The sequence below is a fragment of the Rhizobacter sp. OV335 genome (assembly GCF_900142965.1).
GTDB lineage: Bacteria > Pseudomonadota > Gammaproteobacteria > Burkholderiales > Burkholderiaceae_C > Rhizobacter.
In genome coordinates, this window is sequence record NZ_FRCQ01000006.1 from 1 (window position 1) to 56,410 (window position 56,410).

50 protein-coding genes (1 of these 50 cut by a window edge) are annotated in these 56,410 nt (G+C 69.5%); 20 read left to right on the forward strand and 30 right to left on the reverse strand.

The genetic code is table 11. The features are described from left to right. Positions 1 to 246: 246 nt before the first annotated feature. The 6 genes from BUE42_RS08240 to BUE42_RS08265 all read right to left on the reverse strand — a co-directional run bounded on the left by BUE42_RS08240 (position 247) and on the right by BUE42_RS08265 (position 6,924). A complete protein-coding gene (locus BUE42_RS08240) occupies positions 247 to 1,029 on the reverse strand; it encodes a glycosyltransferase family 2 protein (RefSeq protein WP_073464136.1) in 783 nt (260 codons plus the stop codon). Between the two features lie 2 nt (positions 1,030 to 1,031). Further along, entirely contained in the window at positions 1,032 to 1,775 is a 744-nt protein-coding gene (locus BUE42_RS08245; RefSeq protein WP_073464137.1) for a lysophospholipid acyltransferase family protein, read from the reverse strand. After that, positions 1,772 to 2,785 carry a chorismate transformation FkbO/Hyg5 family protein gene (locus BUE42_RS08250; protein WP_073464138.1) on the reverse strand — a complete coding sequence of 338 codons (1,014 nt, stop codon included), beginning with the start codon at positions 2,783 to 2,785 and terminating at the stop codon, positions 1,772 to 1,774. Before BUE42_RS08250 ends, BUE42_RS08245 begins: the two co-directional genes overlap by 4 nt. A gap of 112 nt (positions 2,786 to 2,897) precedes the next feature. Further along, a complete protein-coding gene (locus BUE42_RS08255) occupies positions 2,898 to 3,959 on the reverse strand; it encodes a patatin-like phospholipase family protein (protein WP_073464139.1) in 1,062 nt (353 codons plus the stop codon). Between the two features lie 9 nt (positions 3,960 to 3,968). Then, positions 3,969 to 4,511: a superoxide dismutase family protein gene (locus BUE42_RS08260; RefSeq protein ID WP_073464140.1), complete on the reverse strand. Its 543-nt coding sequence runs from the start codon at positions 4,509 to 4,511 to the stop codon at positions 3,969 to 3,971. A gap of 58 nt (positions 4,512 to 4,569) precedes the next feature. Beyond that, on the reverse strand, positions 4,570 to 6,924 hold the full coding sequence (locus tag BUE42_RS08265; protein WP_073464141.1) for a Tex family protein: 2,355 nt from the start codon (positions 6,922 to 6,924) through the stop codon (positions 4,570 to 4,572). Between the two features lie 124 nt (positions 6,925 to 7,048). Between BUE42_RS08265 and BUE42_RS08270 the strand changes: the two genes are divergently transcribed. From BUE42_RS08270 to BUE42_RS08300, 7 genes are all read left to right on the forward strand, one after another. Next, positions 7,049 to 7,426 carry a hypothetical protein gene (locus BUE42_RS08270; RefSeq protein WP_143171377.1) on the forward strand — a complete coding sequence of 126 codons (378 nt, stop codon included), beginning with the start codon at positions 7,049 to 7,051 and terminating at the stop codon, positions 7,424 to 7,426. A gap of 85 nt (positions 7,427 to 7,511) precedes the next feature. Beyond that, entirely contained in the window at positions 7,512 to 9,590 is a 2,079-nt protein-coding gene (locus tag BUE42_RS08275; protein ID WP_073464143.1) for a TonB-dependent receptor, read from the forward strand. Positions 9,591 to 9,831: 241 nt separating this feature from the next. Next, entirely contained in the window at positions 9,832 to 10,989 is a 1,158-nt protein-coding gene (locus BUE42_RS08280) for a glycosyl hydrolase family 18 protein (protein ID WP_073464144.1), read from the forward strand. A 155-nt stretch (positions 10,990 to 11,144) separates the two neighbouring features. Continuing rightward, positions 11,145 to 11,423 (forward strand): DUF4148 domain-containing protein, encoded by a 279-nt coding sequence (locus BUE42_RS08285; RefSeq protein WP_073464145.1) that lies wholly within the window; start codon positions 11,145 to 11,147, stop codon positions 11,421 to 11,423. A 179-nt stretch (positions 11,424 to 11,602) separates the two neighbouring features. After that, positions 11,603 to 12,733 (forward strand): ABC transporter substrate-binding protein, encoded by a 1,131-nt coding sequence (locus BUE42_RS08290; protein ID WP_159445383.1) that lies wholly within the window; start codon positions 11,603 to 11,605, stop codon positions 12,731 to 12,733. 11 nt (positions 12,734 to 12,744) lie between these two features. Further along, a complete protein-coding gene (locus BUE42_RS08295) occupies positions 12,745 to 13,863 on the forward strand; it encodes an ABC transporter substrate-binding protein (RefSeq protein WP_083613976.1) in 1,119 nt (372 codons plus the stop codon). Between the two features lie 21 nt (positions 13,864 to 13,884). Beyond that, the gene (locus tag BUE42_RS08300; RefSeq protein WP_073464148.1) at positions 13,885 to 14,934 is read left to right on the forward strand and encodes a hypothetical protein; all 1,050 of its coding nucleotides are present in this window, start codon (positions 13,885 to 13,887) and stop codon (positions 14,932 to 14,934) included. Between the two features lie 11 nt (positions 14,935 to 14,945). On the opposite strand, the gene BUE42_RS08305 is transcribed toward BUE42_RS08300, so the two are convergent. The 3 genes from BUE42_RS08305 to BUE42_RS08315 form a co-directional block, all read right to left on the reverse strand. Further along, the gene (locus BUE42_RS08305; protein WP_073464150.1) at positions 14,946 to 16,190 is read right to left on the reverse strand and encodes a TIGR03862 family flavoprotein; all 1,245 of its coding nucleotides are present in this window, start codon (positions 16,188 to 16,190) and stop codon (positions 14,946 to 14,948) included. Between the two features lie 46 nt (positions 16,191 to 16,236). Further along, positions 16,237 to 16,734 (reverse strand): cytochrome c, encoded by a 498-nt coding sequence (locus BUE42_RS08310; RefSeq protein WP_073464152.1) that lies wholly within the window; start codon positions 16,732 to 16,734, stop codon positions 16,237 to 16,239. Positions 16,735 to 16,852: 118 nt separating this feature from the next. Beyond that, positions 16,853 to 17,605 (reverse strand): glucose 1-dehydrogenase, encoded by a 753-nt coding sequence (locus BUE42_RS08315; RefSeq protein WP_073464155.1) that lies wholly within the window; start codon positions 17,603 to 17,605, stop codon positions 16,853 to 16,855. A 109-nt stretch (positions 17,606 to 17,714) separates the two neighbouring features. Here BUE42_RS08315 and BUE42_RS08320 point away from each other — a divergent pair, with 109 nt between their 5' ends. Both BUE42_RS08320 and BUE42_RS08325 read left to right on the forward strand, forming a co-directional pair. Further along, positions 17,715 to 18,605: a LysR family transcriptional regulator gene (locus tag BUE42_RS08320; protein WP_073464157.1), complete on the forward strand. Its 891-nt coding sequence runs from the start codon at positions 17,715 to 17,717 to the stop codon at positions 18,603 to 18,605. A 39-nt stretch (positions 18,606 to 18,644) separates the two neighbouring features. Then, on the forward strand, positions 18,645 to 20,147 hold the full coding sequence (locus BUE42_RS08325) for a C13 family peptidase (RefSeq protein ID WP_073464159.1): 1,503 nt from the start codon (positions 18,645 to 18,647) through the stop codon (positions 20,145 to 20,147). On the opposite strand, the gene uraD is transcribed toward BUE42_RS08325, so the two are convergent. Continuing rightward, positions 20,141 to 20,671: a 2-oxo-4-hydroxy-4-carboxy-5-ureidoimidazoline decarboxylase gene (gene uraD / locus BUE42_RS08330; RefSeq protein WP_200798924.1), complete on the reverse strand. Its 531-nt coding sequence runs from the start codon at positions 20,669 to 20,671 to the stop codon at positions 20,141 to 20,143. The genes BUE42_RS08325 and uraD overlap by 7 nt on opposite strands. Further along, positions 20,668 to 21,630 (reverse strand): Bug family tripartite tricarboxylate transporter substrate binding protein, encoded by a 963-nt coding sequence (locus tag BUE42_RS08335; protein WP_073464161.1) that lies wholly within the window; start codon positions 21,628 to 21,630, stop codon positions 20,668 to 20,670. Before BUE42_RS08335 ends, uraD begins: the two co-directional genes overlap by 4 nt. A gap of 120 nt (positions 21,631 to 21,750) precedes the next feature. Here BUE42_RS08335 and BUE42_RS08340 point away from each other — a divergent pair, with 120 nt between their 5' ends. Then, a complete protein-coding gene (locus BUE42_RS08340) occupies positions 21,751 to 22,734 on the forward strand; it encodes a LysR family transcriptional regulator (RefSeq protein WP_073464163.1) in 984 nt (327 codons plus the stop codon). Here the strand turns inward: BUE42_RS08340 and BUE42_RS08345 are convergent. From BUE42_RS08345 to BUE42_RS08350, 3 genes are read right to left on the reverse strand one after another with little or no spacing between them, the layout of a single operon-like run. Next, a complete protein-coding gene (locus BUE42_RS08345; protein ID WP_073464165.1) occupies positions 22,708 to 23,085 on the reverse strand; it encodes a type II toxin-antitoxin system death-on-curing family toxin in 378 nt (125 codons plus the stop codon). The genes BUE42_RS08340 and BUE42_RS08345 overlap by 27 nt on opposite strands. Before the next feature lie 6 nt (positions 23,086 to 23,091). Beyond that, positions 23,092 to 23,268 carry a hypothetical protein gene (locus BUE42_RS32960; protein WP_159445384.1) on the reverse strand — a complete coding sequence of 59 codons (177 nt, stop codon included), beginning with the start codon at positions 23,266 to 23,268 and terminating at the stop codon, positions 23,092 to 23,094. Beyond that, entirely contained in the window at positions 23,265 to 24,638 is a 1,374-nt protein-coding gene (locus BUE42_RS08350) for an MFS transporter (protein WP_073464167.1), read from the reverse strand. Before BUE42_RS08350 ends, BUE42_RS32960 begins: the two co-directional genes overlap by 4 nt. A 199-nt stretch (positions 24,639 to 24,837) precedes the next feature. On the opposite strand from BUE42_RS08350, the gene cyoA reads away from it, so the two are divergent. The 8 genes from cyoA (at position 24,838) to BUE42_RS33680 (ending at position 34,400) form a co-directional block, all read left to right on the forward strand. After that, positions 24,838 to 25,935, forward strand: a complete 1,098-nt coding sequence (gene cyoA / locus BUE42_RS08355; protein ID WP_235002194.1) for a ubiquinol oxidase subunit II — start codon at positions 24,838 to 24,840, stop codon at positions 25,933 to 25,935. Between the two features lie 10 nt (positions 25,936 to 25,945). Further along, entirely contained in the window at positions 25,946 to 27,949 is a 2,004-nt protein-coding gene (gene cyoB / locus BUE42_RS08360; protein ID WP_073464171.1) for a cytochrome o ubiquinol oxidase subunit I, read from the forward strand. Continuing rightward, a complete protein-coding gene (gene cyoC, locus BUE42_RS08365; RefSeq protein WP_073464173.1) occupies positions 27,942 to 28,571 on the forward strand; it encodes a cytochrome o ubiquinol oxidase subunit III in 630 nt (209 codons plus the stop codon). The genes cyoB and cyoC overlap by 8 nt, the downstream gene beginning before the upstream one ends. Next, on the forward strand, positions 28,568 to 28,993 hold the full coding sequence (cyoD, locus tag BUE42_RS08370) for a cytochrome o ubiquinol oxidase subunit IV (protein WP_073464175.1): 426 nt from the start codon (positions 28,568 to 28,570) through the stop codon (positions 28,991 to 28,993). Before cyoC ends, cyoD begins: the two co-directional genes overlap by 4 nt. After that, positions 28,990 to 29,727, forward strand: a complete 738-nt coding sequence (locus BUE42_RS08375) for an SURF1 family protein (protein WP_073464177.1) — start codon at positions 28,990 to 28,992, stop codon at positions 29,725 to 29,727. The genes cyoD and BUE42_RS08375 overlap by 4 nt, the downstream gene beginning before the upstream one ends. Next, complete coding sequence (locus BUE42_RS08380) at positions 29,711 to 31,123, forward strand: ATP-binding protein (RefSeq protein ID WP_073464179.1); 1,413 nt, start codon at positions 29,711 to 29,713, stop codon at positions 31,121 to 31,123. Before BUE42_RS08375 ends, BUE42_RS08380 begins: the two co-directional genes overlap by 17 nt. After that, complete coding sequence (locus BUE42_RS08385) at positions 31,110 to 31,649, forward strand: response regulator transcription factor (RefSeq protein WP_073464181.1); 540 nt, start codon at positions 31,110 to 31,112, stop codon at positions 31,647 to 31,649. The genes BUE42_RS08380 and BUE42_RS08385 overlap by 14 nt, the downstream gene beginning before the upstream one ends. A gap of 90 nt (positions 31,650 to 31,739) precedes the next feature. After that, positions 31,740 to 34,400, forward strand: coding sequence for a patatin-like phospholipase family protein (locus tag BUE42_RS33680; protein WP_073464184.1), 2,661 nt, complete (start codon positions 31,740 to 31,742; stop codon positions 34,398 to 34,400). Here the strand turns inward: BUE42_RS33680 and BUE42_RS08395 are convergent, their stop codons facing one another. From BUE42_RS08395 to BUE42_RS34180, 4 genes are all read right to left on the reverse strand, one after another. Next, positions 34,401 to 36,548: an RICIN domain-containing protein gene (locus BUE42_RS08395; RefSeq protein WP_073464186.1), complete on the reverse strand. Its 2,148-nt coding sequence runs from the start codon at positions 36,546 to 36,548 to the stop codon at positions 34,401 to 34,403. Between the two features lie 127 nt (positions 36,549 to 36,675). Next, a complete protein-coding gene (locus BUE42_RS08400; RefSeq protein WP_073464188.1) occupies positions 36,676 to 37,347 on the reverse strand; it encodes an HAD-IA family hydrolase in 672 nt (223 codons plus the stop codon). Between the two features lie 45 nt (positions 37,348 to 37,392). Beyond that, entirely contained in the window at positions 37,393 to 39,984 is a 2,592-nt protein-coding gene (locus BUE42_RS08405; RefSeq protein WP_073464190.1) for a 2-oxoglutarate dehydrogenase E1 component, read from the reverse strand. A gap of 158 nt (positions 39,985 to 40,142) precedes the next feature. After that, complete coding sequence (locus BUE42_RS34180) at positions 40,143 to 41,684, reverse strand: methyl-accepting chemotaxis protein (protein ID WP_143171378.1); 1,542 nt, start codon at positions 41,682 to 41,684, stop codon at positions 40,143 to 40,145. Between the two features lie 240 nt (positions 41,685 to 41,924). Between BUE42_RS34180 and BUE42_RS08415 the strand changes: the two genes are divergently transcribed. Further along, positions 41,925 to 42,338 carry a hypothetical protein gene (locus BUE42_RS08415; RefSeq protein WP_073464192.1) on the forward strand — a complete coding sequence of 138 codons (414 nt, stop codon included), beginning with the start codon at positions 41,925 to 41,927 and terminating at the stop codon, positions 42,336 to 42,338. Positions 42,339 to 42,351: 13 nt separating this feature from the next. Here the strand turns inward: BUE42_RS08415 and BUE42_RS08420 are convergent, their stop codons facing one another. The 11 genes from BUE42_RS08420 to BUE42_RS08470 all read right to left on the reverse strand — a co-directional run bounded on the left by BUE42_RS08420 (position 42,352) and on the right by BUE42_RS08470 (position 53,927). Beyond that, positions 42,352 to 43,638 (reverse strand): M16 family metallopeptidase, encoded by a 1,287-nt coding sequence (locus BUE42_RS08420; protein ID WP_235002196.1) that lies wholly within the window; start codon positions 43,636 to 43,638, stop codon positions 42,352 to 42,354. Between the two features lie 220 nt (positions 43,639 to 43,858). After that, positions 43,859 to 44,356: an SRPBCC family protein gene (locus BUE42_RS08425; RefSeq protein ID WP_073464194.1), complete on the reverse strand. Its 498-nt coding sequence runs from the start codon at positions 44,354 to 44,356 to the stop codon at positions 43,859 to 43,861. Then, entirely contained in the window at positions 44,340 to 44,717 is a 378-nt protein-coding gene (locus BUE42_RS08430) for an ArsR/SmtB family transcription factor (protein WP_073464541.1), read from the reverse strand. The genes BUE42_RS08425 and BUE42_RS08430 overlap by 17 nt, the downstream gene beginning before the upstream one ends. 93 nt (positions 44,718 to 44,810) lie before the next feature. Further along, positions 44,811 to 45,644, reverse strand: coding sequence for a M55 family metallopeptidase (locus tag BUE42_RS08435; RefSeq protein WP_073464544.1), 834 nt, complete (start codon positions 45,642 to 45,644; stop codon positions 44,811 to 44,813). Between the two features lie 10 nt (positions 45,645 to 45,654). After that, a complete protein-coding gene (locus BUE42_RS08440) occupies positions 45,655 to 46,725 on the reverse strand; it encodes a P1 family peptidase (protein WP_073464196.1) in 1,071 nt (356 codons plus the stop codon). Next, complete coding sequence (gsiD, locus tag BUE42_RS08445) at positions 46,725 to 47,621, reverse strand: glutathione ABC transporter permease GsiD (RefSeq protein ID WP_143171379.1); 897 nt, start codon at positions 47,619 to 47,621, stop codon at positions 46,725 to 46,727. Before gsiD ends, BUE42_RS08440 begins: the two co-directional genes overlap by 1 nt. Beyond that, positions 47,618 to 48,538 (reverse strand): glutathione ABC transporter permease GsiC, encoded by a 921-nt coding sequence (gsiC, locus tag BUE42_RS08450; RefSeq protein ID WP_073464200.1) that lies wholly within the window; start codon positions 48,536 to 48,538, stop codon positions 47,618 to 47,620. Before gsiC ends, gsiD begins: the two co-directional genes overlap by 4 nt. Before the next feature lie 22 nt (positions 48,539 to 48,560). Then, positions 48,561 to 50,108 (reverse strand): glutathione ABC transporter substrate-binding protein GsiB, encoded by a 1,548-nt coding sequence (gsiB, locus tag BUE42_RS08455; RefSeq protein WP_073464202.1) that lies wholly within the window; start codon positions 50,106 to 50,108, stop codon positions 48,561 to 48,563. A 44-nt stretch (positions 50,109 to 50,152) separates the two neighbouring features. Continuing rightward, a complete protein-coding gene (locus BUE42_RS08460) occupies positions 50,153 to 52,006 on the reverse strand; it encodes a dipeptide ABC transporter ATP-binding protein (RefSeq protein WP_073464204.1) in 1,854 nt (617 codons plus the stop codon). Continuing rightward, positions 52,003 to 53,010, reverse strand: coding sequence for an isoaspartyl peptidase/L-asparaginase family protein (locus tag BUE42_RS08465; protein WP_073464206.1), 1,008 nt, complete (start codon positions 53,008 to 53,010; stop codon positions 52,003 to 52,005). Before BUE42_RS08465 ends, BUE42_RS08460 begins: the two co-directional genes overlap by 4 nt. Further along, complete coding sequence (locus BUE42_RS08470) at positions 53,007 to 53,927, reverse strand: MurR/RpiR family transcriptional regulator (protein ID WP_073464208.1); 921 nt, start codon at positions 53,925 to 53,927, stop codon at positions 53,007 to 53,009. Before BUE42_RS08470 ends, BUE42_RS08465 begins: the two co-directional genes overlap by 4 nt. 162 nt (positions 53,928 to 54,089) lie before the next feature. On the opposite strand from BUE42_RS08470, the gene BUE42_RS08475 reads away from it, so the two are divergent. After that, positions 54,090 to 54,341: a hypothetical protein gene (locus BUE42_RS08475; RefSeq protein ID WP_073464210.1), complete on the forward strand. Its 252-nt coding sequence runs from the start codon at positions 54,090 to 54,092 to the stop codon at positions 54,339 to 54,341. A gap of 7 nt (positions 54,342 to 54,348) precedes the next feature. On the opposite strand, the gene BUE42_RS08480 is transcribed toward BUE42_RS08475, so the two are convergent. Then, positions 54,349 to 56,410, reverse strand: the 3' portion of a protein-coding gene (locus tag BUE42_RS08480) for an ATP-dependent DNA helicase (RefSeq protein WP_073464212.1). Its footprint extends 272 nt past the window's final position; only the last 2,062 of its 2,334 coding nucleotides appear in the window; its start codon lies off the right edge, out of view — the gene reads right to left on this strand; its stop codon occupies positions 54,349 to 54,351.

The following is a 56,410-nucleotide window of genomic DNA, read 5'->3' on the forward strand; positions in this document are numbered from 1 at the left end:
GCGCCAATAGGGACGGGGCGCCGGAGCTGGCTGGTTTGATGGCCCCGCGCGCAGCGCGATCGTGAACTGACTGTCGCCGACTGTTTGACCACAACGAACGAAGTGAGTGGCGGGAGTTTCGGCGACGGGCCATCAAACCAGTCAGCGGAGGGCAGTCATTGCCCCGCCAGGGGCGAGGACCGCACCGTCCGGCGAGCCACAGCCTCCCCGCACGCGCCTTCCGCGCCAATGCGCGAACCAGGAAACCTACGAACGGTACTGAAACGGCGGCAAGCGCCTCACCCGCCGCCACACCAGCACCGGCAGCCGCAGCAAAAACTCCACCATCAGCCGCGCGTGCATCCACGTCAGCAGCACGTTGTCGCGCCCATAGCGGAAGTGCGAGACACCGCCCTCCTCCGCCGTCAGGTACTTCACCGGCGCCGGCAGGTTGATCGGCGCGACGCCACGCCACGCGAGCCGCACCACCGCCTCGGTGTCGAAGTCGAAGCGCCGCATCCACGGCTGGCGCTGCATCACCGCGATCAGCGGCTCGATCGGGTACACGCGGAAGCCGTACAGCGAGTCACCGATGCCGGCGCCCAGCGTCTCCAGGTCGGTCCAGCCGTTCGAGATGCGCCGCCCGCGCACGCGCAGCAACGGCGCCGATGCGTCGAACACCGGCTTGCCCAGCACCATCGCATCCGGGTGCTCGACCGAGCTCGCGATGAACTGCGGGATCAGCCCCGCCGGATGCTGCCCGTCCGAATCCATCGTCAGCACGTGCGTGAACCCCGCCGCCTGCGCCGCGTGCAGCCCGGTCAGCACGGCAGCGCCCTTGCCCTGGTTGCGCGGCAGCACGATCACGTGCAGCTGCGCATCGGCCTCGGCCAGGCGCTGCAGCCCTTCGGCCGTGCCGTCGGTGCTGCCGTCGACCACCACCCACACCGGCGACCACTGCGCGCGCGCCGCGCGCACCGTGTCGTAGACCGTCGCGCCGGTGTTGTAGCTCGGGATCAGCACCGCATGCCGCGTCGTGCTCGCTGTCATGCTCACGTCCGCTCTTTCTTGCACAGCTCTGTTCTGAAATAGGACTCCAGCTCGTCCAGCGACAGCGCCGCGCCCTCGTGCGGCTCGAAGCGCTCGCCCAGCCGCAGCGTGAACGCCATCGGAAACGGCGGCACGCGCCAGATCGGCCAGCCCTTGCGCAGGTACGGCGAATCGGTCTCGATGAACACCGTCTGGATCGGCACGCCGGCCTTGTGCGCGATCGCCGTCACGCCCGGACGAAAGCGGTTCAGCATGCCACCTGCCTCGGTGCGCGTGCCCTCGGGAAACATCACCAGCTGCGCGCCTTCACGCAGGTTCGCGATCGCATGGCGCAGCATCGTGCGCGGCGAATCGTTCGGGATGTAGCGTGCGATCCGCGCCCCGGCCCCGAGGAACACGTTGCGCATCAGGTCGCCTTTCATGATGCACACGCCCCGCTGCAGCCGCGCGACGATCAGCAGCGCATCGACCATGCTCGGGTGATTGGCCACCACGACCAGCCCGCTCGCGTCGTCATTGAGCCGATCGAGCGCCCGGCTGTCGACCTCCATCAACCCGAAGCCGGCCGCCAGGTTCCAGAACACGCGGTACGAACTCGCGACCACGTGCCGGCCGATCGCCTGCGCGCGCTGCCGCGGCACCACCGGCAGCATCAGCGCGGCGACCAGGCTCCAGACCAGCGACGCCAGGCCCAACCCGAGCAGCAGCAGGTAGAAACACGCGAGCTGCCAGGCGCGCCGGATCATGGGGGCGACGGCTCCGCGGCCGACGCGATGCCGTGCGCCTCGATCTCGACCAGCAGGTCGGCGCGGCACACGTCGGCGCGCAGGTAGATGGCGTTGCGCAGCGCCGGCGCCTCGGCGCCCAGCCGCCGCGCCAGCACCTCGCGCACGGTGGGCAGGTCTTGCGGATGGCGAACGTAGACGGTGCAGTCGAGTGCGTCGACGCGATGCGCCTTCGGCCCGATCGTGCTCAGCGCGTTGGCCGCATCGACCACCGCGGCCACGTTCGCGAGCGTCTCCTCGGTCTGCCGGGCCACGTCGCCGGCATGCAGCGTCTGGTGGCCGACGATGCTCGCGGTGCCCGACAGGAACAAGGCCTCGCGCCCGCCGCCGATCGACGCCAGCGCGCCGCGCGAGAAGGTCGGCGCGCGCGGCCCGTATTGCGACGGGTAGCGGTAGGCGCTGACCTGGCGCGGGTTCTCGACCGCCCGCGGCGCCTCGCGCCCGGCCAGGAAGTGCACCGTCAGCGGCCCGCGGGTGGTGCCCAGCGCACACGCGGCCGGCGCGCCGTCGAAGGCGCTGCGCCGCGCGGCCAGGAAGGCGTCCTGCCGGCCGATGTTGAACTGCCGGTAGCGCTCCAGCGGGTCACCGCCATCGCCGGCCTCGATGCTGCCGTTGATGTCGGCCAGGTAGTTCCACACCCGCAGCAGGTGCGGGAAGCCTTCGTCGCGCAGCAGCTGGAACAGCTCGTCGTAGACCTGCCGCGCCGCCGCGCCGATGCCGCCGGGCAGCGTCGCGTCGTCGATGCACAGCGTGCCCATCAGCCAATGGCCGTCGCTCGTGAAGCGCGCCACACCCCGGTGCTGCTCGCGCGGCGTGCCGGCAGCGCTCCAGGTCTCGGTGATGCCGACAACCCCCGGGCCGGCCGGGTACAGCAGCGCCGGCGCGGCGATGTCGCGCGGCTCTTCGGCGGTGTGGAGGCGGCGGTCGAGCGCCGGCGTGGCAGTCGATTCGAAGGCGCGACGGAATTGCAAGGGGGACGACAAGGGGAGCGGCGGAGGGAACAACGGCAGGTCGCGCATCCATCGAATTTTAGAGGAGCGCCGTGACGTTTCCGGGCGCGGTTTCCCGGCGTGACGTGACGTCCTACAACGGGTCGGCCTCGGGGCGAACGAGCCAATTCGCGAAATCGTCACGCAGGCGTTCGCTTTCCTGCACCGTGCGGGTCCAGGCGGCCTGCCGCCCGGACACGTCGTCGCCCCAGGACTTGAAGTCGGCCCGGTCGGGCAGCTTGCCGTTCGGCAGTGTCGCGATCCACGCCGGGTTCGGGTACAGCACGATCAGCTTGTCGAGCATCGCGCTGGCGCGGTGGCGGCGCTTGAAGCCCTTGTCGAGCCAGCCCGGCACCACCGTCTTCTGGAAGTGCGGGTACAGCGCCAGGCCGTCGTGCATCGACGCGTAGTCGAGATGCAGGTGGTAGTCGGTGATGCCGCCGTCCCAGTAGGCGCCGGTGGGGCCGCCCGGGATGTCGTGCACCGCGTCGAGCCAGAACGGGATCGAGCAGCTCGCGAGGATGCTCGCGCGCAGGTTCGAGCCATCGAGCGCGGCGGTGTGGGTGCGGTAGTCGGTGAGCGACAGCGGCAAGGCATCGCGCGGATCGGAGAACACCACCCGCTCCAGCCAGCCGCCCATCGCGCGGCGGCTCAGCGCATTGGCCGCGAAGGCGCCGAGGTAGCCGATCGGCGTGCGCAGCCGCCCCTGCCGGCCGAGCACGTGCCGGCCGCGGCTCGTGAAGACATGCAGCCGGTAGCGCGGGTGCTGCAGCACCTGCGCCTCGCGGGCGCCGAACTGGCGCACCAGGTTGTCGGCGAACACCTGGCTGACGTGGGTCGCGGTCGGCTGCTTGCCGGGTGCATGCTCGTACTGCTGGCCGATGTAGTCGGCCGCCATCTGCGCCAGCTCGCGCGCCGGGTCGTCGAGGCAGCCGGTGGCCATGCGCCACGCGCCGATCGACGCGCCGAGCAGGTGCACCGTGTGATCGCTGCGCGGCAACCAGTCGCCGAACAGGAAGCGGTCGAGGTGGTTCAGCGCCAGGCCCTTGGGGCCACCGGCGGCGGCCGGGATGGCGCGCACGTCTTGCGGCTGCAGGCCATGCTGGCGCAGGTGCGCGAGGGCCCGCGGGCCGGCACTGACCAGCAAGGCCTTCATCGTGCCCGGTCAGTTGCCGGGGGTCGGATCGCGCTTGATGACGCCGCAGGCGATGCGGGCGCCGGAGTTGCCGGTCGGCTGGGTGCTGTAGTCGTCCTGGCTCGCGTGCACGATCAGCCCGCGGCCGACCAGGTCGGTCGGGCCGGAGCCGATGGTGACGCCGCTCAGCAGGAATTCGAACTCCGCCACGCCGTTCGCATCGGCAGTGATGGCCGGGATGTCGCCGGCATGGTGCTCGCCGAGCGGCGAGCCGTGCGGCTTGCCGGTGGGGTTGAAGTGGCCGCCGGTGCTCAGGCCGTCGCCGCTGGAGCAATCGCCCTTCTCGTGCGCGTGGAAGCCGTGATCCTGGTTCGGCTTCAGGCCGCGCACCTTGCCCTTGACGAGCACGCGGTCGTCGACCATCTGGAAGGTGACGACGCCGACCGCGGCATTGCCGGTGGTGGGCAGCAGCGTCGCGGTGGCGCTCGGGCCGGGCGCATGGGCGCAGGCGCCGAGCAGCGCGACAGCGCCGAGCATCGCGCTCAGGGCCAGGGATCGAAGACGTGATTGCATCGTGATGCTCCTCAGTGAAGTGTCGGACCGCATGGTGCCCTGAATCGCCGGCCGCGGCTCAGCCCTTGCCTTGCAGCTTCGCAAAGGCAGCCGCCATCGCGGATTGCTGCGACGATGCCTGCTGCTGCGGTGCGCGCTGGCCGCCACCGCCACCACCGCTGCGCTCGCCGCGCCCCGCCGGCCGGAAGCTGTTGTCGCCCTGGCGCTCGCCACGCGGTGCGACCGCCGCATCGAGCTTCATCGTCAGCGAGATGCGCTTGCGCGCCAAGTCGACCTCGAGCACCTTGACCTTGACGATGTCGCCGGTCTTGACGACCTCGCGCGCATCGGTGACGAACTTGTTGCTCAGCTGGCTCACGTGCACCAGCCCGTCCTGGTGCACGCCCAGGTCGATGAAGGCGCCGAACTGCGCGACGTTGCTGACGGTGCCTTCGAGCGTCATGCCCGGCTGCAGGTCCTTCAGGTCTTCGACGCCGTCGTTGAAGCGCGCCACCTTGAAGTCGGGGCGCGGGTCGCGGCCCGGCTTCTCGAGCTCGGCGAAGATGTCCTTCACCGTGATCGCGCCGAACTTGTCGCTCGCGAAGGCCTCGGGCTTCAGCGCACGGATCACGTCGCTGCGGCCCATCACCTCGGCGGCCGGCTTGTTGACCGCGGCCATGATCTTCTCGACCACCGGGTAGGTTTCCGGGTGCACGCCGGACTGGTCGAGCGGGTTGTCGCCACCGCGGATGCGCAGGAAACCGGCGCTCTGCTCGAAGGTCTTCGCACCGAGCCCGCTGACGTCCAGCAGCTGCTGGCGGTTGCGGAACGCGCCGTTCGCATCGCGCCAGCGCACGATGCTCGCGGCCACCGCGCTGCTCAGGCCGGACACGCGCGACAGCAGCGGCGCCGACGCGGTGTTCAGGTCGACGCCGACCGAGTTCACGCAATCCTCGATCACGGTGTCGAGGCTGCGCGCAAGCTCGCTCTGGTTCACGTCATGCTGGTACTGGCCGACGCCGATGCTCTTCGGCTCGATCTTCACCAGCTCGGCAAGCGGATCCTGCAGGCGCCGCGCGATGCTCACCGCGCCACGCAGGCTCACGTCGAGGTCGGGCAGCTCCTTGCTGGCGTACTCGCTGGCCGAGTAGACCGACGCACCGGCCTCGCTGACCACCACCTTCTCGATGTGCGTGCCCGGGGCGAGCTGCTGGATGCGCTTGATCAGGTCGGACGCGAGCTTGTCGGTCTCGCGGCTCGCGGTGCCGTTGCCGATCGCGATCAGGTTGACGCCGTGCGTCGCGCACAGCCGGCCCAGCGTGTGCAGCGAGCCTTCCCAGTCGTTGCGCGGCTCGTGCGGGTAGACGGTGTGGGTGTCGAGCACCTTGCCGGTCGCGTCGACCACCGCGACCTTCACGCCGGTGCGGATGCCGGGGTCCAGCCCCATCACGACGCGCGGGCCGGCCGGCGCGGCCAGCAGCAGGTCGCGCAGGTTCTCGGCGAACACCTTGATCGCGACCTTCTCGGCGTCTTCGCGCAACCGGCTGAACAGGTCGCGCTCCAGGCTCAGGCTCAGCTTGACCTTCCAGGTCCAGCCGACGGTCTTGCGGATCAGGTCGTCGGCCGGGCGCTTCTTGTGGCTCCAGCCGAGGTGCACCGCGATGCGGCCTTCGGCGATCGTCGGTTGCCCCGGCACGACCTCTTCATCGAGCACCAGCTTCGCATCGAGGAACTCGAGCGTGCGGCCGCGGAACACCGCGAGCGCGCGGTGCGAGGGCACGCGGTTGATCGGCTCGTCGTACTCGAAGTAGTCGCGGAACTTGGAGACGTCGGGGTGATTGACGTCCTTGCCGTCCATCAGCTTCGAGCGCAGCAGGCCCTCGTCCCACAGCCAGCTGCGCAGCTTGCCGACCAGCGCGGCGTCTTCGGCCCAGCGTTCGCTGAGCAGGTCGCGCACGCCGTCGAGCACCGCAAGCGCGTCGGCGAAACCGCCTTCGGCATTGATGAAGGCCACCGCCTCGGCGGCCGGGTCGAGCGAGGGGTCGGCGAACAGCTTGTCGGCCAGCGGCTCGAGCCCGGCCTCGCGGGCGATCATGCCCTTGGTGCGGCGGCGCGGCTTGAACGGCAGGTAGAGGTCTTCGAGCTCCTGCTTGGTCGGCGCGGCCTCGATCGCGGCGCGCAGCGCGGGCGTCAGCTTGCCCTGCTCGTCGATGCTCTTCAGCACGGCCTCGCGGCGGTCTTCGAGCTCGCGCAGGTACGACAGGCGGGATTCGAGCTCGCGCAGCTGGATGTCGTCCAGGTTGTCGGTGGCTTCCTTGCGGTAGCGGGCGATGAAGGGCACCGTGGCCCCGCCGTCCAGCAGTTGCACCGCGGCGTTCACTTGCACCGGCCGAACCTTCAGCTCGGCGGCGATCTGCAGAAGAATCTTGTCCAAAACGAGGGGGCCTGCCAGAGGCTTGTAGAGCACGAAAGCGGCGGAGTTTGCCACACGGTCATCGCCGGGCGGCCGGGTGGATTTGTCACTGTTTGCTATGCTCGCGGCCTTCGCGCCCCCCTCCATGCTGTCCCACCCCTTCGCCTTCACCCGTGCCTCGCGCCGCATCGCCTTCGCGGCCGTGCTGCTCGTGTCGCTCGTGCTCGCGCAGGCGCTGGGCTTGATGCACGGCATCGCGCACATGCGCCATGCACCGGGCACGACGACAACGTTGACGGCGAAGGCCGACTCGGGCTGGGTGGCCAAGCTGTTCGCCGGCCACCAGCACGGCGGCGATTGCGATGTCTACGACCAGTTGAGCCATGGCGATGCGCTGCATGCCGTGACACCGGTGTTCGCGGCCGTCGAGTTCACGCAGACGCCGGTGGCGCTGCACCGCGGCTGGCACATCGCCACGCAATCCTCGGGCTTTCTCGCCCGCGGGCCCCCTTCCCTGAGCTGATCCGCCTTTCCAGGTTCGTCATCCGGGCCCGGCTGCGCACGCGCACGCCGGCCCCGGCTTCATCAGCTTTGTTGGAAGTCTCCCCATGAATTCGCTCGTCTCGAAGCGCCACGCCGTGTCCGTGGCCGTCTCTCTTGCATTTTCGTCCGCTGCCTTTGCTCAATCCACCTCGGCCGCCGCCATCGCGCCGGCCGCTGCAGCCAGCGCCCCGACCACGCTCGACAAGGTCGTCATCACCGGCAACCCGCTCGGCCGCAGCGACATCGCCGCGCCGGTCTCGGTGCTGACCGGCGACGCGCTGACACTGCGCCGCGGCAGCTCGATCGGCGAGACGCTGAACGGCATGCCCGGTGTGTCGTCGACGTACTTCGGCCCGAACGCGAACCGGCCGGTGATCCGCGGACTGGATGGCGACCGGGTGCGCATGCTCAGCAACGCCGGCGGCTCGCTCGATGCGTCGAGCCTCAGCTTCGACCACGCGGTGCCGATCGACCCGCTGATCGCCGACCGCATCGAGGTGCTGCGCGGCCCGGGCGCGCTGCTGTATGGCGGCAGCGCGGTCGGTGGCGTCGTCAACACGCTGGACAACCGCATCCCGTCGAGCCCGATCACCGGGCTGGGCGGCTCGGCCGAGCTGCGCCTGGGCGGTGCCGATGCCGAGCGTGGCGGCGCCGCGCTGCTGGAAACCGGCAACGGCCAGTTCGGGCTGCATGTGGACGCCTTCGGCCGCAAGACCTCGGACCTGCACGTGCCGAGCTTCACGCCGCGCGCCGACGGCGTGGACCAGCCGGAGACGAAACGCGTGCGCGCGTCGGCCAGCGACACGCACGGTGGTGCGGTGGGTGGCTCGCTGTTCTTCGACCAGGGTTACGTCGGCCTGTCGGTCGACACCTACCGCAGCACCTACGGCGCGGTGGCCGAGCCGGACGTCGACATCGACATGAAGCGCGACCACGTCGGCCTGGCCGGCGAGGTCAAGCGGCTGGACGGTCCGTTCACCGGCGTGCGCGCGAGCTTCAACCACACGCGCTACCAGCACCAGGAGGTCGACACCAACACCGGCGCGGTGGGCACCACCTTCAAGACCTCCGGCGATGAACTGCGCGTGGAGGCCACGCATGCGGCGATCGGGCCGGTGCAGGGCGTGGTCGGGCTGCAGCTGGAGGATTTCGATTTCTCGGCGCTCGGCGATGAAGCCTTCGTGCCGAGCACGCGCACGAAGCGGCAGGCGCTGTTCGCTCTGGAAGACCTGAGCTGGAGCGGCGGCACGCTGACCGCCGGGCTGCGCGTGGAGCATGCGCGCATCACGTCGGACGGCGACGCCGCCGATGCGGCCGAGCCGAAGTTCGGTGCGGCCGATGCGCGCAGCTTTCCGGTGCGCAGCGCGTCGCTGGCCAACGTCTACAAGCTGACGCCGGCCTGGTCGCTGAGCGGGTCGCTGAGCTACACCGAGCGCGCGCCGACCTCGTTCGAGCTGTATGCGAACGGCGTGCACGCGGCGACCGGCGCGTTCGAGCGCGGCGACACGAACCTGGGCGTGGAGCGCGGCAACAACATCGATGTCGCGCTCGCGTGGAAGGACGACGGCAACGAGCTGCGGCTGGGCGCGTTCAGCACGCGCTTCTCGCGCTTCATCTCGCTGGAGGCGACCGGGCAACAGATCGAGGCCGAGGGCGACGACGGCCCGGAGTCGTTCCCCGAGTACGCGTTCCGCGCGGTGCGGGCGCGGCTGAACGGCATCGAGATCAACGGCAAGCACCGGTTGCTGCGGCAGGACGGCTGGACGCTGGGGCTGGACGGCAAGCTCGACTACACGCGGGCGACCAACCTCGACACCGGCGAGGCGCTGCCGCGCGTCGCGCCGCTGCGCACGCTGGTCGGGCTGGACGTCGACAGCGGGCCATGGAGCGCGCGCCTGGAGGTGGACAGCGCGGCGAAGCAGAACCGCGTGCCGGCGACCGACGTGTCGACCGACGGCTACACGATCGTCAACGCGTCGCTGGCGCGGCATTTCGCGATCGGCAGCAGCGATGCGCTGTGGTTCCTGAAGCTCGGCAACCTGGGCGACAAGCTGGCGTACAGCGCGTCGACGGTGCAGACGGTGCGGGATCTGTCGCCACTGCCGGGAAGGTCGGTGAAGACGGGGGTGCGCGTCAGCTTCTGAGGCTTCACTCTCCATGAGCGAGCGCGGACGCAGCGTGCCGCCACGCCGCGTTCGCCACCATGCCGTTTCACGTGGTAGCCAATTGGAACGTATTGGTATTTAAATGGTCATACGATCGATTTTCCGATCGAAAGGCAGTCTGCTTTCTCGGCCCTGAGCACGGTCATGGCGCTGCCGAAGTCTGTCGATGACATGACTCATGCTTTTTCTGACAACCGCTTTGCAGTTCGAAAGGAAAACAATGAGTTCGACCTCCCTCAAGCGTTCGCGCGTGTTCGACCTGTTGCTGGCGAGCAGCGCGCTCCTCGCCGCCGGCTCTGCGACCGCCGCCGATCCGGTGTGCGCTCCAGCCTGGAACAGAAACACCTCGTATGCCGGCGGCAGCCACGTCAGCCAGAACCTGACCAACTACACCGCCGCCTACCGCACGATCGACGAAAACCCGAACCCGCACAGCGGGCCGGTGGGCAGCGGACAACCCTGGGTCACCGACGGGCCGTGCGGGAACGCTCCGGCGCCTTCGCCCGCACCCGCCCCTTCCCCAGCGCCCGCGCCAGCCCCTGCTCCGGCGCCATCTCCCGCACCGGCACCTGCGCCTGCATCGAGCGCCATCGTCGGCGGCTACTACCCGTGGTGGGTCGGCTCGCCGATCCGGCTGCGCGACATCGACCCGCACTTCAACCTCATCTACCTGTTCGCCGCGACGCCACCCGGCGGCGATACCTCGGGCAACGTGCGCTGGCAGGCCCCGGCAGACGGCAACGGCGCCTGGACGCACTGGGTCGAGGACATGCAGTACGCGCGCAGCGTGCAGAAGCGAAAGATCATCCTGTCGGTCGGCGGGGCCGGCTTCGGCATGTCCTTCCCCGACCGCGCCAAGTCGACCACCTTCGTCGACAGCATCGACGCGCTCTACGCGCAGTGGCAGGGCTTCGACGGCCTGGACTTCAACACCTTCGAAGGCTCGCAGTCGCCCGACACCGGCGAGATGATCTGGATCGCCAAGGAGCTGAAGCGCCGCCACCCCGGCTTCATCATCTCCGCGCCGCCGGCGCCGTGGAACCAGGTCGACCAGGCCTTCTGCAAGACGATGCTCGACGCCGGCGCGCTCGACTACTGCGCTCCGCAGTACTACGACGGTCCGAACCTCGCGGACCCGAACTGGATCCTGCCGAACGTGGACCTGTGGATGACGCTGCTCGGGCCCGAGCACGTGGTGATCGGCTTCGGCGTCGACCCGCAGGCCTACAACTACGAGACCATCGAGACGGCGGTCAGCGTGTGGACGCAGATCAAGGCGCGCTACCCGAAGGTGCGCGGCGCCTTCGACTGGCAGATCAACAACGACGCGCTGCAGGGCTACCCGTTCGCGAAGCAGTTGGGGCCGCTGGTGCCTTGAGGCCACGCTGAGGCCGGCCGTTCGCGTCGCGCCGGCGACGCTTCGCGACCGCGGCGAGCCCCTCGTCGCATCGCGGTGTCGCCGGCGGGCGCGCATCGCCACAGTCCACTCCATCGACGACAGGTCGCCGTCGAACCCACCCGATGGAGTGAACCATGAACCGCACTGCAACCCGCCCCGCCTTCGCCGTCCTCGCCACGATGTTGCTCGCCCTCGGCAGCGCCGCCGCAATGGCCCAGGACGCCGCCGCGCCGAAGACCCGCGCACAAGTGCGCGCCGAGCTGATGGAAGCGCGCGCGCAAGGCACGCTGCCGATGGGCGGCGAATTCGCCGGCACGATGCGCCACGACGCGCCGGCCGCCTCCGACACCCGCACCGCCGAGCGCAGCCCGAAGCGCGCCGAACCGAAGGCGCCGATCGCCAGTGGCGGCTGATCCGCCGCGAAACGGATGCACTCACGTCAGCACTTGGCGAAGTTTCAAGCTCGGTTTCACCTAGTGGTGCGAAACCAAGTGCTACCGACGTAAGGCGCGGCAACGCCAGCTTCAGCCACCGCTTCAGCTTGTCGAAACCCGATCACGTCGCCATGACGTGGTCTCAGGGAGAGATGAAGATGAAGCGCAGAAACCTGTTGCTGGCCGCCTCCGGGGCCGCCGGCGTGACACTCCTGCCGCTGGCGCCGTCGCGCGCCGCCGGTGTCCGCACCATCAGCTTCGGCCAGTCGGCATCGCTGACGGGCGGCCAGGCCAGCTACGGGCGCGACGTGCAGAACGGCATCGCCGCTGCCTTCGCCGCAGCAAACACCAATGAGGCCGCCACCGGGCTCCACTTCGACCTGCAGACGCTCGACGACGGCGGCGTGCGCAGCCGCTGCATGAAGAACGTGATGCAGCTGGTCGAGAACGGCTCGACGGCGCTGATCGGCCTGACCAGCGGCGCCGGCGCCGAAGCCTGCGTGCCGGTGATCGAGGATGCGCAGATCGCGATGCTCGGCACCGCCAGCGGCAACATGGGCATCCGCGGCAGCAACGTCAGCGGCGCCTTCCACGTGCGTGCCGGCTACGACGCCGAGTACAAGCGCATGGTCGGCTACGTCAAGGATTTCGGCATGCAGCGCGTCGGTGTCGTCTACCTGAACGACACCTCGAAGGCCAACATGGAGGCGATGAACGCCGCGCTGTCGGCGATGTCCATCCAGCCCAAGGTGTCGATCGGCATCGACCGCAACGCCACGTCGTTCGACGGCATCGCCAACGAGCTGCTGGCCGCGCGCCTCGACTGCGTGCTGTTCACCGCCAACGCGGGGCCGGTCAGCAAGATCATCGACCACCTGGTGCGCGGCAAGTACGCCGGGCTGTTCTACGCCTCGTCGTTCGCGGGGCAGGACCTGATCGACACGCTGACCTCGCGCAAGCAAAGCTGCGTGATGAGCATGGTGGTGCCGCGCCCGACGCAGATGGGCGTCAACGTGGTCGCGCAATGCCAGCGCGACCTGGCACTGCTGAACAACGGCGCACGGCTGGGCATCACGACGCTCGAGGGCTACATCGGCGGACGCATCGCGGTCGAGGCGGCGCTGGCAGCGTCGAAGGCCGGCACGCTGAACCGCGCGCGCATGAAGGATTCGCTGGCCGGCCTGCGCAGCGACCTGGGCGGCTACAAGGTCGAGTTCGCCGGCACCACGCACGGCTCGCGCTACGTCGACCTGATCGCGATCGACCGCTACGGCCGTCTCGTCGGCTGAAGGGGCAGCGCATGAAACGCCGTGACCTTCTGATGGGCGGCGCTGCCGCCTGCGCGGGCTTCCCGCGCCTCGCATTCGCCTCCAACGCCGTCGTCACGCTGGGCCAGAGCGCCTCGCTCACCGGCGCCCAGGCGCGCTACGGTGCCGACGTGCGCGACGGCATCCTCGCCGCGTTCGCCGCCGCCAACCGGGCCGATCCCAAGGGCCCGCGCTTCGAGCTGCAGGTGCTCGACGACGGCGGCACCAAGGACCGCTGCATCGCCAACGTGCAGAAGCTGATCGGCGACGGCGCCGCGGCCCTGGTCGGCCTGACCAGCGGCGCGGCGGCCGAGGCCTGCATGCCGCAGGTCGAGAAGAACCAGATCGCGCTGATCGGCACCGCCAGCGGCAACATGGGCATCCGCAGCGCGGCATCGTCCGGCGCGGTGCACGTGCGCGCCGGCTACGACGTGGAGTACCGGCGCATGGTGGGCTACGCGAAGGAGTTCGGCTTCAAACGCGTCGGCTACGTGCACCTGAAGGACACCTCGAAAGCCAACCTGCTGGCGATGGAGGACGCATTGAGCCGGCTCGGCGTGCAACCCGTCGCCGTCGTGCCGATCGACCGCAACGCCGGCTCGCTGATGCCGGTGGCGCAGCAGCTGCTGGAACAGCGGCTCGATTGCGTGATGTTCACCACCAATGCCGCGCCGGTGCTGTCCATCATCGAGCACATGCACACCGGCGCGTACCCGGGCATGCATTTCTCGTCGTCGTTCGCCGGGCAGGACCTGATCGACGGCGTGGTCGCGACGCGGCGCAGCGTGGTGATGAGCCTGGTGGTGCCGCGGCCGTCGGCCCTGGGCGTCGGCGTGGTCGGCCAGTGCAAGAGCGACCTGGCCGCGCTGGGCGGCAGTGCCGCGCTGGGCGTGACGACGCTGGAAGGCTATATCGCCGGGCGCGTCGTGGTCGAGGCGGCGCACGCCGCGGTCAAGGCCGGCGGTGCGACGCGCAGCCGGATGCGCGACGCGCTGACCTCGCTGCGCACCGACCTGGGCGGCTACCGCCTCGCCTATGCGCCCGACAACCCGCATGGCTCGCAGTACGTCGAAATGGTGGTGGTCGACCGCTACGGCCGCATCGTCGGCTGAACCCCGAAGGAGGGATCCCTCATGGCTGCATCCTGGACACGCGGGCTGGCCTGGCTCGCGCTGTGGTTCGCCGGCCTGCCGGCGTGGGGCGCCGGCAGCGAGCCGAGCGCGCACCAGTGGGCCGAGGCGCGCGCCGCGGCCGCCGAGATCGCCACCGCCTTCACGCGCCACTGCCCGGTGGCCGGCACCGGGGACCAGCCGGCCTTCGAGCAATGCCGGCGCGGGCTGTTCGGCGATGCGGCATTGCGCGATTCGCTGGACGCGATCGTGCTGTGGGGCCGCCAGCGCGATCCGGCGCTGTCGCTGCAGGCCAGCTCGCTGACGCAGTTCGCGCCCGACGTGCTGACCGGGCTCTACATGCCGCTGTTCATGTTCGACGGGCAGCACAGCGTGCGCTACGTCGCCTCCGAAGGGCTGTTCCAGCTGCGCTTCGCGACCGCCTTTCGCAACCGGCTCGCGCCAGGGCAGTTTCCCTACCCGTTCTGGCACGACGCCGAGAAGTGGTCCATGTACCAGGGCGCGAACGAGGTGCTGCTGTGGTGGGAGCCGATGCGCGGCCGGGTGAAGGTGGCGCAGTTCACCGTGCACGGCACGCAGCCGCCGATCACCCTGGTGGGCAAGGTGCCTGCGCCGATGGGCTTCAGCGGCCAGTGGATGTGGACGGATGCGCAAGGCCGGACGCAGCCGAAGGCGACGCTCTTCGACGGCCTGTACCGCACCGACAACCCCTACCTGGGGCAGCTCGAGGGCTCGTACAAGCGGCTTGCGCTGCGCCTGCGCCAGGGTGAATGCGATTCGTGCCACGTGCCGAGCAACCCGGACAAGAGCAAGCGCCTGGTGCTGTTGCAGACGCCGGCGCATGCCGCCGGCGAGATCGAGCGCTTGCTGAAGGCGGTGCGCGAGGACCGCATGCCGCGCGACGAGACCGGCATCGAGAACCCGCTGGACGCGGTGACCAAGCGGGCGCTGCTGGAGGATGGCGAGGCCTTCGCCTCGGTGCTCGACGCGGCGCGGCGCTGGGAGGCGCAGGCCCGCCTGGCGGGTGCGGCCGGCACGCCGGCCCTGCGCTGACGCTTCGCCGTTCAGCCCGCGCGCGCGCGCGCCAGCCAGTCGAGCGCGCCCTGCGCCGCCACGCGCGCGCTCGCCATCGTTGCGGTCAGCAGGTAGCCGCCGGTCGGTGCCTCCCAATCGAGCATCTCGCCGGCGACGAACACGCCCGGCAGCGCGCGCAGCATCAGCGCGTCATCCAGCGCCGCGGCGCGCACACCGCCGGCGCTGCTGATCGCCTCGTCGATCGGCCGCGCAGCACCCACGGTGATGCGCAGGCCCTTGATGTGCGCGGCCAGCCGCTGCACGTCGGCCATCTCCGCCTTCGGCACCAGCTCGTGCAGCAGGCTCGCCTTCACGCCGTACAGGCCGAGCCGCGTCTTCAAATGCGTCGACAGCGAACGCGGCCCGCGCGGGTGCGCGAGCTCGGCTCCCACCCATTCCAGCGTGCGCGCCGGCAGCAGGTCGAGCGCGAAGCTCGCCTGGCCGTGCGCCTCGATGCCATCGCGCAGCCGTGCCGATGCGGCATACACCAGGCTGCCTTCGACGCCGGTCTGCGTGACGACGAACTCGCCCGCCTGCCGCCAGCCGTCGTCGAGCGCAATCGCCACGGATTTGAGCGGCTCGCCGGCGAATCGGCTGCGGAAATGCTCGCTCCAGCCCGGCGCCACGTCGAAGCCGCAGTTCGACGGCCGCAACGGCGCCACGTCGACCGCGCGCTGCGTGAGCCACGGCACCCACGCGCCATCGGAGCCGAGCCGCGACCAGCTCGCCCCGCCCAGTGCCAGCAGCACCGCATCGGCGCGCACGCTGTGCTCGCCGTCGGCCGATGCAAAGCGCAGCGCGCCGTCGTCAGCCCAGCCGAGCCAGCGCTGCCGCATGTGGAAGCGCACGCCGGCCGCGCGCAGCCGCTGCAGCCACGCACGCAGCAGCGGCGCGGCCTTCATGTCGGTCGGGAACACGCGGCCGGAGCTGCCGACGAAGGTGTCGATGCCGAGCCCGCTCACCCACTCGCGCAGCTGCTGCGGGCCGAACGCATCGAGCCAGCCCGTCACCTGCTCGCGCTGCGCGCCATAGCGCTCGACGAACGCCGGCAGCGGCTCGCTGTGCGTCAGGTTCAGTCCGCCCTTGCCGGCCAGCAGGAACTTGCGGCCGACCGACGGCATTGCGTCGTACAGGTCGACCTGCACGCCGCCGGCGGCGAGGCGCTCCGCCGCCATCAGGCCGGCCGGCCCCCCACCGATGATCACGACGTTGGCAGTGGAGGCGATGGCAGGCATGGGCAGGGGACACAGCGGGGAAGGGTCCGCATTGTCCCCCCGGGGCTCACTTGGCCGGCGGCGGCTCCGGGAACAGCACGACCGGCCCGTTCGCCTTGCGCCCCGGCGGCAGGTACGCCGGCGATTCGCCACCGGTCGCGCCGAGCGAGGTGATGAAGGCATGCATCGCGCGCAGGTCCGGCTCGCTGAAATCGCGCAGCACGAACCACGGCATCGGTGGACGCGTCTCGATCGTGTGCGCCACCTTGACCCATTGGTCGGCCGTCACGCGGCTGAAATAGTTGCGCAGGTTCGGCGCGTAGGTCGTGCCCCACGGGCCGCTCCAGCCGAGCGGGCTGCCGGTCAGCCATTGCGCCGGCGGCACCTTGCCGCCGGTCTCGCCGTAGTTGACGGTGTGGCAGTCGTTGCAGCCGCCGATCTTCACGAGGTAGCGGCCACGCTCGATCACGGAAGCTTGATCGGCCTTGGCAGACGGCGCGGCAGATGCCACGAGCGACAGGCCGGCCAGCACGGCAGCGGCGGAGGTCAGCAGGAATGTTCTCATCGGGATGCGTCGACAGAAATGCGTCGACAAAGAGTTGTGGAACCGGCACCTACGACCCGATGCGCCGCACGGACGCATCGGGTTCCATTCGACGACGGTATGGGTCGACGCTAGCGACTCAGTACTGCCCGCCCGACGCGGTGATGCGGTCGCCGGTGATCCAGCGTGCGTCGTCGCTCGCGAGGAACACCGCCAGCCCGCCGATGTCGTCCGGCCGGCCGAAGCGCCCGGCCGGGATCCCGGCGAGCATCGCCTTGTGCATGTCGGAGCCTTCGGTCACGCCCATCGTCGCGAGGCCTTCGGTCGCGGTCGCACCCGGCGCGATCGTGTTGATGCGGATGTTGCGGCCCGCCAACTCGATCGCCAGCGCCCGCGTGATCGCATCGACCGCGCCCTTGGTCGCCGAGTAGACCGAGCTGCCCGGCATGCGCGCGGTGCTCGCGATCGAGCCGATGTTGACGATGCTGCCGCCGGCCGCGCCGAAGTGCCGCGCTGCCTCTTGCGACGCGAGCAGCGTGCCCAGCACGTTGGTGTCGAACTGCCTGCGGTAGTCGTCTTCGCTCACCGCGTCCAGCGGCCCGAAGCTGTACACGCCGGCGTTGTTGACCAGCACGTCGACGCGGCCGAATGCGCGCTTCGCCTCGGCGAACAGCCGCTTCACGTCGGCCGGCTTCGACACGTCGCCCTGCACCGCGATCGCGCGGCCGCCCTGCTTCGCGATCTGCACGACCACCGCGTCGGCACCGGCCCGGCTGCTCGCGTAGTTCACGACCACCGCGGCGCCCGCGCCGGCCAATGCCGTGGCGATGCCCGCCCCGATGCCCTTCGAGCCACCGGTCACGACGGCCACCTTGTTGTTCAGCTTGCTCATGGTTCTGTCCTGTTGTTGCTGGCGCCTTGCTGGCGTCGGAACGAATGGTGTTTGATTCGCCAATGACGCGGTAGCGGTCCCCATCGGCTAAGTTATATTCGCCAGCCAAATGACTGACCGACTCATCGCCCTGCGCCTGTTCGCCCGCGTCGCCCGCAGCGGCAACTTCTCGCGCGCCGGGCGCGAGCTGGGGTTCTCGCAGCCGTCGGCCTCGCGCATCGTCAGCGAGCTGGAGCGCGAAGTTGGCGTCGCACTGTTCACGCGCACGACCCGCGCCGTCACGCTCACCGAGGCCGGCGTCGACTACCTGGCGCGCATCGAGGCCATCCTCGATGCGCTCGACGAAGCCGACCATGCGGCACGCGGCAGCGGCGAATTGCGTGGCGTGCTGCGGGTCGGCGTGGCGGCGAGCTTCGGCGTGCGCGAGCTGATCCCGCGGCTACCAGCCTTCACCGAGCGGCACCCGGCGCTGCGCATCGAGCTGCTGATGAACGACCAGCGGCAGGACCTTGTGCACGAGGGCGTCGACATCGCGTTGCGCTTCGGCGAACTCGCCGATTCGGTCGCGACCGCGCGCCGGCTCGGCGCCACGCGGCGGATGCTGGTCGCGTCGCCCGCCTACCTGGAACGCGCCGGCACGCCGGAGTCCCCCGACGACCTGGCCGCGCACCGCTTCATCGCCGGGCCGGTCGGCCCCGGCACGCGCGGCATCGCGATGACGCTCGACGGCCGCTCGCTGCTCGTGCGCGTGCAGAGCCGGCTGATGGTCACCGTCAACGAAGGCGCGACCGCCGCGGCCCTGGCCGGCATGGGCATCGCGATGAGCGGCCATTGGGGCTGCCGCGCCGAGCTCGATGCCGGCCGCCTGCAGCAGGTGCTGCCCGACTGGGACCTCGGCTCGACCGAGCTGAATGCGGTGTTCCCGGCCGGCCGTGCCGCAAAGCCTGCGGCGCGTGCGCTGGGCGAGTTCATCGCAACCGCATTGGCCGATCCGGCGTGAGCGTTTGGTAGATTCGCCCGCCTGGGAGAACACCATCACATGACCGACACCGGACTGCACGACCCCATTGACCCGATCGACCCCATAGACCCCGCCGCCGCCGACGGCCCGCCACCGCCGCCACGCCAACTGCCCCGCGGCGCCCTCGGTGCCTGGTGGCACCAGGGCATCCGCACCGCGTTGCTGATGCGCGCCGACTGGAGCGGCCTGCAGGCCACGCCGGCCATCACCGCCTGCCTGCTGCTCGTGCCCCTCGCGCTCGGCGTGCTGGTCGAGCGGCTCTTCATCGTCGGCCCGGCGTCGTTCTATTGGCCGACGCTGATGACGTCCCGCTGGATGGGGCTCGCGCTGCTGGTCTGGGCCTGCTGGCTGCTGATGCGCGAACCGCAACGCGGCGACGGCGGCCACCGCGCAGCGCCCGATGCGGCAGCGCTGTTCGCGATGCTGTGCGCGCAGGGCCTGCCGACGCTGGTGGTGCTGTCGCTGCTGCTGGTGCCGATGGCCCGCAACGGCCTGTACGGCAGCGGCGGCGAAGGCGGCTGGCTGGCCTGGGGCACGTGGTGGCTCGCGATCGGCTGGCTGTTCCTCGCGCAGGCGGTGTTGCTGTGGCGCGCCGGCACGCGGCTCGCGCCGCGCCTGGGGGCGCTGCTGATCGTCGCGGCGACGCTGGTGACCAACCAGTGGCTCAACCGCGCGGCGCACTGGTACCCGGCGCGCGCCGAAACCGCCGAGGGCGAAGACGACGCGGCTCCTCGCTTCAAGCTGACGCAGGAGCTGGTCGAGCAGCAATCGCAGCTGCTGCAGGCCCGGCTGCAGGCGCTCGCGCCGCAGCGCAAGGGCACGATCGACGTCTACACGCTGACCTTCGCGCCGAACGCCGACGAAGAGGTGTTCCGCCGCGAGAGCGCGATGGTGGCCGACGTGATGACGACCCGCTTCGACAGCGCCGGCCGCGCGCTGCAGCTGGTCAGCCACCACGACGACCCGGCCTCGTTCGCATGGGCCACGCCGGTCAACCTGCAGCGCGCGATCACGCGCATGGCCGCGCTGATGGACCGCGACGAAGACGTGCTGTTCCTGCACCTCACCTCGCACGGCGCGCGCGACGGGCAGCTCGCGTCGTCGTTCTGGCCGCTGGAGGTCGCCTCGGTCACGCCGGCGATGCTGAAGGGCTGGCTCGATGCGGCGGGCATCCGCCACCGCGTGATCTCGGTGTCGGCCTGCTATTCCGGCAGCTGGATCGCGCCGCTGTCGGACCCCGACACGCTGGTGATGACGGCGGCCGATGCCGACCACACGTCGTACGGCTGCGGCCGCCGCTCGCCGCTGACCTTCTTCGGCCGCGCGATGTACGACGAAGGAATGCGCAGCACCTGGTCGTTCGAGGAGGCGCATGCGGCCGCGCGCGCGCGCATCGAGCAGCGCGAGAAGGACGCCGGCAAGACCGACGGCTACTCGAACCCGCAGATCGCGGTCGGCGAACGGATGCGCGAGACGCTGGCGGCGCTGGCGAAGCAGCGCGCCGCGGCCGCCGGTCAGTAAGCGATCCGGGCCTGCAGGCGCCGCCACGAGATCCGGCGGATCTCGTCCAGTGCCTGTTGCAGCTCCTGCGCCCGCGTGCGCTGCAGCCGCGTCTCGAAGGCCTGCAATGCCGAGTCGCGCGTGTGCTCTCGGATGCACAGGATGAACGGAAAGCCGAAGCGCTCGCGGTAGACCGCGTTCATCGCATCCCAGCGCGCGGCCTCGGCCGCCGGCAGCGCCTGCAGCGCGAGGCTGCCTTGCTCGGCCACCGAATCGGCCGTCATCGCACCGGTTCGCGCCTGGTCGCCCGCCAGTTCCGGATGGCCCTGCAGCAGGGCCAGCAGTTGCGCCGCGGGCAGCGCCCGCAGCCGCGCCATCATCGCGGCGTGCACGGCCTCGAGGCTCGCGAAGGGCCGCTCGTTCAGCACCGCCACCGCGACCCACGGCGCGTGCTCGAACACGCTGGCGAGGCGCTCGACGAAGGCCTCGTCGCTGCTGTCGCGCAGCGCCTGCCAGGTGACCCGCACGATCGGCGGCACGCTCACGGCCTGATGTCCGCCGCCTTGATCGCCGGCGCCCAGTCGCGGATCTGCTTCTCGACGAAGCCGGCGAACTCGGCCGAGTTCATCTTCAGCGGCGTGATGCCGAGTTCCTCGAAGCGTTTGACGATCGCCGGCTGCAGCAGGACGTCGGCCAGCGCATGCGCGAGCTTGTCGTTGACCTCCTTCGGCAGCCCGGCCGGGCCGGACACGCCGAAGTAGTTGTCGCTGACGAGGTCGGGCCGGCCCTGCTCGACGACGGTCGGCACGTCGGGCGCGAGCGGCGAGCGGGTGCGCGAGGTCACCGCGATGCCCTTGATCTGGCCGCTCTTCATCATCGGCACGTAGGCGGTGATCACGTCGATGCCGAGCGGCACGATGCCGGCGATCAGGTCGGTGGTCATCGGCGCGCCGCCGCGGTACGGCACGTGCGTCATGTTCAGCTTCAGGTCGGCCTTCAGCATCTCGCCGACGATCTGCCCGATCGAGCCCGGCCCGCCGCTGCCGAAGCTCAGGTGGCCGTTGGCCGCGGCGGCCGCCTTCGGCAGGTCGGCCAGCGACGCGATGCCGGCCTGCGGGTTGGCCATGATCGCCACCGGCGCCACGCCCAGCATCGCGACGTGCGTGAACTGCTTCACCGGGTCGTACGGCAGCTTCGCGAGCGTGAACGGGCCGATCGACAGCGGCGTGGAGTTCGACAGCATCAGCGTGTAGCCGTCGGGCGCCGAGCGCGCGACCTCGGCACCGCCCAGGGTGCCGCCGGCACCCGGCTTGTTGTCGACGATCACCGGCTGGCCGAGCGCCTTGGCGAGCGGCGCGGAGATCTCGCGCGCGACGATGTCGCTCGCGCCGCCGGGCGCAAAGGTCACGACGATGCGGATCGGCTTCTCGGGCCAGGCGGCCTGCGCGGCACTGGCGCCCGCCGCGAGGACGACCGCCAACAGGCGACGGGAGATGGAAGGCATCGACGGGCTCCGGCAGGGGATGAGGTGCACCGATGCTAGGCAGCGGCTGCATTGCCGTCCATCACCGATTGGGCAACACTGCATGCTCTTTTTGAGTACGCACAGTTCAAAGGCCTTCCCATGCTGCGTGGCAACCTGCTTCCCCTCGTGCTCCGTTATGTCGACCAGGTGGCCCGCTCGGGCTCGATCCAGGGCGCTGCGAAGGAGCTGCACGTGGCCGCGTCGGCGGTGAACCGCCAGGTGCTGCAGCTGGAGGAGGCGCTGGGCGTGCCGCTGTTCGAGCGGCTGCCGCGCGGCATGCGGCTGACGCCGCCGGGCGATGCGATCGTCACGCTCGCGCGGCGCTGGCGCAGCGACGAGCGGCGCGTCGCGGCCGAGATCCGGCAGATGCAGGGCATCCACCAGGGGCACGTGCGCATCGCGGCGATGGACAGCCACAGCACCAGCGTGCTGCCGCAGCTGGTCGCACGGCTGGCGGCCGATCATCCGCGCATCACGCTGGGCATCGAGATCGGCAGCAGCGACGACGCGGTGGCCGCACTGCTGGCCGGCAAGGCCGAGCTGGCCGCGGTGTTCAACCTGTCACCGCGCCGCGAGCTGCTGGCGCTGTGGCGCAGCGAGCTGCCGCTGGGTTGCATCGTCGCGCCCGGGCATGCACTCGCGGCGCAGGAGACGGTGAGCCTGCAGGAGGTGTGCGCCTTTCCGGTCGTGCTGCAGAGCAAGGCGCTGCTGATCCGGCGCTACCTGGAGGCGCACTACCACTGGCTGTTCAACGACGCGCGGCTGCGCGTCGAGACGAACTCGCTGCAGCTGGTGAAGATGCTGGCGCGCCAGGGCAGCCACGTGGCGCTGACCTCGGAGCTGGATGCCGCACCCGAGTTGCTGGACGGTACGCTGCGTTTCATCCCGGTGCGCGACAAGGGGGTCGAGGCGCAGACGATCAGCCTGGCCGTGGACGCCGGCCGGCCACCCGGGCCGGTGGTGAAGCTGGTCGCGGGGCTGCTGGCGGAGTGCATCCAGCAGCGACTGGATGAGGTGCGCGCAGGACGAATGGAAACTCGGCGCAGTCCTGCGGTTTCAATAGTCGCCCAGGTGAGCGAGTGAAAAGAAGATGTCAGCCAGCTCAGCATGCTCAACATGACCTTGAGCCACGTCGACCATCACATCTTCGAGCTGCGGGCTGCGAGGCAGCGTGATGTCCTGAGTCGCCAGATACGTAAGCGCACTGACCAACGCCGTGCGCTTGTTCGCATCATTGAAGACGTGGCCTCGTGCAATCGCGACGGCGTACATCGCTGCGATCTCATAGGCATCGTTCATGCCCATGTACGTGATTCGATTGATGACTCGCGAGAGCGCACCTTCGACGGCACCCAAGCCATGATCCCCGCGCAATCCACCCTCGGTCTCCACGATCAGGTCGTGAATATCGACCACATCCTGCGGGTCAAGCATCGCCGACTAGCGATTGGCAAGCGCCTTGATCACATCCCTGTGCTCGGCAATCACCTTTTTTGCCGACTCCATGACCTGTTGGCGCTTCGCATCATCTGGAACATCAACAGGTTTGGGGCGAGTCTTCGAAGCCCGTTTGATGATTGCAATGCCGTACTTGTTCGTGCTGGATGGCGTGTTCATGGCGAAGTTCCTTCGGCTGCGGCCGAGTCCTTGATCTCCATTGCCTTGTTGATGCTCAGCGCGATCAGCGTGGCCGCCGAGCCCGACAGCAGGTAGACGCTGACGTACGCGAGGCCGAAGTGGGCCGACAGCCCCAGCGCCACCAGCGGCGCGAAGGCCGCGCCGATCAGCCAGGCCAGGTCGGAGGTCAGCGCCGCGCCGGTGTAGCGGTGCTGCGTCTCGAAGTTGGACGTCACCGCGCCCGAGGCCTGCCCGTACGACAGCCCGAGCAGCGCGAAGCCGACCAGGATGAACACGTCCTGCCCGATCGGCCCGCCGCCCAGCAGCGTCGGCGCGAAGCCGCTGAACACCCCGATCGCCGCGGCCAGCGTGCCGAGCGTGGTGCGGCGCCCGAACCGGTCGGCAATGCTGCCCGACGCGATGATGCCCAACGCGGCAATGCCGGCGCCCACCATCTGCACCGCGAGGAACTCGCTGATCGATTGCGTGGAATACAGCTTGATCCACGACAGCGGGAACACCGTGACGATGTGGAACAGCGCATAGCTCGCAAGCGCGGCGAACGCGCCGATCACGATCGTCGAGCCCTGCGTGCGCGCCAGTTCACCGACGCTGGTGGGCTCGAGCTCGTGCGCGTCGAGCAGCTTCGCGTATTCGTTGGTGGCCACCAGGCGCAGCCGGGCGAACAGCGCGACCACGTTGATCGCGAAGGCCACGTAGAACGGATAGCGCCAGCCCCACGACAGGAAGTCTTCGGAACTCAGGCTCGCGTACAGGAAGGCGAACAGCCCGCTCGCGATCACGAAGCCGATCGGCGCGCCCAGCTGGCCGAGCATCGCGTACCAGCCGCGTCGGTTGCTCGGGGCGTTCAGCGCCAGCAGCGACGGCAGGCCGTCCCAGGCACCCCCGAGCGCCAAGCCCTGGCCGACGCGGAAGATCGACAGCAGCACGATCGACGTGAAGCCGATGCTCTGGTAGCCCGGCACGAAGGCCATGCCGGCGGTGGACGAGCCGAGCAGGAACAGCGCGATCGTCAGCTTGGCCTCGCGCCCGTAGCGCTTCTGGATCGCCATGAAGATGATGCTGCCGATCGGGCGCGCGATGAATGCGAACGAGAAGATCGTGAAGGCCCAGAGCGTGCCTTCGAGGCCTTTTTCGAACGGGAAAAACACTGACGGGAACACGAGCACTGCCGCGATTCCGAACACGAAGAAGTCAAAATACTCCGATGACCTCCCGATGATCACGCCGATGGCGATCTCGCCAGGCGCGACCTTCGCGTCGTGGGCGGCATGCAGGCGGCGGGTGTCGCGGCCGATGTCTTCGGTCGTCGGATGCGGATGTTTGGGGTCCAGAGAGGAGGTCGTCATGAAGCTTCGGTCCGCTGTCTTGAACATTGTCGGGGGCAGTCTGGAGGTTCCCACGCCCGGGCACCGCAGGCGATAGGACAAAACGTCCAATCCCCGAACCGCGCCGTTGAACGTAGATTCTCTGCCCATCGGGCGCCGGTTGGAAGCAGTTTGCGCGCCCCTCCTACACAGACTTGGCATGCCACCCCTCCAAAAGCCCATGAGCCTGATCAGCCGACCGCTCCTGCTGGCACCCGCCCTGCTCCTCACCGGGCTGCTGGCCGGCTGCAACACCGTGCTGCTGAACCCGTCGGGCGACATTGCCGCCCAGCAGGGCAAGCTGATCGTCGTCAGCACGTGGCTGATGCTGCTGATCATCATCCCGGTGATCGCGCTGACACTGACCTTCGCGTGGCGCTACCGCGCCTCCAACCGCGACGCCCGCTACGAACCCGACTGGGACCACTCCACCCAGCTCGAGCTGGTGATCTGGGCGGCCCCGCTCTTGATCATCATCGCGCTGGGGGCGATCACCTGGATCAGCACCCACACGCTCGACCCGTACCGCCCGCTGAGCCGCATCGACGCGGCCCGCCCGGTCACCGCCGACGTGAAGCCGCTGGTCGTCGAGGTGGTCGCGCTCGACTGGAAGTGGCTCTTCATCTACCCGGAGCAAGGCATCGCGGTCGTCAACGAACTGGCCGCGCCGGTCGACCGGCCGATCCAGTTCAAGATCACCGCGTCGTCGGTGATGAACGCCTTCTACATCCCCGAGCTGGCCGGCATGATCTACGCGATGCCGGGCATGCAGACCCAGCTGCACGCGGTGATCAACAAGCCGGGCGACTATGAAGGCTTCTCGGCCAACTACAGCGGCGCCGGCTTCTCGCACATGCGCTTCCGCTTCCACGGCGTCGACAACGCCGGCTTCGACAAGTGGGTGCAGGCCGCCAAGGCCGACGCGAAGGAACTGACCCGCGCCGACTACCTGCAGCTCGAGAAGCCGAGCGAGCGCGAGCCGGTGCGCCGCTACGCGAGCTTCGCGCCGGGCCTGTACGACGCCATCCTGAACCGCTGCGTCGACAGCTCGAAGATGTGCATGTCCGAAATGATGGCGATCGACGCCGGCGGCGGCCTCGGCCGCCAGGGCATCGACGGCGTCAAGGAGAAGGACGGCCACACCTCCGACGCCAACGGCGCCACGCCGCGCACCTACTACGTGGCCGCCGCGCTGTGCACCGTCGCCGACCCGACCGGCACGCAGCCGGTGATGCGCACCGCGCAAAACACCATGCAAAACGCAAGCACGCAGAACTGAGTCGCACCCGATGCTCGATCACCTCGATTTGACGAAGCTCGTCTTCGGCCGCCTCTCGTGGAATGCGATCCCGCTCCATGAGCCCATCCTGCTCGTCACCTTCATCGCCGTCTGCCTCGGCGGCGTCGGCATGCTGGCGCTGCTCACGCGCTATCGCCTGTGGGGCTACCTGTGGCGCGAATGGTTCACCAGCATCGACCACAAGAAGATCGGGATCATGTACGTGATCCTCGGCCTGGTGATGCTGCTGCGCGGCTTCGCCGACGCGGTGATGATGCGGGCCCAGCAGGCCATGTCGTTCGGCGACAACGCCGGCTTCCTGCCGCCGCACCACTACGACCAGATCTTCACGGCCCACGGCGTGATCATGATCTTCTTCGTCGCGATGCCGCTGGTCACCGGGCTGATGAACTTCGTCGTGCCGCTGCAGATCGGCGCACGCGACGTGGCCTTCCCGTTCCTGAACAACTTCAGCTTCTGGATGACCACCTTCGGCGCCGGCCTGGTGATGGCCTCGCTGTTCGTCGGCGAATTCGCACGCACCGGCTGGCTGGCCTACCCGCCGCTGTCGGGCATCGCGTTCAGCCCTGACGTGGGGGTCGACTACTACATCTGGTCCTTGCAGATCGCGGGGGTCGGCACGCTGCTCTCGGGCGTGAACCTGATCGCCACCATCGTCAAGATGCGCGCGCCCGGCATGTCGATGATGAAGATGCCCGTCTTCACCTGGACCTCGCTGTGCACCAACATCCTGATCGTTGCCGCCTTCCCGGTGCTGACGGCCGTGCTGGTGCTGCTCTCGCTCGATCGCTACGCCGGCACCAACTTCTTCACGAACGACCTCGGCGGCAACGCGATGATGTACGTGAACCTGATCTGGATCTGGGGCCACCCCGAGGTCTACATCCTGGTGCTGCCGGCCTTCGGCATCTTCTCGGAGGTGGTCTCCACCTTCAGCGGCAAGCGCCTGTTCGGCTACGCGTCGATGGTGTACGCCACGGTCGTGATCACCATCCTGTCGTACCTGGTGTGGCTGCACCACTTCTTCACGATGGGCTCGGGGGCGAGCGTGAACTCGTTCTTCGGCATCACGACGATGATCATCTCGATCCCGACCGGCGCGAAGATCTTCAACTGGCTCTTCACGATGTACCGCGGGCGCATCCGCTTCGAGGTGCCGATGCTGTGGACGGTCGGCTTCATGATCACCTTCGTGATCGGCGGCATGACCGGCGTGCTGCTCGCGGTGCCGCCGGCCGACTTCGTGCTGCACAACAGCCTGTTCCTGATCGCGCACTTCCACAACGTGATCATCGGCGGCGTGCTGTTCGGGCTGATGGCCGGCATCACCTACTGGTTCCCGAAGGCCTTCGGCTACAAGCTCGATCCGTTCTGGGGCAAGTGCTCGTTCTGGTTCTGGCAGATCGGCTTCTTCTTCGCGTTCACGCCGCTGTACGTGCTGGGCCTGATGGGCGTCACGCGGCGCCTGAGCCACTTCGAAGATTCGTCGCTGCAGATCTGGTTCGTGATCGCCGCGTTCGGTGCGTTCCTGATCGCGCTGGGCATCGGCAGCTTCCTGATCCAGCTGGTGGTCAGCTTCATGCGGCGCGAGCAACTGCGCGACGTGACCGGCGACCCGTGGGACGGCCGCACGCTCGAATGGTCGACCGCGTCGCCCCCGCCGGCCTACAACTTCGCGTTCACGCCGGTGGTGCACGACAACGACGCCTGGTACGACATGAAGGCCAACAAGTTCGATCGCCCGACCGACGGCTTCATCCCGATCCACATGCCGAAGAACACCGGTGCCGGCTTCATCATCGCCGGCCTCGCGGCGGTGGTCGGCTTCGCGATGATCTGGCAGATGTGGCTGCTCGCCGGCCTCGGCTTCGTCGCGATGATGGCCGCGATCATCATCCACACCTTCAACTACAAGCGTGACTTCCACATCGGCGCGGACGAAGTCGTCCGCACCGAGAACGCACGCACCCAGCTGCTGGCCGCCCATGTCTGATCTCACATTGAACCCCGCGGCAAGCGCCGACGCGCCGCGCTACTACCTGCGCGAAGAACACCATCCGGAGAACGGCACCCTGCTCGGGTTCTGGCTCTACCTGATGAGCGACTGCCTGGTCTTCGCATGCCTGTTCGCGACCTACGGCGTGCTCGGCCGCAGCTACGCGGCCGGCCCGTCGGGCGCCGACCTGTTCGACCTGCCGATCGTGGCGGTGAACACCTCGCTGCTGCTGCTGTCGTCGATCACCTACGGCTTCGCGGTGCTCGAGATGCAGCGCAAGCGGCTGCGCGCGACGCTGGTGTGGCTGGGCATCACCGGCCTGTTCGGGCTGGGCTTCCTGAGCCTGGAGCTGTACGAGTTCGCGCACCTGATCCACGAAGGCGCGGGCCCGCAGCGCAGCGCGTTCCTGTCGTCGTTCTTCACGCTGGTCGGCACGCACGGGCTGCACGTCACCTTCGGCATCGTCTGGCTGGTCACGCTGATGTTCCAGCTCGGCAAGCACGGGCTGACCGCGCCGAACCGCCGCCGCGTGATGTGTTTGTCGATGTTCTGGCACTTCCTGGACGTCGTCTGGATCGGCGTCTTCACCTTTGTGTACCTGATGGGAGTGCTGCCGTGAGCGCACAAGAAATCGACAGCCTCGCCCACGGGCGGGATCACGGCCACGCGCATGGCCACCACGACGACCACGGTCACGACCACGACGGCGGCCACGCCCCCAGCACGCTGCAGGGCTACGCCACCGGCTTCATCCTGTCGGTGATCCTGACGGCGATCCCGTTCTGGCTGGTGATGGGCAAGGCCTTCAACAACTCCAGCACCACGGCGCTCGTGATCCTCGGCTTCGCCGCGGTGCAGATCGTCGTGCACATGGTGTACTTCCTGCACATGAACGCCCGCTCGGAAGGCGGCTGGACCATGCTGGCGCTGATCTTCACGCTGGTGCTGGTGGTGATCACGCTGAGCGGTTCGTTGTGGGTGATGTTCCACATGAACAGCAACATGATGCCCACTGTCCACGACATGCGGGTCCGGCCGTGAGGCCGCGCAGGGCAGCGCTGATCGCAGCGGCCGCCCTGCTGTTCGCAGGCTTCGCCGCGCTCGGCACCTGGCAGGTGCAGCGGCTGTCCTGGAAGCTGGACCTGATCGAGCGGGTCGAGCAGCGGGTCCGCGCGGCGCCGGTCGAGGCGCCTGCCGGGCCGGTCAGCGCGGCGGCCGACGAGTACCGCCACGTCGTGCTGCATGGCCGCTTCCTGCATGCGCAAGAGACCCTTGTGCAGGCCGTCACCGAGCAAGGGCCCGGCTGGTGGCTCGTCACGCCGCTGCAGCAGGCCGACGGCCGCAGCGTGCTGGTCAACCGCGGGTTCGTCACGACCGAGTCGAAAGCCCTGGCCGCGCGCCCGGACGGCGACGTCACCGTCACCGGCTTGCTGCGCCTGACCGAACCGCGCGGCGGCTTCCTGCGCCGCAACGATCCCGCGGCCGGCCGCTGGTTCTCGCGCGATGTGGAAGCCATCGCCGCGGCACGTGGCCTCACGACGGCAGCATCCTATTTCATCGACGCCGATGCAAGCCCCGACGCCTGGCCCATCAGCGGCCTGACCGTCGTCAGCTTCCACAACAACCACCTCGTCTACGCCCTCACCTGGTTCGGCCTCGCCGCGATGGTGGCAGGGGCGGCGTGGATGCTGCGGCCGGGCGGCCGCTGGTCGGGCGAGAATCCGCCCTTCCCGGCCTCCGCCTCCGCCCTCCCGCACGATGCCCCTCACGGCTGACACCACCCCGCTGCAGCACACCCTGATCGGTCCACCCACGAGCTGGGCCGGCACCGTGGGCGTCACCGACGCCGGGCTGAAGAACATGCAGCAGCTGATCCAGCTGCGCTGGATCGCGGTGGTCGGCCAGATCGTCACGGTCGCGATCGTGCATTTCGGCTTCGGCATCCGGCTGCCGCTGGAGCACATGCTCGCGGTGCTGTACTGCCTGGTCGCGTTCAACCTCGTCAGCGTGCTGCGGCTGCGCAACCGCCGCCCGGTGCTGCATGTGGAGCTGCTGGTGGCGCTGCTGGTCGATGTCGGCATGCTCACTTCGCAGCTCTACCTGAGCGGCGGCGCGACCAACCCGTTCGCCTTCCTGTACCTGCTGCAGGTGATCCTCGGCGCGGTTCTGCTGAAGCCGCGCTTCACCTGGGTGCTGGTGGTCGTCACCTGCCTGTGCTTCGCCGGGCTCGGGCTGTACTACCGGCCGCTGGACATCCCGCTCGACCACGTGCGCGGCCTGTCGAGCCCGTTCGTGCTGGGGCTGCTGCTGTGCTTCGCGCTGAACGCGGCGCTGCTGGTCACCTTCATCACCCGCATCCAGCGCAACCTGCGCGCCCGCGATGCGCGGCTGGCCGCGTTGCGCCAGCGCGCGGCCGAAGAGGAGCACATCGTCCGCATGGGCCTGCTCGCGTCGGGCGCGGCGCACGAACTGGGCACGCCGCTCGCGACGCTGGCGGTGATCCTCGGCGACTGGCGCCGGCTGCCGCACTTCAGTTCCGACCCCGAGCTGCTCGAAGAGGTGGTCGAGATGCAGACCCAGCTGGAGCGCTGCAAGGCGATCGTCAGCGGCATCCTGCTGACGGCCGGCGAGGCGCGCGGCGAGTCGTCCGAGGCGACCACGCTCGCGACCTTCCTCGACGAGCTGGTGCACGACTGGCGCCGCACGCGGCCGGTCAAGGCCTTCGCGTACGAGAACCGCTTCGGCGACGACCTGCCGATGGTGTCCGACTCGGCGATCCAGCAGATGATCTGCAACGTCCTCGACAACGCGCTCGAGGCGTCGCCGCAATGGCTGCGGCTCGACGTGGAGCGCGCCGGCGACGCGCTGAGCCTGACGGTGACCGATGCCGGCAAGGGCTTCGCGCCGGGCCTGCTCGAGACACTGGGCCAGCCCTACCGCTCGACCAAGGGGCGGCCGGGCAGCGGCCTCGGGCTGTTCCTGGTGGTCAACGTGGCGCGCACGATCGGCGGCACCGTGGAAGCGGCGAACCGGCCGGAGGGCGGCGCGATGGTGAAGATCACGCTGCCGCTGTCGGCCATCGTGCTGGAAGACGCCACCGCACCTGAAGAAGAGGCCGAAGATGATCCCGAAGCTGCAGAGGAAGTGAGCGAAAGCCATGGACAACGCTGAACGCCGGCTGCTGATCGTCGAGGACGACGCCTCGTTCGCGCGCACGCTCGGGCGCTCGTTCGAGCGGCGCGACTACCGCGTCACGCTGGCCGCGAGCCTGGGCGATGTGAGCACCGTGCTGCAGACCGAATCGCCGGGCTTCGCGATCGTCGACCTGAAGCTGAACGGCGAGGCCTCGGGCCTGGCCTGCGTGCAGGCGCTGCATGCGCACGACCCGAAGATGCTGATCGTCGTGCTGACCGGGTTCGCGAGCATCGGCACCGCGGTCGAGGCGATCAAGCTCGGCGCCTGCCACTACCTGGCCAAGCCGTCGAACACCGACGACATCGAGGCCGCGTTCGGCCGCGCCGCCGGCACCACCGAGGTCGAGCTGACGAACCGCTCGAGCTCGATCAAGACGCTCGAGTGGGAACGCATCCACGAGACGCTGGCGGAGACCGGGTTCAACATCTCCGAAACGGCGCGGCGGCTGGGCATGCACCGGCGCACGCTGGCGCGCAAGCTCGGAAAACAGCAAGTGAAATAGGCGGCCGGTCTCCCCAGTCGAGGGGATGCCGCCCGGCGGGCGGCATCGGCACAATCGCCGGGCACTTTTGCGCCTGGACCGAGGCCCGCCATGCCGACTGCCACCCCTGCTGCCACCACGATACCGGCCACGCAAGTGCTCGGTGACGAACTCGAGCTCATCCGGGCGCGCCGGCGCGCGAACGACCCCCAGCTCGCCGCCGCCCGGCCGCGCAGCCGCGAGGTGTTCGGGCTCGCGCTGTCGGGTGGTGGCATCCGCAGCGCGACGGTCTCGCTCGGCGTGCTGCAAGGCTTGGCGCGTGCCGGGCTGCTGCACCGCTTCGACTACCTGTCGACGGTCTCCGGCGGCGGCTACATCGGCGCGTTCTTCGCCAGCCTGTTCCGCCGGCCGCTCGATGGCAACGACAAGGGCAACGGCCTGAACGCCGCGGCCACCGGCCACGACGCCGAGCGCATCCTCGCCGAGGACTTCTCGCGCCGCCCGCCGGGCTATTCGCCCACCGCCCGCCCGCTCGGCTGGCAACTGCAGTGGCTGCGCAAGGGCAGCCGCTACCTCGCGCCCTCCGGCGCGGGCGACTACCTGTACGCCGTGGCACTGGTGCTGCGCAACCTGGTCGCGATCCACTACGTGCTCGGGCTGGCGCTGGTGCTCGCGGTGCTGCTGGCGATCGGGCTGGACTGGGTCGTGCAGATGGCGGCTTTCACGATGGCGGACCTGCCGGGCCATGCCTCGGGCTTCGGGCTGCTGCTGCTGTCGGGCGCGCTCGGCGCGTTCTGGGTGGCACCGAGCGCGCTCGCCTACTTCGCCGCGGAGACGCCGAAATCCGACGACGGCAAGCTGCCCTGGTGGTCGACGCGCACCTTCTGGTCCTTCATCGCCGCGACCGCGGTGGCCATCGGGCTGAGCTGGTGGATCGGCAGCTTCGGCGATGCCGGCGACCTCTCGCCCGCACCGCAGGCCTGGCGCCTCGGCGTCGCGCGCCTGCTGGCCGGCCTGGCTGCGCTGATGCTGCTGTCGGTCGCGATGCTGCTGGTCGTCGGCACGCTCGCCCGGCACCGTGCCGGCCGCGGCGAGACCTCGCAGGCCCGCTTGCTGCAAGGCATCCGCGTCGACCTGACGCAGGTGCTGGCGCACGGGCTGAGCTTCCTGCTCGCGGCGGTGTCCGCCGCCGCCTTGCTGCTGCTGGTGCCCCACCTGCGCGAGTACACGGCAAAGCTGGTCGCCGCGGCCGTGGCGGCCGCACCGGCGGCGCGCTTCCTGATGTCGCTCGTGCCCCAGCGCAAGAAGGACAACGAGGCGTCGCCCGCGTGGCTGCAATGGCTCGCGTCGGCTGCCGGCGTGCTCGCGTTCACGCTGCTCGTGCTCGGGTGGACGCTGGCGGCCGATGCGCTGGTCTCCACCTGGCTGATGCCGACCGGCATCTCGGGCTTCGCGGTGATCACGTCGGTGCTGCTGCTGCTCGCGCTGGCCTTCGCGACCGGCCAGAGCTTCCAGTTCCTGAACCTGACGACGATCCAGCGCATGTATGCCTCGCGCATCATCCGCAGCTACCTGGGCGCGAGCAATGCCGAACGCTCGAACGCCGGCAGCCGCAGCGCGTGGCAGCGCATCAGCGAGGCCCACCCACGCGACGACCTGCCGCGCGGCGAGTACTACGCCGCCGATGCCTGGGAGCGCGGCGCGCCGCTGCACCTGATCAACGTGACGATCAACCAGACCGTCTCCGACACCGACCCGCTGGTGCAGCGCGACCGCAAGGGCCGCCCGCTGGTGGTGTCGCCCTGCGCACTCGGCGTCGACGGGCTCTGGTACGACTGGGACAGGCCGGCGGTCGAGCGCGGCAAGCCGGTGCGGCTCGAGGCGCTGACCATCGGCAACTGGATCGGCATCTCCGGCGCGGCCTTCAGCACCGGGCTGGGCCGGGCGACCTCGCTCGGCAAGTCGATGCTGTTCACGATCGGCAACGTCCGCCTCGGGCATTGGTGGAAGGCCTGGCCCGAGGAGCGGGCGCCGCGCAAGCGCGGCCCGCTCGACCTGCTGGCGCGCGGCATCTCGCGCGTCTTCACGACGCAGGCCTACCTGGCCAGCGAGCTGTTCGCGCGCTTCAGCGGCACGCAGCTGCCGTACTGGTACCTGACGGACGGCGGGCACTTCGAGAACACCGGCGTCTACGAGCTGCTGCGCCGGCGCGTCGGCATGGTGCTCGCGTGCGACAACGGCGCCGACCCGAGCTACCAGCTCGAAGACCTGGCGAACCTGATGCGGCTGGCCCGCATCGACATGGGCTGTGAATTCGTGCGGCTGGTGCGTGAGGATTTCGGACCGATGGCCGACGCGCCGCGCTGGCTGAACGCGGTCATCGACGATCAACGGCTGACCCGTGGCGATGGCAACGAGGACAAGGACACCGGCCGCGCGATGCTGTTCTACGCGTACCGGCCGCTCGATCCCGACGGCGTCGACAGCGGCACGGCGCTGGTGGTGCTGAAGCCGCGTCTTGCGCACTCGACCCCGCTCGACGTGCTGGAGTACGCCGCCACCTCGCCCACCTTCCCGCAGGAGACGACGGCCGACCAGTTCTTCGACGAAGGCCAGTGGGAGAGCTACCGCCGGCTGGGTGCGGCGCAGTGCGAGGACCTGTTCGCCGCGGCGGCGTCCACCGAGGCGGGCCAGGTCGATGCACTCACGCGGCTGCGCGACGAGATCCGGGCGGCCGCCCGCAAGAAGCTGGCGGCCGCCGGCAACGCCTGATCAGGGCGCCCGGAACGTCCAGCGCGCGTTGTCGCCGGCGCAATCCCACTGCTGGATCGCCGCGCCGTCCAGCGTCGACACGTTGGTCACGTCCAGGCACTTGTTGCTGTGCGAGGCGCGCAGGTAGTAGGAGCCGCCGCCCTGGTCCTCCAGCTTGAACAGCTGGTTCGCGCCGCCGGTGCAGGTCCATTGCTGCACGGCCGCGCCGTTGGCGGTGCTGACGCCGGTGACGTCGGCGCACTTGCCGCTCAGCACCGAGCGCAGCTGCCACAGCCCGTTGGCGTTGCCCTGCACGACCCATTGCTGGTTGCTGCCGCCGCCGTAGCTCCATTGCTGCAGCGCGGTGCCGTCGGTGGTGGCGCGTTCGCGCACGTCGAGCGCGCGGCCGCTGTGCTTCGCGACGATCGCGTACGTCTGGCCGGAGACCGGGCCGGTCGTGGGGTTCGTCGGCGGGTTGGTCGGGGGATTCGTCGGCGGGTTGGTCGGCGTGTTGGTGCCGGTCGAATCCTCGAACTGCAGCCAGTCGAGGTTCGCGACGCCGAGCCCGCCCTTGGCCACCAGGTAGATGTTGTGCACGCCGCTGCTGCGCTGGATCGGCGTCGTGACCTCCTGGAAGGTGGTCCAGCCGCCGGTGCTCGGCACCGTGACCGTGCCGACATGCGCGCCGGTCGGGCTGTCGAGGTGCAGCTCGATCTGCTTGCCGGCATAGGCCGCGTCCACCGCCAGCCGCAGCTTCAGCCGGTCGACGCCGCTGCCGAAGTCGACGTCGATGTAGCGCAGCCAGTCACCCGCATCGAAGCTGCCGACGCCGGCCGCGTCGAAGCTGACGCCGCTCTGCGCATAGAACATCTCGGCCTCGAGCTTGTCGGTGGCGCGCCAGTTGCCTTCGTACGGCAGGTTGCGGATCAGGCTGTTCTTGCCGGTCAGCGCAGCCTTGAACACGCCGGTCAGCATGGTGTTGGCCGCCATGTTCTTCTCGACGTCCCAGCTGCGCCACTTCGATTCGATCGTGGCGTACGAATCGGTCGAGACGTTCGGCGTGTTGGCGCCGGCATTGGTGCTGTTGTACAGCGCCCAGTTGCCGACGTTGGTGCCCTTGTAGGTCCAGCTCGTCCAGTGCCAGCCCGACTCGTTGTAGCGGCGCAGGCCGTACTCCCAGCTGCTCTGCAGGTTGAAGTACATGAACTCGCCGACGTAGTGCGGCACGTTGTACGACAGGTACTGCTTCTCCTGGTTGACCTTGCTGTCGGTGAAGCTCGCCTGCGCGGCGTAGTTCGACTCGTTGCCCCAGTTGTAGTAGTGGAACTCGTAGATCACGTTGGTCCAGCCGTAATCCGACGGCCGGGTGATCGCCGTCCAGTCCCAGATGCCTTCCATGATCACGATGTGGTTCGGGTCGACCGCACGGATCTCGTTGTAGAAGCGGTTGTACATGTCCAGCACCGGGCGCGTCGCCGGCGACGGGTAGTTCAGCGACGGCTCGTTCAGCAGGTCGTAGCCGGCGACCGTCGGCTCGTTGCGGAAGCGCGTGGCCAGCTCGCGCCAGAAGCTCAGCGCCTGGTTCTGGAAGGTCGTGTTGTTCCACAGCTGGCCCGAGCCGCCGATGCGCCCGCTGTGGTCGGCCCCGTTCTGCGAACCCGGCGCGCCATGCAGGTCGAGGATCACGTACATCCGGTACTTCTTCGCCATCGCCACCACCCACTCGATGCGGCGGAAGTCGATCTTGCCGGCGGCATCGCGCTTCCACGAGCCGTCCTCGTTCATGTGGTTCAGGTAGTAGATCGGCAGGCGCACCGCGCTCATGCCCATCTCGCTGAGGATCTTGAAGTCCTTCTCCTGCAGGTAGCTGTCCTGGTAGGCGTTGATCAGCGCGTCGCGCCCGGCATCGCCGAAGCGCTGGCTCAGCGTCTTGCGCATCGTGTAGTCGTCGCTCACGCCGGCGAGCGGCGACATCCAGGTCTCGTGCACCTGCCAGCCGCCGAGGTTCACGCCGCGCAGGTAGATCGGGTCGCCGGTGCCGTTCTGGTTGCGCACCAGGCGGCCGTCGACCTTCAGGAAACTGCTGTGGGCGGCCGCGGTGCCGGCCATCGCGAGGGCGGCGACGACGGGCAGCAGGGCGAACCGCGAGAGGTGCGAAAGGAGTTTCATGGTCGGGCTGGAGTGGAAGAAAAGTGGAAACGGTTCCAGTCCAGGATTCTTCGGGACCGAGGCCCGGATCATGTCCGGGTAAACCCTCGATCTGGCGGCGGGGTTGTCACCGCCTGCAACCGCCGCGTCAGCGCGGTGCCAGTTGCAGCGTGCCGCCGGGCCCGGGCGTGGCAGCGATCGCGTCGTAGCCCGGCAACTGCGGGTGCGGTGTTGCGATTGGATGCGTGTGCGTGGCCGTGATCACGACGATCGCCGCGCCCGCCGCCTCGGCCGCCGCGATGCCGGCCGGCGCGTCCTCGAAGACGAGGCAGGCCTCTGCCGCCACGCCCAGGCGCTGCGCCGCGAGCCGGAAGCAGTCGGGTGCCGGCTTGCCGTTCACCACGTCGTCGGCGGTCACGATCACCGCCGGCAGCGGCAGGCCGGCCGCCGCGATGCGGCGCAGCGCGAGCGCGCGCGGCGCCGACGTGACGATGGCCCAGCGATCGGCCGGCAACGCGGCCAGGAAGGCCGCAGCACCGGGGATCGCCTCGATGCCAGCCACGTCGTCGATCTCCAGCCGCGTGATCTCGTCGGCCTCGGCCTGCGCGTCGATGCCGGGCAGCGCGAGCTGGCGGATCGTCTCCACCGCGCGCCGGCCGTGGATGGTCGGCAGGAAGGCGGCCAGGTCGAGGCCATGGCGCCTGGCCCAGGCCGACCAGACCCGCTCGGCGGCCGCGATCGAGCTGAGGATCGTGCCGTCCATGTCGAACAGGAAGGCGGCGAAGGGGCGGTCGGCGTACGGCGGGGGAATGGGGGCCATGGGGCACGCTGGGGGCGGTGGAAGGGCCCCCAGGGTAACGTGGCTTCAGCCCCCCAGCGCCCGCGCCACCAACGCCTGCTGCTGCCGGTGATGCACCGCCTGCGACGACACCGCGCCCGCCGCCGTCACCGCGCGCGACACCTCGCTCAGCACTGCGCCGGACGGGCAGGCGTCGGCCAGGTCGTCGCGCACGAAGGCCCAGGCGCCCTGGTTGCGCGTCTCCTCCTGCGCCCACACCAGCTCGCGCAATTGCGGGTAGCGCTGCAGCACCGCGCCCAGCTCGGCCTGCGGGAACGGGTACAGCTGCTCGAGCCGCACGATCGCGACATCGCTGCGCCCCTGCGCCACGCGAGCGCAGTGCAGGTCGTAGAACAGCTTGCCGCTGCAGAGGACGACGCGCGTCACCTGCGAGGCATCGGCCACCGCGTCATCGCCCAGCACCGGCTCGAAGCCACCAGCCAGCAGCTCGCCCACCGTCGAATGCGAGGCCGACTCGCCGTACAGCACCGCCTTCGGCGTCATCACGACCAGCGGCTTGCTCACCGCGTCGAGCGCCTGCCGGCGCAGCAGGTGGAACCACTGCGCCGCGGTCGACGGAAAGGCAACCCGCAGGTTGTCGCCGCCGCACAGCTGCAGGAAGCGGCCGACGAAGGCGTTCGAATGCTCCGGCCCGACGCCTTCGTAGCCGTGCGGCAGCAGCAACGCGAGTGCCGAGCGGCAGCCCCACTTCGCTTCGCCGGCGCTGATGTACTGGTCGACGAACACCTGCGCGCCGTTGACGAAGTCGCCGAACTGCGCCTCCCAGATCGTCAGGCCGCGGCCTTTGCTGCCACTGCGTTGTGCGCCGATCTCCACGCTGTAGCCGTATTCGAAGCCGAGCACCGCCTCTTCCGACAGCACCGAGTTGAGGATGTCGAAGCGCGCACCGCCGGCCTCGACCTGCCGCAGCGGCGTGAACGCCCCGGCCCCCGTCGCCCCCTGGTTGTGCCAGACGCCCTGGCGGTGCATGAAGGTGCCGCGGCCCACGTCCAGGCCCGACACGCGCACGTCGGTGCCGGCGCCGAGCAGCGAGGCGTAGGCCATGTTCTCGGCAAAGCACCAGTCGATGCGCGCGGCGTCGTTGCCCGCTGCATGCGACCACTGCTGCATCAGCGTGTGGATCACCGGGTGCGGCTGGAAGCCGCCCGGCAGCGTGGTCATCGCGGCCACCGCCGCCTGCAGGCGCTCGCGCGACCAGGCGGCGTGCGGCGGTGCTGCGCCGGCCACTGCGGGGGCCGACGCCGTCCCGGTCCCGATCGCCGCTTCATCCACGGGCTTCCTGGCCGAGAAAGCCTCGATCGCCGCGGCACGCCCGCCGGCGATGTACGACGCCATCTCCGCCTCGCTCATCATCCCGGCGGCCACCAGCGCCGCGCCATGCACCTCGACGACCGAGGGCTTCAGCTCGGCGCGCGGGTACGTGCCGGGGCTGCTCAAGGCCGGCAGGTCGTGCTCGGAATGGCCAAGCCGGCGGTAGCCGATCAGGTCGATCACGATGTCGGTGCCGAACTGCGCGCGGTACGCCAGCGCGATCTGCGCCGCGCGCGGCAACTGCTCGGGCGCATCGGCATTCACGCGCAGCACCGGCGCGTCGACCATGCGCGTCACGTCGGTGCAGTAGCGCGCGGCCTGCGCGTCCATCGCGTTCGGTTCGCTGAAGCCGAGCTGGTTGTTGATGATCACGTGCACCAGGCCGCCGACCGCGTAGCCCGGCTTCTGCGTCACCGCGAGCGTCTCCATCACGACGCCCTGCCCCGCGAACGCGGCGTCGCCGTGCAGCACGATCGCCATCGCGTGGCCGTCACCGCCGCGCACCTGGCTCGCGCGCACCATGCCGGCCACGACCGGGTACACGCTCTGCAGGTGCGACGGGTTGTGGGCCAGCGTCAGCGCGATCTCGCCGTGCCGCGTCGCGACCGGGCGGCGACCGCCCAGGTGGTAGACGAGGTCGAGATACTGTTCCGGATCGCGCGCCTGCGGATCGAGGTAGCCCATCACCTCGGCCGCCGGCAGCCCCAGCAGGTTGACCAGCACGTTGATGCGGCCGCGGTGCGGCATGCCCATGAACACCTCGCCGACGCCGTGCGATGCGGCGCGTTCCAGCAGCGCATCGAGCAGCGGCAGCAAGGCCTCGCAGCCTTCGAGCGAGAAGCGCTTGCCATGCGGAAAGCGCCGCGCCAGGTGGTGCTCCCAGGCCTGCACCCGGATCAGGCGGTCGAGCAGCCCGGTGCCCGGCGGCGTGGCCGCCGGCGCGGCCTCCATGCGGGCCTGCAGCCACGCGCGGCGCGCGTCGTCGCGCACGGCCGAGGCATCCAGCACGAGCGGCCCGCAGTACGCGGCCTTCAGGCGCCGGTCGAGTTCGTGCACGTCGCGCGCGCCGAGCCACGGCGTGCCGTCGTGCGTCAACGCATCGCCCGGCGACAGGCCGAAGCGCTGCAGCGACAGGCCCTGCGCATCGAGCGGCCGCGACAAGCCGAGCGGGTCGAGCGCCGCATGGCGGTGCCCGTGCGCGCGGTGCGCCTCGACGAAGCGGTGGACTTCCGGCGTGAGCCGGGCCGGACGCAGCTGTGCGTCCTCGTGAAACGAAGTGGTCAACATTCCGTCCTCCCTGACAGAAACGTGATGAAGATGAACTGCACGGAACCAGCGGAGCGGGCCAGCGCTCTGGTGGCGCCTGCCGTCCGATCAACCGTCTCCTCTCACCCCCGCGCCGCGTGCGGCACGGCCTCTCACCGAATCTCCGGAACCTCAGGACCTCACAGGGCGAACGAGCGGACCACGTGGGTCAGCTGCGTCGCCTGGTCCTGCAGCGCGCGGGCCGATGCGGTGCCTTGCTCGACCATCGCGGCGTTGCGTTGCGTGGAATCGTCCATCTGCAGGATCGCGCTGTTGACCTGCTCGATGCCCATGCTCTGCTCGCGGCTCGATGCGCTGATCTCGGCCACGATCTCGCTGACGCGCTTGATGCTGCTGACGACCTGCTTCATCGTGACGCCAGCCTGCTCGACCATCTTGCTGCCTTCGTCGACCTGGTTCACCGACGCGTCGATCAGCGACTTGATTTCCTTGGCGGCGGTCGCGCTGCGCTGCGCGAGGTTGCGCACCTCGGCGGCCACCACCGCGAAACCGCGGCCCTGCTCGCCGGCCCGCGCCGCTTCCACCGCGGCGTTCAAGGCCAGGATGTTGGTCTGGAAGGCGATGCCGTCGATCACGCCGATGATGTCGGAGATCTTCTTCGACGAGGTCGAGATCGTGCTCATCGTCTCGATGACCCGGCCGACCACCTGGCCGCCCTGCGTCGCGACGGTCGAGGCCGACATCGCGGACTGGTTGGCCTGGCTCGCGTTGTCGGCGCTCAGCTTGACGGCGGAGGTCAGCTGCTCCATCGCCGACGCCGTCTCCTCGAGTGCGCTCGCCTGCTGTTCGGTGCGTGCCGACAGGTCGGTGTTGCCCTGCGACACCTCGTGCGCCGCGGTGGAGATGGTGTCGGCGCCGGTGCGCACCTCGGAGACGATGCGGTGCAGGCTGTCGACCATGTGCTGCAGCGCGGTGATCAGCCGGCCCACCTCATCCTTGCTCTGGACCCCGAGGTTGTGCGTCAGGTTGCCCGCGGCGACCGACTCGGCCAGGTCGATCGCCCGTTGGATAGGGTGGGTGATGGAGCGCGTGATGGTCCAGGCCGTCAGCACGCCCAGCAGCACGGCGAGCACCGAGGCGCCCACCATCTGCAGCTTCGCGGTGCGCGAGTTGTCCTTCGCGGTGGCCACGTCGTCGAGCATGCTCTGCGATTGCCGGGCCACCATCTTGTCGATCAGCGCGTAGTAGCGCTGCTGCGGGGCGGCCATCTCGTCCTGGTAGACGACCATCGCGTCGTCGCGCTTGCCGGCGGCCATCAGGTCGAAGACCTTGCGCACGACCACGCCGTACTCCTTGCGCGCCTTCGATTGCTCCTCGAATTGCGCCTTGTCTTCGGCGGTGTGGAGCATGGTCTCGAAGTCGGCGAGGTTCTTGGTGTTCGCCGCACGGATCGAGGCGTACTCGTCCATGTACTTCTTCAATTGCTCGGGCTGGGTGGACAGCAGGATGCGGCCGATCGTCACGGCGCCGTGGTCGCCCATGGTCTTGATCTTGTTGGCCAGCGCGATCTGCGCATAGCGGTCGTCGACCACGCTGTCCATGACCGAACTCAATCCGTTGAGGACCGAGGTGGCCACGCCGAGGATCACCAGCAGCAGCGCGATGACGACCGAGAAGGCCAGCGCGAGACGCGAACCGATCTTGAGGTTCGACAGATTCATTTTTACTCCCGGAACATTGCGTTCAATGTCTCAATGGTGTGGAAACGTTTGCTTTTCGACAAGAGCGACTTTTGGTCGCCCTTCACGAATTGCTTCAGATTTGCATTGCGGTGCAATTCCCGTGAATTGCGTCCCAGTTATCGGCAACGCAGGCGCAGGCCTGAGTCGATTTCAGAGCGTTTCAGGACAATTCAGCCGCAATTTCAGCCCGGCCTGCGCCGCATCGGCCACAGTGCACCCATGTGCTCCGACAACGCGACGACGCCCTCGAACACCGCGGTGTTCAGGCTGTCGCTGTGGCGGCAGGGATTGCATGTCGGATGGCTCGGCGAGAACAGCACCGAATGGGCCGTGCTGGTCACCGACATCCGCCACGCCCTGCTGCTGCAGGCGTGTCCGTACAACGGGTCGGTCTACTACCAGGTGTACGGCAGCCTGCGCTATCTGGCACTCAGCCCCGACGCCTGCATCGGCTTCTACAACTGGGCGAATGCCAGCGGCTTCACGCGCGAAGGCCGGCACCTGGTGGCCGACGACACCGGGCAGAAGCTGGCGCTGCAATCCGCCGAGAGCGGCGACCTGTGCGCGTGGAACGGCTGCGGCGTGCTGGAGGTCGGCTTCGAGCCGGTGGCTGCCGGCGTCGGGGTGCGGTAGTCGGTTCGCGTCGTCAGTTCGCAGGCACGCCCACAAACAGTGCACCGGCCCGCTCGCGCGCGCGCACCGGCACGCTGCCCGCGAGCGCGACGGCGGCCGTGCTGCCGAGCAGCGTGGCGAACACCTCGCGCACGTCCTGCTCCGACGCGGCCTGCAGGCGGGCGAGCCACTCGCGGCTGTCGCGCAGCTGGCCGAAGGTGAAGACGTCCTGCACCGCTGATTCGATGCGGCGCGACGGCTGGTCGAGCGCGCGCAGCGTGCGCACCGCGATCTGGTTGCGGGCGCGCTCCAGGCCGACCGCATCGGTGCCGTCGGCATGGCGGCGCAGCAGCTGGGCGACAGCCTCGAGGAACTCGTCGGCCTGGGCCGGCGCGGTCGCCGCCTCGATGACGAACTGGCCGGACGACGGCAGGATGTCGGCCGAGCACGACGCGAAGTACGCGAGGCTGCGGCGCTCGCGGATCTCGTCGAGCAGCGGCGAGCTCATGCCCTCGCCGAGCAGCGCGGCCGCCAGCACGCTGTTGACGTGGGTGTCGTCGGCCAGCGCCGGCGCCTCGAAGCCGAGCACCGTGTGGCACTGCGCGCTGCCCGACATGCGGCGCAGCTTCAGGCCGCCGCGCCAGTCGGGGTGCGGCACGGCGTTCGGCTCGCCGCCGGGCATCGCGGCGAACGCGGATTCGACCGCGCGCACGAAGGGCTCGAACTCGACCGGCCCGGCCGCGGCGACGATGACGTTGGCCGCGGTGTACTGCTGCCGCACGTAGGACAGCAGGTCATCGCGGCTGAAGCGCTTCAGGTTGGCGCGGTTGCCGATCACCGGCTGGCCGGCCGGGTGCATGCCGTAGCAGGCGCGGTCGAACAGCTGGAAGGCCATCGCGGCGGGGTCTTCCTCGAACTCGGTGAATTCGTGCTCGATGACCTGGCGCTCGCGCTCCAGCTCGTCGGCGGGGAAGGTGCTGTGCAGCACGATGTCGGCGAGCAGGCCGACGAAGGCCGGCAGGTCGCGCGCGAGGCCCTCGATGTGGAAGGCGGTGTGGTCCTTGTCGGTGTGGGCATTGACCTCGGCGCCGAGCCGTTCGGCATCGAGGTTGATGCGCTGGCAGTCGCGCGACTGCGTGCCCTTGAAGGCCATGTGCTCGACGACGTGGCTGATGCCGTTGAGCAATCGCGATTCATGCAGGCTGCCGGTGCGGATGAAGACGCTCAGGCTGACCGTCTGCCGCCACGGCATCGGGATCGCGACGGCGCGCAGGCCGTTGGGCAGGGTGGCGAGCTGGGGGGTGGGGGCGATGGGGTTCAAGGGCGGGGCCGGTGCTGCATGTCGAAGGCCCACATCATGCATGCATCGAAAAATCCGTTCAGCCTGAGGTATCGAAGGCCCGCGCTTCGTGCACAACCCTTCGACGGACGGGCCTTCGACAGGCTCAGTCCCTGCTCAGGGCGAACGGAAACTCGCCGGTTTCGACAAGCTCAACCCGAACGGATTGATGAGCGGATCGGCAAACGGATGGGTGATCGGTTCAACCCAGATGCGCCGCCAACTGATCGAACGTGCCGCCGTAGCCCTGCTCCATCGAGGGCTGCAAGTCATCGAAGAACTGGCGCTCGGCCGCCTCCTCGCCGAACGGGCTGGCCTTCAGGTGCACGGTGGTCACGCCGCCCTGCTCCGAGAACGTCACCGCGTTCTCGATCTCCATCGGGCAGTGCTCGCTGAACGGTGCGCGCGCGATGCCGCCGTGCGCATTCGCGAACGAGTTGAGCCAGACCAGCCGTTCGCCAGCGACGATCTCGCGGTAGTTGAAGCGGCCCCACATCGTCGGGGCGCCGTCGAAATGCATCGCGTAGTGGAAAAAGCCGCCGGGCTGGAATTCGAAGCGGCGCACCTCGATCGTGCAGCCCTTCGGACCCCACCATTTCTGCAACTGCGCCCGCTCGCTCCAGGCCTTCCAGACCACCGCGCGCGGCTGGCGGAATTCACGGGTGATGACGAAGCTCGTCGAATCAGGGCTTGCGGACATGGCGCTTTCCTTTCGGTGTCGGTGTGGATGTGGTGGTGGCGGGCTGCGTGGATTGCAGCAAGGCGTCGAGCCGGTCGAAGCTGTCTTCCCACAGCGCGCGGTAAGGGGCGACCCATTGCGCCACCTCCTGCAGCCGCGCCGCCTCGAGCCGGCACGGCCGCGTCTGCGCGGCACGGCTGCGCGAGATCAGCCCGGCGCGCTCCAGCACCTTCAGGTGCTTCGAGATCGCCGGCTGCGACAGCGCGAACGGCTCCGCCAGTTCGTTCACCGTCGCCTCGCCCGAAGCCAGCCGCGCCAGCATCGCCCGGCGCGTCGGATCGGCCAGCGCGGCAAAGGTCAGGTCGAGCACATCGGAACCCATCGCGGAACCCATCGCATAGCCTTGTCTTTATATAACCTTATGGAAATATAAAGAGCACTCGCGCGCCTGTCAACCAGGCATGCGCCGGACAGATCAGCGCAGCGCGTTCGCCATCACCGACAGCGCATTGAGGCTGCGGATGGCCTCATGCACCGTGCCGCAGGCCACCGAGATCGTCTCGGCATCCTCGCGCTGCACCGTGGGCCACAGCGCGAACGCATCGGCCAGGGCCGGGGTCTGGCATTGCACGCGCAGTGTCGGCGCGGCGGGAAGCCGCCAAGGCGCGCGCGGCGCAGCCGCCACGGCCTGCACGGCCTCGCGCGAAGCCGCCTCGATCGCCGCGCGCGACTGCGCCGGCGCCAACGAGCGCCCGCTGCGCGCGCCTTCGGACCACTTGACGACGGTGCACGCCACGCCCGACAGCAGCGCCGCCACCTCGGCCGCCATCACGTCGCAGCCGCTCGCCATCAGCACCGGCACGTCGAACTCGCCGGCCAGCGCCGCATAGAGGCCGATCTCACCGAGCTCCAACCCGCCGAGCCACACGCGCGCGAACGCGAAGCTGCTCGTGGTGTGGGCCAGCACGCCACGGCTCTTCGCACGCGAATGCCAGCCGATCATCAGCACGCCGTCCACCCCTTGGTCGACGCCGGCCATCATCCCGAGCTGCCGCGGCTTGCCCTGGATCAGCTGCGCGCGCGGGTCGATCTCGTCGGCCAGCAGGTTGCCGAAATGACCGTGCGAATCGTTGACCAGCACCGTGCCGGCACCGCCTGCAAAGGCACCGCGCACCGCCGCATCGGCCTCCAGCGTCATCCAGCGCCGGGCGCGCTCGTAGTCGCCGTTGCCGGCCTGCGTCTGCTCGGGCCGCCACACACCGGCCACGCCTTCGATGTCCACGGCCACCAGGATCGTCGGGGTCTTCATCATTGCTCTCTCATGCATTCATCATCAGCGCCTGCCAGTCAGGCGCGACATCGGTCAGCGCATGGCGCCTGCGGCCGTCACGGCCGGTGACCGTGGTGGCCGCGAACAGCGCATGCACGATCGCCTGCTCGGTGGCTTCGGCCGCGGCCTGGAACACGCCGTCGAGCGCGGCCTCGTGCAGCATCGCGATGGCCGGCATCGGCTCGTCCGCGAGCTGCGGCACGCGCCATGCGGTGCTGAAGGCCAGCGCGATGTCGCCGCTGCCATGTCCGTAGTCGGAGCCGGTGCGAGCCAGCCCGGCCGCGGCGCGCCGCGCGACGCGGCCCAGCTGCCTTGCATCGAATGGCGCGTCGGTCGCGAGCAGCACGATGATCGAGCCGCGCTCCGGTCCGGCCTCAGCTTGCAAGCGCGCCTGCAACGCCGCCCCGATGCGCCGCCCGGCGATCGTCAGCGCCTCGGGCCGGCCCTGGTTCGCGAGCACCAGCGCACCGACGCTGAACTCACGCCCCTGCCACGCGACACGGCGCGATGCACTGCCGATGCCGCCCTTCAGCCCATGGCACGACATGCCACGCCCCGCGCCGACGCTGCCCTGCGCGAAGCCACCCTGCCCTGCCTCGCGCGCCGCAGCCAGCGCCTGCGCCACGTGCGACTCCTGCAGCGCCAGCGTGCGCGCATCGTTCAGCCAGCCGTCATTGCACTCGAACACCAGCGGGTTCAGCGTCGGCAGGCTGCGCGCAATCTCCGCGTTGTGAGCCAGCCCGTCGCGCACCAGCGCCGTCGCCGCTGTACCCACCGCCAGCGTGCTGACGAGCGCGATCGGCGATTCGAGCGTGCCGAGTTCCTGCACCTGCATCAGCCCGACGCTCTTGCCGAAGCCGTTGATCACCGCAACGCCCGCCGGCAGCTTGTGCAGGAACAGATCACCCGGCTGCGGCAGCAACACCGTGGCGCCTGTCTGCGTGGCGCCGTCGGCCAGCGTGCAATGGCCGAGCGCCACGCCTCGCACATCGGTGATCGCATCGAGCGCCCCGGCGGGCAGCAGGCCCACGCGCGGTGCGCCGAGCGAACTCAACACCATCAGAACTTGTCCAGCTTCGGATCCAGCGCGTCGCGCAGGCCGTCGCCCAGCAGGTTGAAGGCCAGCACGGTGACGAAGATCGCGAGGCTCGGGAACAGCGCGACGTGCGGCGCGTTCAGCATGTCGGCACGCGCTTCATTCAGCATCGCGCCCCACTCCGGCGTCGGCGGCTGCGCGCCGAGGCCGAGGAACGACAGGCTGGCCGCGGTGATGATCGAGGTGCCGATGCGCATCGTCAGGTACACCACCACCGACGCCACGGTGCCGGGCAGCAGGTGGCGCAGCATGATCACTCGGTCCGACGCGCCGATCGAGCGCACCGCCTCGATGTAGGTCTGGTGCTTCAGCGACAGCACGTTGCCGCGCACCAGCCGCGCGAAGGCCGGCACGCTGAACACCGCGACCGCGAGGATCACGTTGATCATGCCGTTGCCGAGGATCGCGACGATGCCGATCGCCAGCAGGATGCCGGGGAAGGCGAACAGCACGTCGGCCATGCGCATCACGATGCGGTCCCACCAGCCCTGGTAGTAGCCGGCCAGCAGCCCGAGCAGCGTGCCGATCACCGCACCGGCCGCCACCGAGATGAAGCCGGCCGCCAGCGAGATGCGCGCACCCATCAGGATGCGGCTGAAGATGTCGCGCCCGAGCGAATCGACGCCGAACCAGTGCTTCGCCGACGGCGGGGAATTGAGCGCGTCGTAGTCGAAGAAGTTCTCGGCGTCGAAGGGCACGATCCACGGCGCGAGCGCCGCCACCAGCACCAGCAGCAGCACGAACGCGCCGGCCACCAGCGCGACCTTCTGGCGCTTGAACTTGCGCCAGAACTCGGAGGCCGGCGTGCGCACCGCACCGGCGGAGACGGGGGTCGCAGGGACGGGGGTGGGTGTGTTCACTGGAATCGGATGGTCGGGTTGATCACGGCGTACAGCACGTCGACCAGCAGGTTGATCAGGATGAACTCGAGCGAGAACAGCAGCACCAGCGCCTGGATCAGCGGGTAGTCGCGCATCTCGACCGCGTCGACCAGCAGCCGGCCCATGCCGGGCCAGTTGAAGACGACCTCGACGACGATCGAGCCGCCCAGCAGGAAGCCGAACTGCAGCCCCATCATCGTGACGACCGGGATCAGCGCGTTGCGCAAGCCATGCTTGAACACCACCGGCAGCTCGCCCAGGCCCTTGGCGCGCGCGGTGCGCACGTAGTCTTCCTTCAGGATGTCGATGAACGAGCTGCGCGTGAAGCGCGCCATCACCGCGGCCACGCCGGCGCCGAGCGTCAGCGACGGCAGGATGTAGTGGCGCCAGGTGTCGGCGCCGACCGTCGGCAGCCAGCCGAGCTGCACCGAGAACAGCTGCATCAGCACCATGCCGAGCGCGAACGACGGGAACGAGATGCCCGAGATCGCGAGCGTCATGCCGAGCCGGTCAGGCCAGCGGTTGCGCCACACGGCCGAGGCCACGCCGAGCACCAGCCCGAGCAGCACCGACCAGCCCATCGCCGCGAGGGTCAGGAAGAAGGTCGGCGCGAAGCGCTCGGCGATCTCGGTCGACACCGGCCGCTTGCTGCGGATCGACAGCCCGAAGTCGCCCTGCAGCGCATGGCTGAAGAAGCGCACGAACTGCTGCGGCAGCGGCAGGTCGAGGCCGAGGTCGCGCCGCACCAGCTCGACCGTCTCGGGGCCGGCATCGACGCCCGCCGCCAGCCGCGCCGGATCGCCCGGCAGCAGGTGCACGAACGCGAACACCAGCACCGCGACGATCAGCAGCGTCGGCAACAGCCCCAGCAGGCGCTTGAGAAGGTAGACAGCCATGGCCGGTGTTCGATTCAGCCGATCACTTCAGCTCGACATCGTCGAAGTTGAAGCTGCCGTCCGGAATGACGTAGAAGCCCGCCAAGTTGCGCGCCCGCACCGACACCAGCCGCTCGGTCACCAGGAACGCCCAGGGTGCGTCCTTCCAGATCTGCTTCTGCGCTTCGGTGTAGAGCTTCGCCTTCTCGGCCTTGTCGGTCGTCACCAGCGACTTCGCGATCGCGTCGTCGACCACCGCGTTCTTGTAGTACGCGGTGTTGAACAGCTTCGGCGGGAACGACTCGGACGACAGCAGCGGGCGCAGCGCCCAGTCGGCCTCGCCGGTCGACGACGACCAGCCGACGTAATACATGCGCACCGGCGCGGTCGCCGGGTCCTGCGCGCTCTCGACGCGCTCGACGCGCTGGCCGGCTTCGAGCGCCTGCACCTGCAGCTTGATCCCCACCTGGCCCAGCTGCTGCTGCACGAACTGGATCACCTTCTGCGCCGTCGTGTGGTTGTAGGCCGACCACAGCGTGGTCTCGAAGCCGTTCGGGTAGCCGGCTTCCTTCAGCAGCTCGCGCGCCTTGGCCGGGTTGTAGGGCCACGGCCCCAGCTTGGCGGCGTACTCCACGCCCTGCGGCAGCGCGCCCTCGGCGGGGATCGCGTAGCCGGAGAAGGCCACCTTGATCAGCGCGTCCTTGTTGATCGCGTAGTTGATCGCCTCGCGCACCTTCACGTTGTCGAACGGCTTCTGCTGCGTGTTCATCGACAGGTAGCGCTGGATGATCGACGGCGACGCGGTCACCTCCAGGCTCGGCTTCTTCGTCAGCGTCTCGACCGCTTCCGGCGGCACCGGGAACGCGAAGTGCGCTTCGTTGGTCTGCATCACCGCGGCGCGGGTGTTGTTGTCGACCACCGGCCGCCAGGTGATGCTGTCCACCTTCGGGAAGCCCTTCTTCCAGTAGCCGTCGAACTTCTCGACCTTCAGGTAGTCGGTGGCCTTCCACTCGACGAACTTGAACGGGCCGGTGCCCACCGGGTGCTGCGCGATGCCCTTGCTGCCGTACTGCGCCAGCGCCGCCGGCGAGATGATCACGCCCGACGGGTGCGCCAGCGTGTTGATGAACGGCGAGAACGGCTCCTTCAGCGTGAAGCGCACCGTGGTGGCGTCGACCGCCTCGGTCTTCACGATGTTCTTGTAGAGGTTGTAGCGCTTGAGCTTGTTGTCGGGATTGGTCACGCGGTCGAAGGTGACCTTCACCGCCTCGGCGTTGAACGGCGTGCCGTCGTGGAACTTGATGCCGCTCTTCAGCTTGACGGTGTAGACCAGGCCGTCCTTGCTGGCGGTGTGGCTCTCGGCCAGCACCGGCACCATCTTCATGTCCTTGTCGAAGCCGTACAGGCCCTGGTAGAACGACTTGGCGACCGCCTGCGACAGCGTGTCGTTGGCGTCGTACGGGTCGGTGGTCGTGAAGGTCGACGCGACGGCGACGGTGATGTCCTTCGCGGCGTGCGCGGCCAGCGCGGTGCCGCCCATGGCGAGCGCCACGGCAAATCGAGAGAGAGCGGAACGGTGTTGCGATGTCATCGATGTTCTCCTGGCTGGTACGACTTGGGGATTCAAACTCGAACTCAAAACGCGCCGCCGACCGCATGGCGGGCGACGAAATGGGCGGGCCCCACCTGGTGCAGCGGCGCGACCTGCGGTGCATCGCCAACCGCGCGCACCGGGCTCGCGATCTCGTCCGACAGCAGCTCGCGCGGGCGGCGCCGCGTCGGGTCGGCTACCGGCACCGCGGCCATCAGGCGCCGGGTGTAGGCATGCTGCGGATTCTCGAACACGTCGCGGCGCGGGCCGATCTCGACGATCTGCCCGAGGTACATCACCGCGACGCGGTGGCTGATGCGCTCCACCACCGCCATGTCGTGCGAGATGAACAGGTAGGCCATGCCGAACTCCTGCTGTAGGTCGAGCATCAGGTTGACGATCTGCGCGCGGATCGACACATCGAGCGCCGACACCGCCTCGTCGGCGATCACCACCTTCGGGTTCAGCGCGAGTGCGCGCGCGATCGCGATGCGCTGCCGCTGGCCACCGGAGAACTCGTGCGGGTAGCGGTTGGCCGCCTCGGCCGGCAGGCCCACCTTCTCGAGCAGCCAGCGCACGCGCTCTTCGGCCTGCTTCTGCGGCATCAGCTTGTGGATCAGCAGCGGCTCGATCACGCTGTAGCCGACGGTCAGGCGCGGGTCGAGCGACGCGTACGGGTCCTGGAACACGAACTGGATGTCGCGGCGCAGCGCCTGCAAGGCGGCGCCCTCCAGCGGCGCGATGTCGCGCCCGGCCACCTCGACGCGGCCGGCCAGCGGTGCCACGAGCCGCGCGAGCGAGCGGCCGGTGGTCGACTTGCCGCAGCCCGATTCGCCGACCAGCGCCAGCGTCTCGCCGGCCTTCAGCTCGAAGCTGATCTGCTCGACCGCATGCACCTGGCGCTTCACGCGGCCGAGGATGCCGCTGCGCAGCGGGAAGCGGGTCACGAGGCCCTGCACCGACAGCACCGGCGGCAGGTCGGCGCGCACGCTGTCGGGCATCGTGACCTGGTGCGTGGCGGCAACGACCTCGTCGCCCGGCAACGCGAACCGCGCCGGCAGGTCCTGGCCGTGCATCGCGCCGAGCTGCGGCACCGCTGCCAGCAGCGCCTTGGTGTACGGCTGCTGCGGCTGCGCGAACAGCGCGCGGCAGTCGCCGTCTTCGATCTTGTCGCCGCGGCGCATCACCAGCACGCGGTCGGCGATCTCGGCGACCACGCCCATGTCGTGGGTGATGAAGATCACGCCCATCGACAGCTCGTGCTGCAGCTGCTGGATCAGCGCGAGGATCTGCGCCTGGATCGTCACGTCGAGCGCGGTGGTCGGCTCGTCGGCGATCAGCAGCGTCGGCCGGCAGGCCAGCGCCATCGCGATCATCACGCGCTGGCGCATGCCGCCCGACAGCTGGTGCGGGTGCCGGCCCAGCACCTCGCGTGCCTCCGGGATGCGCACCAGGTCGAACAGGCGCAGCGCCTCGGCCATCGCCTCGCGCTGCGAGCGGCCCTGGTGCAGGCGGATCGATTCGGCCACCTGCTGGCCGACGGTGAAGACCGGGTTTAGCGAGGTCATCGGCTCCTGGAAGACCATCGCGAGGTCGGCGCCGCGCAGCGAACGCATGCGGCGCGCATCGGCCTGCGCCAGGTCGACTCGCTCGCCGTCGCGGCGCGTCAGCCACATCTCGCCGCTGTCGATGCGGCCGCCGCCGTGCTCGACCAGCCGCATCAGCGCGAGCGACGACACCGACTTGCCCGAGCCGGATTCACCGACGATCGCGAGCGTCTCGCCGGCGTCGACATGGAAATCGAGCGCACGCACCGCCTGCAGCCGTCCGCCTTCGACGGCGAAGCTGACGCTGAGGTTGCGCACGTCGAGCACGCGGCGCGGTGGGGTGCTGGTCATTGTTCGGGGCCGGCTTCGTCGGCGTAGATGGCGGACACCGGCGCTTCGCCGACACGGGCCCAGCCGCGGTACATGCCTTCGGTGTTGAACGGCAGCGCGACGTTGCCGCGCGCATCGACGGCGATCAGCCCGCCGCGGCCGCCGAGCGGCGGCAGCTTGTCCATCACGACGCGCTTCGCCGCGAAGCGCAGCGGCAACCCGACGTACTCGACCAGCGCCGACACGTCGTAGGCCGCGAGACCGCGCATGAAGGCCTCGCCGACGCCGGTGCACGACACCGCGACGGTGCGGTCGTTCGCATAGCAGCCGGCGCCGACCAGCGGCGAATCGCCGACGCGGCCGGGGCGCTTGTTCGTCATGCCGCCGGTGGAGGTGGCGGCCGCCAAGTGGCCGTGCGCATCGAGCGCGACCGCGCCGACGGTGCCGAACTTGTCGCGCTCGTCGAGCGGCGCGGGGACCGTGGGCGCCAGCTGGCTCGCGCCGTCGTGATCGAGCGCGGTGCTGTCGGTGGCCTGCATCGCGTGCAGTTGCGCCAGACGCTCCGGTGTGTCGAACCACTCGGGCGCGACCGTCTCGCAGCCGTGCTCGGCCGCGAAGCGCTCGGCGCCGTCGCCGATCAGCAGCACCGGGCCGCCGGCTTCCCCCGCCTCCATCACCGCGCGCGCCGCGAGGATCGGGTTGCGCAGCGTGCGCACGCCGGCCACCGCGCCGGCCGCGAGGTCGCTGCCGCGCATCACGCAGGCATCGAGCTCGTGGCGGGCGTCAGCGGTGTAGACCGCGCCGCGGCCGGCGTTGAACAGCGGGCATTCCTCGAGCTGGCGCACCGCTTCGGTGACGACGTCGATCGCGGCGGCGCCGTCGGCGAGCGAGGCCTGTGCGCTGCGCAGGATCTCGTCGAGCGCGGCGCGGTAGCGGGCTTGCTGCTCCGGCGAGATCGATGCGCGTGACAAGGTACCTGCACCGCCATGGATCGCGATCACCGCCGGCGTCGTGGAAAAACTCATCGCACGCTCCCCGGGGTGACCTGCAGCCACGGCAGCACGCCGCGGGCCATTTCTTCGGCGCGCTGCACGGCGCCTTCGGTGCGGTGCGCGAGGGCCGCGACCAGCGCTTCCAGCAGCGCGAGCACGGTGGCGTTCGAGGTCGGCGCGACCTGGCGGCTGACGTGCGCATACAGCGTCACATCGGCCAGCGGCACCAGCGGCGACGATGGCTCGTCGGTCAGCGCCAGCACCTTGACGCCGCGCTCGCGCGCCAGCCGCGTCAGCGCGACGGTGTCTTCGACGTAGCGCGGAAAGGCCAGCGCGATCAGCAGGTCGCGCGGCCCGCGCTTGACCAGCTGGCGCGCCGCATGCGAGGGCCCGCCCGCCTGCGCGAGGCTGCCGACGCGCGAGCACAGCGGCTCCAGCTCGTGCTGCAGCACGCCGGCCAGGTAGGCACTGCTGCCCCAACCGAGCGTCAGCACCTGGTCGGCCTCGGCGATCAGCGAGACGGCCTGCTCGCAAGGCTGGTGCTGCAAGGCCTGCAGCGTGTGTTCGAGGTTCGCCACCGTCTCGCGCAGCGAGGCGGCCATCGCCTGCTGCGTGCCGGTGGCGTGCTTCAGGTTGCTGCGCAGGCTCTCGACCGGCGCGAGGATGGCCTCGAAGCCGCGCGCCAGCTCGGCGCGGAACTGCGGGTAGCCGGCGAAGTTCAGAGCGCGGGCAAAGCGGTTGGCGGTGGCGATCGACACCGCCACCTCGCCGGCGAATTCATCGATGTTGAGCGTGGCCGCCCTGAAAGGGTGCGCGAGCACCGCCTGGCCCATGCGCTGCATCGCGGCGGGCATCGCCGGAATGCCGGCTGCCACCTGCTGCAGCACCGGCAGGCTGGCGAAGCGGCCGGTCCAGGCGGTGGAACGGGCAGTGGGAGACGTCACGGTCATGAAAACAGGGTTTCAGAAAACTTCGCGGACTGTAAAGCAACTTACAGGCCCGGCGGCTGAGGTCCACGAACTGCCGCCGGTCCTACACGGTGCGGCGACCGCGTCCGACTTGGCCGGCCACTGCGGGCGCCGATGATAAGCATCCCATCCAGGAGAACAACCATGAAGAAACTCATATCCATCCTCGCCCTGCTGTTCGCGGCCGGCACCGCCTTCGCGCAAGCCGGCACCGCCGTCAAGGAAGGCGCCAAGGCGACCGCCGAGACCGCCAAGCAAGGCACCGAGAACGTCAAGGGCGCCGTGACCGACGAGCCGTCGAGCACCGTGCACAAGACCAAGGCGAAGGTGCACAAGGCGAAGGCCAAGAGCCATGGCAAGAAGGCCAAGGCCGCCGCCAAGGAAACGGTTCAGTAAGAAGAGTTCAGTGAGCCTCGGCCGCGTCGCGCAACAGCGGCGCGGCGGGCTCGATGCCGACGTGCCACCACGCCGGCAACAGGCTGCGCACCTGCGCCTTGCCGAAGCGGTCGTCGATCAGGATCACCACGCCCTCGTCGCTGGTGGTCCGGATCACGCGACCCGCGGCCTGCACGACCTTCTGCAGCCCGGGGTAGAGGTACGCGTAGTCGTAGCCGGCCCCGAAGCGCTGCTCCATGCGCTCGCGCACGCACTCGTTCACCGGGTTGACCTGCGGCAATCCCAGCGTCGCGACGAAAGCCCCGATCAGGCGCCGCCCCGGCAGGTCGATGCCCTCGGCGAACGCGCCCCCCAGCACCGCGAAGCCGATGCCCTGCCCGTGCTCGGTGAAGCGCGCCAGGAACTGCTGGCGTGAGGCCTCGTCCATCGCGCGCGATTGCGACCACTGCGGCACGCCGGGGTGCGTGGCCTTGAGCAGTTCGGACACCTGCTGCAGGTAGTCGAAGCTGCTGAAGAACGCCATGTAGTTGCCGGGTGCGCGCTCGTATTGCCGCGCGATCAGCTCGACGATGGGCGCGAGCGACTGAGCCCGCTGCTGCCAACGGGTGGAGATGTGGCGCGCGATGCGCACCGACAGCTGCTTCGCCTCGAACGGCGACTCGACGTCGATCCACGCGGTGCGCTCGGGCAAGCCCAGCGTGTCTTCGTGGAAGCCCTGCGGCGTCAGCGTGGCCGAGAACAGCGTCGTCGTGTGCGCCGCCGCGAAACGCCCGCGCAGGTGCGGTGCCGGGATCAGGTTGCGCAGGCACAGCGTCGAGCGCACGCGGCTGCCGCGGCGTTCGGTGATGCTCACATCGACCTGCGAGTTCTCGTCCAGCAGCTCCAGCACGCGCATCACGTGCAGCGCATCGAAGTAGAAGCGCAGCAGCGGCGTGTCGTTCGGCGATTGCCCGTCGGCGAAGTGCTCGCCCAGCGCCGCGATCGCGTTCTGCAGCGCATCGCGCCAGGCCGCGGGCGGTTTCTCGTGCACCGTGAAATCGGTCGGCTGCGTCGCGTCCTGCGCCTTGTTCAGCGCGCTCCACGCGCGGTGCAGGCGGTCGAGCGCCGGCTTCACCGCGGGCGGCGCGGTGCTGCGCAGCGCGGCCACGTCGGCCTGCTGCAGCTCGGCCGAATACATCTTGCGGCCGCGTTCGAGCAGGTTGTGCGCCTCGTCGACCAGCACGCCGACGCGCCATTCGTTCGCGAGCGTCATCCCATGCAGCATCGCGCCGAGGTCGAACCAGTAGTTGTAGTCGCCGACCACCACGTCGCTCCAGCGCACCAGCTCCTGGCTCAGGTAGTAGGGGCAGACCTGGTGGGCCAGCGCGACCTCGCGCAGGCGCGCCTGGTCGAGCGGAGCGCCGTCGGCGGCAAGCGCTGCGCTGCGGGCGGCCGGCAACCGGTCGTAGAAGCCGCGCGCCAGCGGGCAAGACTCGCCGTGGCAGGCCTTGTCGGGGTGCTCGCAGGCCTTGTCGCGCGCGACCAGTTCCAGCACGCGCAGCGGTGGTGCATCGGCACGGCTGCTGATCAGCCGCAGCGCCTCGAGTGCGAGGCCGCGGCCGGGCGTCTTGGCCGCGAGGTAGAACAGCTTGTCGAGCCGCTGCGTCGGGCAGGCCTTCAACAACGGGAACAGCGTGCCGACCGTCTTGCCGATGCCGGTGGGCGCCTGCGCGAGCAGGCAGCGGCCGGTGCTGGCGGCGCGGTACACCGCCTCGGCCAGCGGGCGCTGGCCGGCACGGAACTCGGCGTGCGGGAAGCGCAGGCCCTGCAACGCCGCATCGCGGGCGCCGCGGTGCGCGAGTTCCTGGTCCGCCCAGGCCACGAAGCGCTCGCACTGCTGCTCGAAGAACTGCTGCAGCTCGGCCGCGCTGCAGGTCTCGCTGAACACCGTTTCCTGCTGCGTGCCGACGTCGTAGTAGACGAGCGCGACGCGCAGCTTGGGCAGCTCGAACTTCTGGCACAGCAGTGCGCCGTAAATCTTCGCCTGCGCCCAGTGCAGGTGGCGGTGGTTGGCCGGCTGGCGCGCGAGG

Bases quoted from the DNA above. Each gene is read 5' to 3' on its own strand.
- BUE42_RS08240 (WP_073464136.1), bottom strand. From the start codon at position 1,029: ATGACAGCGAGCACGACGCGGCATGCGGTGCTGATCCCGAGCTACAAC.
- BUE42_RS08245 (WP_073464137.1), bottom strand. From the start codon at position 1,775: ATGATCCGGCGCGCCTGGCAGCTCGCGTGTTTCTACCTGCTGCTGCTC.
- BUE42_RS08255 (WP_073464139.1), bottom strand. From the start codon at position 3,959: ATGAAGGCCTTGCTGGTCAGTGCCGGCCCGCGGGCCCTCGCGCACCTG.
- BUE42_RS08260 (WP_073464140.1), bottom strand. From the start codon at position 4,511: ATGCAATCACGTCTTCGATCCCTGGCCCTGAGCGCGATGCTCGGCGCT.
- BUE42_RS08270 (WP_143171377.1), top strand. From the start codon at position 7,049: ATGCTGTCCCACCCCTTCGCCTTCACCCGTGCCTCGCGCCGCATCGCC.
- BUE42_RS08275 (WP_073464143.1), top strand. From the start codon at position 7,512: ATGAATTCGCTCGTCTCGAAGCGCCACGCCGTGTCCGTGGCCGTCTCT.
- BUE42_RS08280 (WP_073464144.1), top strand. From the start codon at position 9,832: ATGAGTTCGACCTCCCTCAAGCGTTCGCGCGTGTTCGACCTGTTGCTG.
- BUE42_RS08285 (WP_073464145.1), top strand. From the start codon at position 11,145: ATGAACCGCACTGCAACCCGCCCCGCCTTCGCCGTCCTCGCCACGATG.
- BUE42_RS08290 (WP_159445383.1), top strand. From the start codon at position 11,603: ATGAAGCGCAGAAACCTGTTGCTGGCCGCCTCCGGGGCCGCCGGCGTG.
- BUE42_RS08295 (WP_083613976.1), top strand. From the start codon at position 12,745: ATGAAACGCCGTGACCTTCTGATGGGCGGCGCTGCCGCCTGCGCGGGC.
- BUE42_RS08300 (WP_073464148.1), top strand. From the start codon at position 13,885: ATGGCTGCATCCTGGACACGCGGGCTGGCCTGGCTCGCGCTGTGGTTC.
- BUE42_RS08305 (WP_073464150.1), bottom strand. From the start codon at position 16,190: ATGCCTGCCATCGCCTCCACTGCCAACGTCGTGATCATCGGTGGGGGG.
- BUE42_RS08310 (WP_073464152.1), bottom strand. From the start codon at position 16,734: ATGAGAACATTCCTGCTGACCTCCGCCGCTGCCGTGCTGGCCGGCCTG.
- BUE42_RS08315 (WP_073464155.1), bottom strand. From the start codon at position 17,605: ATGAGCAAGCTGAACAACAAGGTGGCCGTCGTGACCGGTGGCTCGAAG.
- BUE42_RS08320 (WP_073464157.1), top strand. From the start codon at position 17,715: ATGACTGACCGACTCATCGCCCTGCGCCTGTTCGCCCGCGTCGCCCGC.
- BUE42_RS08325 (WP_073464159.1), top strand. From the start codon at position 18,645: ATGACCGACACCGGACTGCACGACCCCATTGACCCGATCGACCCCATA.
- BUE42_RS08335 (WP_073464161.1), bottom strand. From the start codon at position 21,630: ATGCCTTCCATCTCCCGTCGCCTGTTGGCGGTCGTCCTCGCGGCGGGC.
- BUE42_RS08340 (WP_073464163.1), top strand. From the start codon at position 21,751: ATGCTGCGTGGCAACCTGCTTCCCCTCGTGCTCCGTTATGTCGACCAG.
- BUE42_RS08345 (WP_073464165.1), bottom strand. From the start codon at position 23,085: ATGCTTGACCCGCAGGATGTGGTCGATATTCACGACCTGATCGTGGAG.
- BUE42_RS32960 (WP_159445384.1), bottom strand. From the start codon at position 23,268: ATGAACACGCCATCCAGCACGAACAAGTACGGCATTGCAATCATCAAA.
- BUE42_RS08350 (WP_073464167.1), bottom strand. From the start codon at position 24,638: ATGACGACCTCCTCTCTGGACCCCAAACATCCGCATCCGACGACCGAA.
- cyoA (WP_235002194.1), top strand. From the start codon at position 24,838: ATGAGCCTGATCAGCCGACCGCTCCTGCTGGCACCCGCCCTGCTCCTC.
- cyoB (WP_073464171.1), top strand. From the start codon at position 25,946: ATGCTCGATCACCTCGATTTGACGAAGCTCGTCTTCGGCCGCCTCTCG.
- cyoC (WP_073464173.1), top strand. From the start codon at position 27,942: ATGTCTGATCTCACATTGAACCCCGCGGCAAGCGCCGACGCGCCGCGC.
- BUE42_RS08380 (WP_073464179.1), top strand. From the start codon at position 29,711: ATGCCCCTCACGGCTGACACCACCCCGCTGCAGCACACCCTGATCGGT.
- BUE42_RS08385 (WP_073464181.1), top strand. From the start codon at position 31,110: ATGGACAACGCTGAACGCCGGCTGCTGATCGTCGAGGACGACGCCTCG.
- BUE42_RS33680 (WP_073464184.1), top strand. From the start codon at position 31,740: ATGCCGACTGCCACCCCTGCTGCCACCACGATACCGGCCACGCAAGTG.
- BUE42_RS08395 (WP_073464186.1), bottom strand. From the start codon at position 36,548: ATGAAACTCCTTTCGCACCTCTCGCGGTTCGCCCTGCTGCCCGTCGTC.
- BUE42_RS08400 (WP_073464188.1), bottom strand. From the start codon at position 37,347: ATGGCCCCCATTCCCCCGCCGTACGCCGACCGCCCCTTCGCCGCCTTC.
- BUE42_RS08405 (WP_073464190.1), bottom strand. From the start codon at position 39,984: ATGTTGACCACTTCGTTTCACGAGGACGCACAGCTGCGTCCGGCCCGG.
- BUE42_RS34180 (WP_143171378.1), bottom strand. From the start codon at position 41,684: ATGAATCTGTCGAACCTCAAGATCGGTTCGCGTCTCGCGCTGGCCTTC.
- BUE42_RS08415 (WP_073464192.1), top strand. From the start codon at position 41,925: ATGTGCTCCGACAACGCGACGACGCCCTCGAACACCGCGGTGTTCAGG.
- BUE42_RS08425 (WP_073464194.1), bottom strand. From the start codon at position 44,356: ATGTCCGCAAGCCCTGATTCGACGAGCTTCGTCATCACCCGTGAATTC.
- BUE42_RS08430 (WP_073464541.1), bottom strand. From the start codon at position 44,717: ATGGGTTCCGATGTGCTCGACCTGACCTTTGCCGCGCTGGCCGATCCG.
- BUE42_RS08435 (WP_073464544.1), bottom strand. From the start codon at position 45,644: ATGAAGACCCCGACGATCCTGGTGGCCGTGGACATCGAAGGCGTGGCC.
- BUE42_RS08440 (WP_073464196.1), bottom strand. From the start codon at position 46,725: ATGGTGTTGAGTTCGCTCGGCGCACCGCGCGTGGGCCTGCTGCCCGCC.
- gsiC (WP_073464200.1), bottom strand. From the start codon at position 48,538: ATGGCTGTCTACCTTCTCAAGCGCCTGCTGGGGCTGTTGCCGACGCTG.
- gsiB (WP_073464202.1), bottom strand. From the start codon at position 50,108: ATGACATCGCAACACCGTTCCGCTCTCTCTCGATTTGCCGTGGCGCTC.
- BUE42_RS08460 (WP_073464204.1), bottom strand. From the start codon at position 52,006: ATGACCAGCACCCCACCGCGCCGCGTGCTCGACGTGCGCAACCTCAGC.
- BUE42_RS08465 (WP_073464206.1), bottom strand. From the start codon at position 53,010: ATGAGTTTTTCCACGACGCCGGCGGTGATCGCGATCCATGGCGGTGCA.
- BUE42_RS08470 (WP_073464208.1), bottom strand. From the start codon at position 53,927: ATGACCGTGACGTCTCCCACTGCCCGTTCCACCGCCTGGACCGGCCGC.
- BUE42_RS08475 (WP_073464210.1), top strand. From the start codon at position 54,090: ATGAAGAAACTCATATCCATCCTCGCCCTGCTGTTCGCGGCCGGCACC.